Genomic DNA, 57,671 nt, shown 5'->3' on the forward strand with positions numbered 1-57,671 from the left:
TTTCACCGGGCCGGTGGAGTTTATGAAGCTTCGCGCCCAGCGAGCGGAGTACTTGCCGCACAGTGCATACGCTCCCAACGGGGTTTCGGATGCTGATAAGTCATCCACGGCTATCACAGAATGTGAATTCATCTCAGGGAGGTTTGATGCTGGTCAATTCGCCATCGGGCTCCGCGTGCCCGACTGCCGTAGAGCTGTCGCGGACAAGCGGGACGGTGTCCGGCCTGTGTGGTTCTACGGGCTGAGTGATCTTTCGTGGGCCGTGGTTGTCTTCCGCGACGGGCAGCCGGAGGCCACGGTGTACCAGTCCGGTGCCCGTCGGCTCTGGGACGAGGCAGAGGCCGCCTACCGATGGTGGGAAGGAGAAGGCAGGCCGACCTATGAACGCTTCGGACTCACCGTAACGCCGGACAGCCATACCGTATGGCTGGACGAGCCGACGCATGCGCTCATCCGGCTCAGCGCCCGGCCCTGAGCACATCCGCCACGACCGGCCCCGCGGCGTCACCGCCGTGGCCGCCCTGCTGGACTACGGCTGCCGCCGCGATATCGCCCCGGTAGCCGAGGAACCAGCTGGTGGCGTCCTCGCCGTCCGCTTCCGCGGAGCCGGTCTTGGCGCCGATGTCGCCGCCCAACGGGGCCATCACCTTCGCGCCGGTGCCGCTGGTGGCCGTGCGGCGCATCATCGTGCGCAGCTGCTCCGCGACCGAGGGCGACAGCGCGCGCGAGGCCTTTGCCAACGGGCGGTTGTCCAGCTCGACCGGGACCAGGATGGGCTGTTTGAAAATACCGGCCTTGGCGGTTGCCGCCACGGAGGCCATATTGAGCGGATTCATCTGAAGCTGTCCCTGCCCGATCAGTGCTGCCGCCTTATTGGGGCCGCCGGCCTCGGGGATGGTGCCGTCGGCGGTTGGCACCCCGATCTTCCAGTCGTCCCGGCCGAGGCCGAAGACCTCGCGGGCCGTACGGGTCAGGTCGCCATTGCCAAGGTCACCGGCGAACTTGATGAACGCGGTATTGCAGGACCGGGCGAAACTCTCCGCGAATGTATCGTCGGGGGTGATCTCGAACTTGTTGAGATTATGGAACTGTCTGCCGCCTCCGTTGGCGTACTTGGGGCATTCGGCCTTCTTATAGGCGGAGACCAGTCCCTTCTCGAGAAGCATCGCCGCACTGACCACCTTCATCGTGGAGCCGGGCGGCTGCTTGCCCAGGAAGGCTGTGTTGAAGCCATCCGCCGGGTTGTTGGCGAAGGCGAGTATCCGGCCGGTGGAGGGCTGGACAGCGGCGACCGATGAGGTGTCGAATTTCCGCACGGCCTGCTCGGCGGCGCGCTGCGTCGCGGCGTCCAGTGTTGTACGGAGCTTGCCTGGCTTGCCCTTCTTGATGGTGTGCAGTGTCTCACCGGTCTCGCCATGCGCGTCCGAAATCCACACCTCGCTGCCCGGCGAACCGCCCGCGTCGTCCCCGTATTCCTGGCGCAGCTGCGGCAGGACGGCGCTCAGCGAGGGATAGGTCTCCGTGTCCAGCACCGTGCCGTTGCGGTCAACGACCTCGACGGGCGGGGCCTTTGCCGCACCGGCCGCCAGCGACTCACCCCGCTTGAGCTTTGGATGGATCACCGACGCCTGCCAGTCGACGAGCGCCTTCCCGGAGCGTTCGCCCCGTTTTACCCGCAGCGAGGAGTCATACGTCCATGTCGAGGTCTTCCCGTCGACCACGAGCTCGGCCCGGACCGAGAAGGGAATCTTCACGCCGTCCTGCTCCGCTGCGGTGAGCTTCAGCTCCGAGATGTGCAGGTCCTCCTGAAAGCTGTCCAGCGCCGGGCCCGCGCTCGCCGCGTTGTCGGTAAGCGCGGCGGCCTGCTCTGGCTTGCCCTTGGCCCACGCCGTCAGAAAAGCCCGCGCGGTCTTTCGCGCTTCCGCCTCGCTCACCGGTCCGGACTTCACCTCCGGAGCCGGACTCACCCCCGAACTTCCGGTCAGCCCCTGGTAGAGGTTGTAACTGCCGACTCCGGCAAACCCCACCATCGTGGCGAATACGCCACCGACGATAACCCTCGCCCCGGTTTTCATGATCATCCCATCTGCGGCCATACGTGGTCAGTGACCCAGACCCAGAAAGAAGGCGAATGGTTGTACGAGTCATGGACTCGATCCGGTAACCATGCACATTCACCAGTTCGAGGGGCTCATCCGATGAACGCTGCCGCGGCAGCCAGCGTGCGCGTAGCTTCAGGCCGTGCTCGAAGCTCACCGCACTGACGTGACGATCCACGTCCCCATCAGCGTCCGGGACCGGCTGGCCATGCTGGCCGAAGCCCGGGGGACATCAATTCGTGCCCTGCTCCAGGAGTTCGTGGAGTCCACTCTCACGCCCGAGGAACGTGAGGCGAGGGTTGAGGAAGCCAAGCGCTACGTCGCCGAGTATTTCGGCGTTCATGTGACCGAGGGGGACATGGTGGAGACGCAGCGCAAGCTGAGCGAAGCCTTCGCGCAGCAGAGAGCCGCTCGCAGGACCGTACAGGCTGAGTAGATGCTCCCCTCGCGGTCACGCGTCGGCAGCGGGTGCCGACGCGCCTGGCCTCCGATCCGCCTCCGGGAGCCACGTGCCCGGAGGCCGGTCCAGCCAGCGCCCCTCAGCCGCCAGCGTGCCGGCCGCCGCCGTGAGCGCGTCCAGGCCCGGGTGGCGCAGGCCGTGGCGCCAGGCCATGGAGACCGGGAACAGCGGTACCGGGTCGGCGAGCGGGCGTAGCACCATGCCGGTCATGGCCGCGGCGCTGGCGGCGCTGGTCGCGGCGGCGGGGCTGGGGCGGCGGGCTGCGTGGGCCTGAACGTGGAAGGGCGCGGGAGGGTTCGGGGCCAGTTCAACGCGTACCCTCCCGCGCCCGGTTCAGAGCGATCTGAATGCATACAGTCAAGCGGATTGGCCTGCACCGGTCAAGGTATAGACCAAACCGGGGAAGACACGAATCAGCGTGCCGGGACACGGATTTGACGTACGGGCCGACCGGATGAGCGTCAGCCGCCCGGCACATAGTGCTTGCCGGAGCCCCGTTCACTCTCCGGCGGCAGATAGCGTGCCGGGGCCTCCACCAGTGGGGCGTTCGCGGGGAGTTCGCCCCTCGCCCGGGCCCAGCCCGCCTTGGCTCGCGGGTGGTAGCGGCGGGACTCGGGGACCAGCTGCCAGCCGTAGTGGATCAACCGGCCCAGCAGCCGCAACCGTCGCTCGTCACGGTGTGTCCAGCGGTAGCCGAGGCGCTCGCGGACGGCGGGCGGGAAGAGGCCGACGGTGAACCACACGGTGAACCGCGCCTGCGGTCCGCGCAGGGCCGTCCACACCCAGTCCGGCATCCGGCGCAGCGACGGCGGCTTGGCGATATGCCGGATGTCGAGGACATCACGCGTCGGCTGGTTGTCCTCCAGTACCCGCTCCGCCATCCGGTCCCAGTACGCCCGGAACTCCTCCCAGCTCCCCGGTACCGGGCGCATGCTCACCCCGTACATCCGGTACCAGCGCACATGCTCATCGAAGAGCTGCCGCTTCTGCGGCTCGCTCAGTCCCGGACCGAGGCGGTCGGCGACAAGGACCGTCAGCATGAAGAAGGTGGCGTGTGCCCAGTAGAAGGTGTCGGGGTCGAGCGCGTGATACGGGCGGCCGTGCCGGTCCACGCCCTTGATCGCGTCGTGGTAGCCGCGCACCTGCCGCGCGGTCCGGGCGGCGCGCGGGCCGTCGTAGACCACGCCGCCGATGGGGTAGAGCGAACGGAAGAGCCGCTGCCAGCGCTCCTCAAAGAACGTCGAGTGCTCGGCGACCCCGGCGCCCAGCCCGGGGTGCATGTTCTGCATCGCCCCGGCCCAGGGCGCGAGCAGCACCCCGCGCCAGTCCCCGAAGTACTTCCAGGTCAGCGTAGTCGGCCCAAGCGGCTCGGGCTCCGCCTGCTCATCCTGCTCTTGCTGCTTCTGCTGCTTTCGCTGTCTTTCCTGACGGGCCGTCATGCCCGCAGGATAGATGGCGTGCACAGCTACCACCAGGGGCCAGGAAAGATCAACAGAACCTGACCGGCATCCCTTGCAAGAAGTGACCGTCTGACCCCGCTGGGTGAAAATGCCCGGTGAGACGGCTAGCCCGAGCGCACAAAAGCCTCTGACCTGTTGATTTACAGGTCAGAGGCTTTCGCTCTGAGTGGAGATGGCGGGAATCGAACCCGCGTCCAACGGTGCGGAAGGAGGGCTTCTCCGAGCGCAGTCTGCGGATGACCCCCGCTTGCGCGGGGAGTTTTTCTCAGCCCTGAAGCTCTCGCAGACAAGTCTCCGTGGGCTCAGTCACTGTTTGATGTCCCGGCAGGCCCCGTGACCGGGCCTACGCGGTGAGTTCCCTAGCTGATGTCAGGAACCGGGTCGGGAACGCACCCGGGCTGACACTCCGCAAGTCGCTGCTTAGGCAGCGAGGGCGAAGGAATCGCGCTTAGTGTTGGCGATTATTTTTTTGCGGCACATGGTTAGCGAGATCATTGCCGCGTTCCTCGGCTCGCTTCCCCTACTTCGACATCCGCTGTCGAAACCGATCATCCCCATGTTGAGTTAACAAACGGCACGCTCCGAGGAGCAGCGCCGGTGACCATGGTACGGGACCAGGCCACATAGATGCCAACCACTTACCGCCCGGGTTTATGCCCGCTGGCGGCGCCGGACCGCCGAGATCGCCCGCTCGGCCTCCCGCCGGTCCTGCTTCTCGCGGAGCGTCTGCCGCTTGTCGTACTCCCGCTTGCCCCTGGCCAGGGCGATCTCCACCTTGGCCCGGCCGTCCTTGAAGTAGAGCTGGAGCGGAACCAGGGTGAGGCCGCTCTCCTGAAGCTTGCCGACCAGCTTGTCGATCTCGGCCCGGTGCATCAGCAGCTTCCGCTTGCGCCGGGCGCTGTGGTTCGTCCAGGTGCCCTGGGTGTACTCCGGGATGTGCACATTGTGCAGCCACACCTCACCGCCGTCGAGCTGCGCGAAGCCGTCCACCAGCGACGCGCGCCCCTGCCGCAGCGACTTCACCTCGGTGCCCGTCAGCACCAGCCCGCACTCGTACGTGTCGAGGATGAGGTAATCGTGCCGCGCCTTCTTGTGCTGCGCGATGAGTTTGCGACCCGTCTCTTTAGCCATAGCCGGGCCATTCTTTCCTAAGCTCGGGCCGCGAGGCCACTCAATACTGTCCGGGCCTTGTCCTGGGCCCGCTCCCCCGAGCGTACGGCCACATCGGGCGTCAGCCCCTTGCCGTCCACGGTACGCCCCCCTGGAGTCGTGTAGTGGCCGACAGTGAGCTCGGCGACCGAGCCGTCCGGCTGCTTCTGGGGCATCTGCACCGACCCCTTGCCGAAGGTGCGCGAGCCCACGACGACCGCCCGGCCACGGTCCTGGAGCGCCCCGGCCAGCAGCTCGGCGGCGCTCATCGAGCCACCGTCGACCAGCACCACCAGCGGGGTCTCGATGTTTCCGCCGGGCTCGGCGTACAGCGCGCGCTGGGTGTCACCGTCGCCGTACGTGGCCACCAGGCCGCCGTCCAGAAAGGCGGAGGCCACCGCGGTGGCCTCATGGACCAGCCCGCCGGAGTTGCCCCGCAGATCGAGCAGGACGCCGGTGCCGGGCGGGATCTTGGCCATGGCCGCGCGCACCTGCTCGCCGGAGCCTGTGGTGAAGGAGCTGACGCTGATGCGGGTGGCCGCCGGACCGAGCCGTCTGACGGTCACCGCCTCGGTGTCCAGCCGGGTGCGGCGCAGCTTCTCGGTCCAGTCCCGGCCATCGCGGCTGAGCCCCAGCGCGACCCGGCTGCCGGCCACCGCGTCGCGGTTCCGGTCGTCGCCACGCAGCCGGGCGACGACCTCGGTGACCGGGACACCCGTCACCTCGGTGCCGTCGATGGTGCGCAGCCGGTCACCGGAGCGGACCCCCGCCCGCTGGGCGGGGCTGCCGCCGCTGACCCGGGCCACCTCGACCGTACCGCCACGGCTGCGCTTGACCGCGATACCGACGCCGACATACATGCCGTCGAGCGCCCTGCGAAGCCCTTCGTACTCACGGGCCGTGTACGCGGCCGCCCACCGGTCGCCGCTGCGGCTGACGAGCGCGTGGGCATCGCCCTTGGGATCCTCGGCGACGACGCTGGGGCTTATCGGAGCGCCCTGGCCCTGGCGCTCACCCTCCTTGGTTTCGCTGCTCCATGACCCGGCCGCGAAGCCGGTCACCAGGACGCTGGCGAAGACCAATGTCAGGGCAGCCCCGCGGCGGATGCGGCGGGGCTGGACGAACATCCACGGTCCCGACATGTTGCGGAGTCTAGGACAGATGAGGGCGCCGTACGGCCGGTTGACCGTACGGCGTCCGCGTCGTATCTCACATCTGGCTCATACCTTCAGGTACTTGCGCAGAGCGAGGAAGGCAGCAACGGCGGGCATCAGTACACCCACCGCGAGAATGAACGGCAGCACCTTCACCACCGAGTCCCAGCCGATGAAGTCAATCAGAACGATCTTCTCCGACAGCCAGTTGTTGATCAGGAAGTACTTGCCACCGATCAGCAGTACGCAGGCAAAACCCGCTCCGATCAGGCCCGCGATCGCCGCTTCCAGGATGAACGGCATCTGGATATAGAAGCTGGAGGCGCCCACCAGCCGCATGATCCCGGTCTCCCGGCGACGGCTGAACGCCGAGACCCTGACCGTGTTCACGATCAGCAGCAGCGCGACGATGAGCATCAGCGCCATCACACAAACCGCTGCGATATTCATCCCATTGAGCAAGTTGAACAGGTTCTCCAGGAGACTTCGCTGGTCCTGGACCATCTGAACGCCCGCTCTGCCCTCGAACGCGGTTTGGATCACCTTGTACTTGGTCGGATCCTTGAGCTTGACCCGGTACGACTCCTGCATCTGGTCCGGGGTCAGCGAGGAGGCCAGCGGGGAGTCCTTGAACTCCTCCTTGAAGTGCTTGTATGCCTCTTCGCTGGACTCGTAGTAGACCTTCTCAACGACCTGGTCGAGCTTCTCCAGGTCCGCCTTGATCTCGCGCTTCTGCTGGCCGGTGACGGCACCCTTGGTGCAGTTGCGGTCGTTCTCCGCGTCCACCTTGTTGCAGAGGAAGATCGACACCTGGACCTTGTCGTACCAGTAGCCCTTCATCGTATTGACCTGTTCGCGGGCCAGCAGCGATCCACCGAGCAGGGCCAGTGAGATGGCGACGGAGACGATCACCGCGAAGGTCATCGTGAGATTGCGGCGGAGACCGACGCCGATCTCCGACAGTACGAACTGGGCGCGCATGGCGTCCTTTCAGTGCTGGTAGCCGTAGACACCGCGCGACTGGTCGCGCACGAGACGGCCCTTTTCGAGTTCGATCACGCGCTTACGCATCTGGTCGACGATCTGCTGGTCGTGGGTGGCCATCACAACCGTCGTCCCGGTCCGGTTGATGCGGTCGAGCAGCTTCATGATGCCGACAGAGGTCTGCGGGTCGAGGTTGCCGGTCGGCTCATCGGCGATCAGCAGCATCGGGCGGTTGACGAAGGCCCGGGCGATCGCCACACGCTGCTGCTCACCACCGGAGAGCTCGCCGGGCATCCGGTCGTCCTTGCCGCCAAGCCCGACCAGGTCAAGCACCTCGGGCACGGTCTTGCGGATCTGCCCGCGCGACTTGCCGATGACCTCGAGGGCGAAGGCGACATTCTCCCCGACGGTCTTGTTCGGCAGCAGCCGGAAGTCCTGGAAGACGGTGCCCAACTGGCGGCGCATCTGCGGCACTTTCCAGTTGGAGAGCCGGGCGAGATCCTTGCCCAGGACATGCACCTGGCCATAGGTGGCCCGCTCCTCACGGAGGATGAGCCGCAGAAAGGTGGACTTGCCGGAGCCGGACGAGCCCACCAGGAAGACGAACTCACCGCGCTCGATCTCCAGCGAGACATCGCGGAGAGCGGGGCGGTCCTGCTTGGAGTAGCTCTTGGAGACGTTGTCGAAGCGAATCACTGATTTACACCACGTCGACCTGGGTAGGGGCAGCGGAAGCCGCGGCGCGACTCCTCGTCGGTGTGGGCGACCATACGCGACCTGGCCAGCGCCCCGCAGTCGGCGCCCGCTTTAACGGGTTTATCCACGGGAGCAACAGGCATAAAGCAGGCATTGGCCATGCTCATCTGCGTTCCGCGCTGAACCCTGGCACAGTGGTGAGCACAGATCCTTGGGGAACATCTCACTCCCCATCCGCGTTGGCGCTATCGAGGAGGAGATCGCATGACATGCGACCGACTGGTGTGCGCCAACTGCGCGGGCCCCGTGAGCGAGGCTCGCTGCGTGGTCTGCCGCGCCGAGCGCAACCGGCTGCACCGCCAGGAGGGCGGCGCCGGCCTCCCCCCGGCTGCCCTGGTACTGCTGCTGCTGACACTGCTGGCCGTGGCCCTGGTGGTCCCTCTGAGCAGCTGAACCGCCCTGACGGTTTCCGTCAGAGACACACACAAGGGCCCGGACACATTGCGTGTCCGGGCCCTCGCTGTGTGTACGCGCTAGGCGCCTCAGGCGGCGGCAGCGCCACCGTCACGGTTGATGAGCCGCGGCAGCATACGGAAACCGATGCCACCGGCGATCATCGTCGCCGCGCCGATCAGCAGGAACGTGGTCTCGGCGGCACCCGTCTCGGCCAGCTCCTCCTTGGGGTTGTCCGAGGACGGCTTGTCCGCGGACGGCTTCTCCGGAGCGGTGATCTGCTCCTTACCCGCGGAGTCCGGCGTGGTGCCGTCACCGTCACCACCGGTACCACCGGTGGTGTCCGGGTCCAGCCCGCCGTCATCCGACCCGCCGGTACCGCCACTGTTGCCGGTGCCACCGTTGTTACCCGAACCGCCATTGGTCGGGTCGCCCGGCTCGTCCGTCGGGTCCGGGTCGCCCGGCTCGTCGGTCGGGTCGGGGTCACCGGGCTCGTCGGTCGGGTCCGGGTCGATCGGGTCGTCCGTCGGGTCCGGGTCGATCGGGTCCGGGTCGATCGGGTCGTCCGTCGGCTCCGGGTCCGCCGGATCACCCGGGTCCGAGCCGCCGCCACCTACACTCTCGACTCCAAGAATGCTGCTGTCTTCTTCAGCCTTGGCCTCAGCGCTGATCCCGGCGTCACCGAGCTCGGCCTCACCAGTAAGGCCAACAGCCTGCGCGGCACCCGCGGCGGTGAGCGACGCACCGGCGGCGAAAACCGCACCGGCAGCGATACGCGCAACGCGCACCCGCGTCTTAGAATTGGTCACTACCAACTACCCCCAGTAGCTATTCGTTCAATGGAGCAGCGGTACCGGGCTGTTGCTGTGCCGAGGCTCTCAAGCTCGGAAGCCACCATCACTTCAGTGACCAGGCTTCCCGCTCGCCCCCCACACGCACGCCCCTGGCACACGCCTGCCGAGCGAACAGCTTTCCCATTTTTCACACCATCGTCAAGCCAGACCTTTGTGAAATGTCCGTGCTGTGCACCGACTTGCCTTTACAAAGGCCAGAGTGTGATCAATTCGACACCAATTGAGGCTGGTTCTAGGCCTGTTCCTGCTGCTTGCGCCAGCGGATACCGGCCTCCAGGAAGCCGTCGATGTCACCGTCGAGAACGGCCTGGGGGTTACCGACCTCGTGATCCGTGCGCAGGTCCTTGACCATCTGATAGGGCTGCAGGACGTACGAACGCATCTGGTTGCCCCAGGAGTTGCCGCTGTCGCTCTTGAGGGCGTCCATCTTGGCCTGTTCCTGTGCCCGCTGGTGGGCGAGCAGGCGGGCCTGCATCACGCGCATCGCGGCGGCGCGGTTCTGGATCTGGGACTTCTCGTTCTGGCAGGAGACCACGATGCCGGTGGGGATATGGGTCATACGGACCGCCGAGTCGGTGGTGTTGACCGACTGGCCACCGGGACCCGAAGAGCGGAAGACGTCGACGCGGAGTTCGTTCTCCGGGATGTCGATGTGGTCGGTCTGCTCGACGACCGGCATCACCTCGACGCCCGCGAAGGAGGTCTGGCGGCGGCCCTGGTTGTCGAAGGGTGAGATCCGCACCATCCGGTGGGTGCCCTGCTCGACAGAGAGGGTGCCGTAGGCGTAGGGCACCTTTACCGAGAAGGTGGTGGACTTGATGCCCGCCTCTTCCGCGTACGAGGTGTCCAGCACCTCCGTCGGGTATCCCTTGCGCTCGGCCCAGCGCAGATACATGCGCTGAAGCTGCTCGGCGAAGTCGGCGGCGTCCACGCCGCCCGCTTCCGCCCGGATGCTGACCATGGCCTCGCGGGGGTCGTACTCACCCGACAGGAGGGTACGGACCTCCAGCTCGTCCACCGCCTTCTGGACGGACTCCAGCTCGGCCGTGGCCTCGACGCGGGTGTCGGCGTCGTCCTCCGCCTCGGCGAGCTCGAACAGCACCTCAAGATCATCGATCCTGCTGTGCAGCTCCTCAACCTTGCGGAGCTGGCCCTGCAGGAAGGAGAGCTTGCTGGTGACTTTCTGGGCGCTCTCGGGGTCGTCCCACAGTGTGGGGGCCGCCGCCTGCTCCTCGAGCACGGCAATGTCAGCCCTCAACTTGTCGAGGTCAAGGACGGCCTCGATCGACTCCATGGTGGAGGAGAGGGACTTCAGCGCTTCGGATACATCGACGACTGCCACGCCTCCAGCCTAACGGCTGGGGAAGCCCAGCCGTCCGGGCCGTTCGCCGGGGGCTCTCCTGCCGTGGGTGTTTTCCGCGCAGGCCCGTCGATTTGCCCTGCGGTTTCCTGCTATACGACTTCCACAGCTTCTGTGGCTTCTGTGACTTCTGTGGCTTTCACGGTGTCGACTGCTCCACCGCGGGTGGTGGGTCGTCGGGGTCGCCGGTGAGGGCCAGCCAGCCGCCGACGCCCAGTGCTACGGCGGCGGCCGTCCCGGCGGCGGCCAGCTTCATCCGGCGGCGGCGTTCGGCTGCGCGGTGGCGGGCGGAACCGGCGCGCCGCTGGCCGGGGGCCCGGGGTGCGCGGGCGGTGCCGTGGGCGCCGCCGGCCAGCTCGTCGGCGCCGGGCACCCGCATGCTCGTATGCGTCTCGCGGTTGGCGGAGTCGGGAGCCGTGCTTGCGCGCACCAGCGGAATGGCGCCCCGGAACGGCGGCTGCGGCTGCTGGGGCCCGGCTGGGGCGACATAGGGCGCGTACGGCGGCTCGGGTTCGGTCTCCGGCTCCGGCTCATCGATCTCCAGCGCCGGGTATCCGGCCAGCGACGGCAGCAGGTCCCGTAGCCGTGCGCCCACCTCCATCGCCCGCAGCCGGGACGCGGGCGCCTTCGCCAGGCACTGGTGGATGAGCTGCCACAGCTCATCCGGGATGCCGGGCAGCGGCGCCACCCGCTCGGTGACATGGCGGCGCAGCACCGCACCCGGGTGACCGCCGCCGAAGGGGGTGAAGCCCGCCAGGAGCTCGTAGAGCACCGTCGCGAGGGCGTAGATATCCACCGAGGCGCGGGGCGGCAGCCCTTCGACGATCTCGGGCGCGACATAGTCCGGGGTGCCGACGACCCGGCCCGCGCCGCCCCGCCGGGGCTCGTCGATCAGCTTGGCGACGCCGAAGTCGGTGAGCAGCGCGCGCCGGGTGTCCCCGTCGAGGAGGATGTTCTCGGGCTTGACGTCCCGGTGGACATACCCGGCGGTGTGCGCGGCGGCCAGCGCGTCGGCGATATCGGCGGCCAGGGCCACGGCGTCGGACGGGGTGAGCCGCCGCTCCCGGTCCAGCAGGGTGCGCAGATCCGTACCGCGGATGAGATCCATGACCAGCGCGAGGTCATTGCCGTCGACGACCAGGTCCCGTACGCCGACGACCCGTGGATGGTCAAGGCTGACCAGCGCGGCACGCTCCTGCACAAAGCGGCCGACCAGCTCCTGGTCGGAGGCGAGATCCTCGCGCAGCAGCTTGATGGCGACGGGCCCGTCCGGCCCCTCCCCCAGCCACACTGTGCCGGCGCTGCCGCGACCCAGGATCTGGTGAGCCGTGTACCGACTGCCGATCTTCCGTGCCATGGCGACAAAACTACGCGGCAAGAGGGTGCGGCGGGGCCACGGATGGCAGTAAGAGTCACTTCTGTGAGGGAAAGACCCTCACGAAAGTCGATAAATCTCCGGATTGGCTGACTGGGTGACTGGGTGACTGGATGGCCGGGTGGGCGGATGGGCGGATGACCTGGTCGGCTAATTACTGAAGAAGTCCTGGACCGAGTTGAACCAGTCCGTGGCTGCCTGCCAGAAGCTCCTGCCCTGTGCCACCCACTCCGGGACCGGGGTGAAGTTCCAGATGAGCGCCACGATCACAACCATGATCAGGATCATGAAGAGGCAGCCCTTGAGGCAGCCGAGCCCTGGAATCCGCATCGGATTGGCACTGCGCTGCCGAGGCTGGCGCGGCGGGGCGGGCTGCCGAGCCGGGGGCCGCTGTGGCTCGTAGCGCTGGTGCTGCGGCTGCTGAGGCGGCGGCGGTGCGTAACGCTGCGGCGATGCCGCAGGGCGGGCGGGACGGCGGGTGGGCCGACGGCGCAGTGGGTCCTGGCTCGGGTCCAGCGGCTGGACCTGGGTCTGCTCATTGCGGTCCCGGGCGGCGCGCAGCTGGTTCTGCCAGGGGTGCGGGTCCTCCGGCTGTGACGGCATGACGGCGGTGGGGTCGGCGCCGCCGGTCTGCGGCATGACGCTGGTCGCCGCGCTCGGGTCGTACGAACCGCCGGTGGGCAGCACCTGGGTGGGGTCGGCGGCCCCGGTCTGGCCTTCCCCACTGCCCGGAACGGTCGTGGGGCGCGGGTCCGGGGCGAGCAGCGCGGCCACACCGAGCGCGGCGCCGCGCTGCTCGGGCGTGGCGTTCGGTGTGAGGCCGCCGGCCACCGTACGGAGCCCACGGGCCAGCGCCTCCGCGCTGGGCCGTTCCTCGGGGCTCTTGCGCAGACAGTGCTCGATAACGGTCCACAGGGGCTCGGGCACCTGATCCGGGCGCCGCGGCTGCTCACTCAGATGCCGGTGCAGCACCTCCAAGGCGGTGCCGCCGCCAAACGGGGGCCGCCCGGTGAGGAGTTCATAGAGCAGGATGCCCGCGCCGTAGACATCGACGGCGGAGGTCTGCGGCTTGCCCTCGGCGGACTCCGGCGCGACATAGGCGGGGGTGCCGACGAACTCATGGGTGCGGGTCAGTCCCGGGGAGTCGGCGAGACGGGCGATGCCGAAGTCGGTGAGCATCGGCCGCATGCCCTGATCCCCGTCGGCCAGCAGAACGTTGGCGGGCTTGAGGTCGCGGTGCACCACGCCGTCGGCATGGCTGGCGGCGAGGGCGTCGGCGACCTGGGCGGTGAGCAGGGCCGCACCGAGGGGGGTGAGGGGCCCGTTCTCCCGGAGGTAGCGATGCAGGTCGGGGCCCTCGACCAGGTCCATGACGAGGGCGAGGAGGTCGCCCTCGACCACCAGGTCGCGGGTGCGGACGATGTTCTCGTGGGTGAGCCGCAGCAGCACGGAGCGCTCGCGCAGGAAGCGCATCACCACATCCGCGTCGTTGGCCAGCTCCTCCTTGAGGACCTTGATCGCGACCGTCTCGCCGGGCTGCCCGGCCACGGCCGCCTCGGCACCCGCTGTCTCCCTCTGACGAGCTCGCCAGACGGTGCCCGTGGCGCCGCGTCCGAGCGGTTCCTCGAGCAGGTATTTACTGCCTACCGGCCGCACGTCATCGGCTCCCTGATCTGGATTGCTGCTTACGGGGTCCGTCTCTTCGGCCCGCTGCCCCGACCGCTCCACTGTAGTGCCGGTCGTACACGTCGTCGGACAGGTCATCGGACAGGTCATCGGACAGGTCGCTGAGGCGGGTGAGTCTTCCGGCAGGACGTGATCGGCGAACGTTTGGTTGCCGATCGCGTGCCGCCCACGGTCGAGACGCTGACATCTCAGGGACACACCTGGTCACAAAGCCTTCATAAATGGATGTGAACTCGGCCACATATGAGCGCGCTTACGTATCTCCCCAGCCAATCAAGATCATTGAATGGCTCTCCCGGGGCGGGATGTCTGTCACGGGTGCGAGGATGCTCTCTGCAGCGGTGGGGTTGTGGATGAACCGGGAGGGGCCGATGCCGAACCAGATCCGGCTCACTGTCCTCGGGCCGCGCGGCGGTCCCGGGGAGCGCGGCGAATGCGATGTGCTGGTCACAGCCCCCGCGGGAACCGTGCTAGCGGCCGTGACAGGCGGTCTTGCTACGGCCTTCGCCGCAGCGTCCGGCACCGCGGGCGCCGGTGACACGGTCGCCGTGTACGCCGGTGCGGAGCGGCTTGACCCACAGCGCCAAGTGATCGGCGAAGCCCCGCTCGTAGATGGCGCGGTGCTGTCGCTGTACGGACCGTCAGAGCAGCCCGCCTCACCCTCGCCGGGCGGAACGCGGCTTCATGTGGCCGCCGGACCGGACGCGGGCGGCGTCCATCTGCTGCACGGCGGTCAGATCCGGATCGGCCGCTCGGCCGAGGCGGATGTGCCGCTGGACGACCCGGATGTCTCCCGGCTGCACTGCGTGGTGACCGTGACGGAGACCGGCGCGGTGACGGTGACAGATCTGGGCTCCACCAATGGCACCACCGTTGACGGCGCCGCGGTCCTGGACCGCCCGGTGCCGCTGCGCCCCGGGGCGGCGCTGCGGCTGGGCGAGACGGTGCTGCGGCTGCGGGCGGAACGGCTGGGCGAGGAGTCCGGGCCAACGGGTGAGGGGCCCGGTCCAGCGATGCCGGGCCCGGGCGGTGAGACGGGCGGCGGTACAGGCGGTACGGGCGGTACGGGCGGTACAGACCCTGCGGGCGGCGCGGGCGGTACGGACGGGACGGCGAGCGACCGCAGCCGTCGGCCCACCCCGCTGCGCGGCACGGCGGCACCCTTCGCACCGCAGGAGACCGAGGAGCACGGCTTCGCCCGGCCGGAGGCCGGCCCGGCATCGGACGCCCGGCGTGGACGCGGCGGCATAGGCGCCTGGGCCCGCCGGTTCGCCGGGAAGCGACTGGATTCCGAGCGTACGGTCCGTACGGTCCGGATGGACCCGACAAGCCACACCACCGGCGAGCTGGCCCCGCCCCCGCCGGCCGCCGTACCCGCGCCGGATGACGGCCGCTGGCCGGATCCGGCGGAAGTGCTGCTGACCGCGCTCGGCCCCGGGCCCCGGCTCTGGGAGCGCGGCATCGGCCACCCCGACGCGCTGACCGTACGGCTGGGCACCGCACACCATGGCGCACAGCCGGACGCGCCGGTGACGGTCGGGCTGCGGGAAGCCGGTTCGCTGGGGCTGGCCGGACCACGGGCCCGGCTGCTGCCGCTGGCCCGCTCGGTGCTCGCCCAGCTCGCCGTGCTGCATCCGCCCAGCGCCCTGGAAATCGTGCTGCTCGCCCCCGGCCGTGGGCGGGAGACTCAGGACTGGTCGTGGCTCGGCTGGCTGCCGCAGCTGCGTCCGGCCCGGGGGCAGGACTGCCGACTGCTGTTCGCCTTCGACCGCGACCAGGCCACAGCCCGCACCAGTGAGCTGGCGCGACGGCTGGAGGAGAGCGAGCAGCCGCCTGGGCCGGCCACCGTGCTGGTGGTCGACGGCGACCCGGGCACGGCCGCGCTGCGGGAAACCGTGACCCGGCTCACCACCAGCGGCCCCCCTGCCGGGGTGCATGTGCTGTGCCTGGCCGAGACCCCGGCGGCGACGCCCTCCTCCCCGCTCGCCGACACGCTGGCCACTGCGCAGGAGACCTCTCCCGCCTTCCGGGAATGCGGCACCGTCGCGCTGCTGAGCGGCGCCGTCGCCACCGCGGTCCGGGTGGTCCGCCGGGGCGGCGCCCCGGCTGGCGAGGTGGCGACCGTGGACGGTGTCTCGGCCGCCTGGGCCCAGCGCTTCGCCCGTGCCCTGGCACCGCTGACCGAGCCGGAACCCACCGGCGAGGCCGCCACGGCAGCCCATCCGGCCACCGCGCTGCCGACGAGCTCACGGCTCCTGGACGAGCTGGGCCTGGCCCGCGCCACCCCGGCCGCGCTGCTGGCCCGCTGGACGGCGGCCGACCACAACTGCGGGGCCAGCCTGGTCTTCGGCGCGGGCACCCGGGGACCGGTCGGCGCGGATCTGGCGGCCGACCGCAGCCATCTGTTCATCAGCGGCGCGAGCGGCAGCGGCAAGACGGAGCTGCTGCGCTCGCTGGCGGCCGCGATGGCCGCGGGCGAGCGGCCCGAGCGGCTCAGTCTCATACTCATCGACGGCGGCGGCGACGGGCTGCGGGTCTGCGGTGAGCTGCCGCACGTATCGAAGTATCTGGGGCCGGGCGACCCGGTGCGGATGCGGGAGTTCGCGCAGGAGCTCAGCGGTGAGCTCAAGCGGCGGGCGGAGCTGCTGGGTGGGCGGCAGTACGAGACGTACGTCCAGGAGAGCGGCACATCGCAGGGTCCCCCGCCACGGCTGGTGGTGCTCGTCGACGACTTCGATGTCCTGGTGGACCCCGCGCTGGGCAACCCGGGCCGGCCGGCCGCCGGTTCGGTCGTACGGGCGCTGGAGGCCGTGGCCCGGGACGGGGTGCGGCTGGGGGTGCACCTGATAGCGGCCACCGGTCGCCCGGATCGTACGGCGCAGACGGTGGCCGATCAGGGGGCGGCGATGCGGGTGTCCATAGGAGGTGACCCGGAGACGGCGGAGTCACTGCCGGGACGTGGCGTGCTGCACCGGCCGGACGGCTCGATGGTCCCCTTCCAGGGGGGCCGGGTGACGGGGCGTATTCCCCGTACCGCCACCCTGCGGCCCACGGTGGTGCCGCTGGACTGGGCCCGCGCCGGTGATCCGCCGTCCCGGCGGCCCGTCCGTGAGCTGGGTAACGGGCCGACGGATCTGGCTCTGCTGGTCAGTGCGATGGAGCGGGCGGCGCGGGAAAGCACGCCGCCGCTTTCCCGTTAGGGCCGTCTCCCGGCGCCCCTTCCCGGCTGTGCCGGTATCCGGCTCCGCCGCGTGGCGGGGCTTTGCCCGGCTGCGGGGGTGCCGTGGTGGGGTTCCCCGTATCCCGCCCCTTCCCGGAACCGGGGCTTCGCCCCGGGGCCCCTGGGCGGCCGGTGCGGGCCGGTGGCCGGGTGTTGTGCCCACCAAGCGTCGCGAGCTCCGTTGCGGGGTGGGCCGGAGCGCTGTGGCTGGGGTGGGTGGGTGGTTGCGTAGCAGGGCGGGCCTACGCCCCTCGCGGGGCTGCGAGTGCCCACAACGGGGGGGCGGGGTCAGTGCTCACAACGCCCGCGATTGGCGTAACGGGGCCATCACAAGGGGGGACAAGAGTAGGACTGTCCTATTGCAGGTGGGCCCGGTCCGGGTTAGGACTATGCGCACGGGACGTGCGGTGCGGCCGTTCGACAACGGGGGCCGTGCCCTGAACGGGACGGTGGGCATGCGCACTTCAGTTCGTAAGACACGTAATCGCACCGCGATCGCCGTCGTGCTCGCGCTGTCCCTCACCGCCTGCGGCAGCGAGGGAAACGGCGACGGTGGTGACGGCGGCAATGATCCCGTTACCGTCCAACTGCCCGACCTCAAGGGGCAAAAGCTCCAGGTGGCGGCCGTCTGGACCGGCCCGGAACAGCGGAACTTCCGCAAAGTCCTCGACGAGTTCGAAAAGCGCACAGGCGCCGAGGTGAGCTTCACTCCCACGGGGGACAATGTGGCCACCTTCATCGGCTCAAAGATCGAGGGCGGCGCGCCCCCGGATATCGCGATGCTCCCGCAGGTCGGCGTCCTGCATCAGTTCGCCGACAAGGGCTGGGTCAAGCCGGTCGGTAAGACGACCCGGAGTCAGCTGAGCAAGAACTTCTCCCAGGGCTGGCAGGATCTCGGCGCACACGACGGCGAGCAGTACGGCGTGTACTTCAAGGCCGCCAACAAGTCGCTGATCTGGTACAACACCACGGCCTTCGAGAACGCGGGCGTGAGCGAGCCCAAGACCTGGAAGTCCTTTCTGGAGACCGCCCGCACGATCTCCGACTCCGGTGTCGCGCCGGTCTCCGTGGGTGGTGCGGACGGCTGGACGCTCACCGACTGGTTCGAGAACATCTATCTCTCCCAGGCCGGGCCCGAGAAGTACGACCAGCTCGCCGAGCATGAGATCACGTGGACGGACGATTCCGTCAAGGACGCCCTGACCGCCCTGGGCAAGCTCTTCGGTGAGAATGAACTGCTGGCCGGTGGCCGCCGAGGCGCACTGCAGACCGAGTTCCCGGACTCCGTCACCAAGACCTTCTCCGACCTTGAATCGCCGGAAGCCGCGATGGTCTTCGAAGGCGACTTCGTTGGCGTCAATATCGCCGACGGCACCAAGGCGAAGATCGGCGAGGACGCCAAGGTCTTCCCGTTCCCGGCGGTCGGCAAGGACTCCCCGGTGGTCAGCGCGGGCGACGTCGCTGTGGCGCTCAAGGACAACAAGGGCGCCCACGCCCTGATGACCTTCCTCGCCTCCACCGACGCCGCCAGGATCTGGGCCGAGGCGGGCGGTTTCATCTCGCCCAACAAGGAGCTGGACACCGCCGCCTACCCGAACGATGTACAGCGGGATATCGCCGAAGCCCTGATCAAGGCGGGCGACGACTTCCGCTTCGATATGTCCGACCAGGCCCCGGCGGCCTTCGGCGGTACGAAGGGCCAGGGCATGTGGAAGGCGCTGCAGGACTTCCTGAAGAACCCGGACAATGTCGCGGGCGCCCAGCGCGCCCTGGAGTCATCCGCGGCCAAGGCCTACAAGAACTGACCGGCGATGTCGGTTATCCGAGCCCGCCCCTGGGTCGCCGCCTGCTTTCTCCTGCCAGCCCTGCTGCTGCTCGGCGCCCTCGTCGTCTATCCCATCGGGTACTCCCTCTACCGGAGCTTCTTTGACGCCGCCGGCACCGGCTTCGTCGGCCTGCACAACTACGGCGAGATCTTCACCGATGACGGCATCCTGACCGCGGTCAAGAACAACGCGATCTGGGTGACGGTCGCCCCCACCGTCGCTACCGTCCTTGGCCTGATCTTCGCGGTGCTGACCGAGCGGATCCGCTGGGGCACGGCGTTCAAGCTGATCATCTTTATGCCGATGGCGATCTCGATGCTGGCGGCCGGGATCATCTTCCGGCTGGTGTACGAGCAGAATCCGGACCGCGGTGTGGCCAACGCCGTATGGGTCGGCGTCCATGACGCCTTTACCGACGCTTCCGCCTGGCCTGGCGCACGGCCGCGCCCGGACGGGGAGCTGGCCGGACCCAGTGGCGGCCCGTTCACCACCCGGTCCACGGTCAGCGCGACCGATCCGGCCCATCTGCCGCTGGTGGGCGTCAAGCCGCAGGATGTGGCGGACGCCGCCGAGGCGAAGGCGGCCTCCCCCGGCACCGGCGACGGGGTCACCGGCACCGTCTGGCTGGACTTCAGCCGGGGCGGCAAGGGCAAGCCAGGTGTCATCGACCCCGGCGAGAAGGGCCTGGCCGGGGTGGAGGTCGAGGCGGTGAAGGACGGCAGGGTCGTCGCCTCGGCGAAGACCGGCGAGGATGGTACGTACTCCCTCCCGCCCGAAGCGCGGGGCGCCCAACTACGACTGCCCGCAGCCAACTTCGCCGCTCCCTACAACGGCGTCGACTGGCTCGGCCCGACCCTGGTCACCCCCGCCATCATCGGCTCGTATATCTGGATGTGGGCAGGCTTCGCGATGGTGCTGATCGCGGCGGGGCTGGCGGGCGTCCCGCGCGAGCTGCTGGAGGCGGCCCGGGTGGACGGGGCGAGTGAGTGGCAGGTCTTCCGCAAGGTGACGGTGCCCCTGCTGGCCCCGGTCCTCGCGGTGGTCCTCGTGACGCTGATGATCAATGTTCTGAAGATCTTCGACCTCGTCTTCATCATCGCCCCCGGCGCCACCCAGGAGAACGCCAACGTGCTCGCTCTCCAGCTCTATCTCTCCTCCTTCGGCGCTGGTGCGAACCAGGGCGTGGGCAGCGCGATCGCGGTTCTTCTGCTGCTGCTCGTACTGCCGGTCATGGTCTTCAATGTCCGGCGACTGCGCAGGGAGACCCGGCGATGAGCGTGAGTACGGATGTGAGTGCGGATGTAAGTGCGAGTGCCACCAAGGCAAGGCCAACGGTGCCAGCGGTCGCTGCCCGGGTAGCCAAGCTGGCCAGCGGCAGTGTGCTGCGGGTCTTTCTGATTCTGATCGCGCTCTTCTGGCTGACGCCGACGGCTGGGCTGCTGCTGTCCTCCTTCCGTGACCCGGCGGATATCGCATCCTCTGGCTGGTGGACCACGCTGGGCGACTGGTCGCAGCTCACCGCCACCAACTACCAGTCGCTGCTGGAGAACGACGCCATCACCAACTCCCTGATGACCACCGTCGTGATCACCCTGCCCTCCACGGCACTGGTGGTGTTCGTCGGGGCGCTGGCGGGCTACGCCTTCGCCTGGCTGGACTTCCCGGGGCGGGACTGGTGGTTCCTGGCGGTTGTCGGTCTGCTGGTGGTACCGGTGCAGGTGGCGCTGATTCCGGTCGCCAAGCTCTTCAATGTAATCGGGCTCTTTGAGACAACGCCCGGTGTGGTCATCTTCCACACCGCGTTCGGGCTGCCCTTCGCCATCTTCCTGCTGCGCAACTTCTTCGCGGAGATCCCGCGTGAGCTCCTGGAAGCCGCACGGCTGGATGGTGCGGGCGAGATCCGGCTCTTCACCCGGGTCGTGATGCCGCTGGGCGGACCGGCGATCGCCTCGCTCGGCATCTTCCAGTTCCTGTGGGTGTGGAACGACATGCTGGTCGCGCTGATCTTCGCGGACGCCGGCAGCCCTCCCATCACCGTCGCCCTGCAACAGCAGGTCCGCCAGTTCGGCAACAACATCGATGTCCTCGCGCCCGGCGCGTTCGTCTCGATGCTGATCCCGCTTGCGGTGTTCTTCGCTTTCCAACGGCAATTCATCTCCGGCGTCATGGCCGGCGCAGTGAAGTAACAGCGGGCTCCCTTTCCCCAACCCCTCCCCTTCCCGAACCTGGGGCTGACGCCCCCAGACCCCCCACAGTGTTGTGGGCAGTCGTTCCGCAGGGCGGAACGGGTGGGCACAACACCGGCCCACGCAGCCGCACCGGCCAACCCCGGGGCCCCGGGGCGAAGCCCCGGTTCCCGGGAAGGGGCGGGATACGGGGACACCCACCCACGGCAAGCCCGGAGCGGGCAGAGCCCCGCCACGCGGCGGAGCCGCACATCGGTACAGCCGGGAAGGGCCGGGATACCGGGAAACCCACCACGGCACCCCCGCAGCCGGGCAAAGCCCCGCCACGCGGCGGAGCCGCATATCGGTACAGCCGGGAGGGGCCGGGTCGGGGAAACCCCGCCCCGGGGCGAAGCCCCCCGCGCGGCGGAGCCGCACAGCCGGGTGCGTTGGGCCGGACGAGGGGTTCTCGGGGCGTAGTCGCGCATATGCATGGATACCGTATGCGAACCACGCATTATCGGGTTAATAGACCGCGCCCACCCGTGGATGTGCCGTGCCCCGCTTCAGCATCATCGTCCCCGCCCACCATGTGCAGGCATACCTGCCCGAGTGCCTGGACTCCGTGCTCACCCAGTCCTTCACCGATCTAGAGCTGATCGCAGTGGATGACCACTCACCCGATGCCTGCGGTGAGATCCTCGACGAGGCCGCTGCCGCCGACCCCCGAGTGACCGTGCTGCACCTTCCGGCCAACGCCGGCCCGGGTCTGGCCCGTAACGCCGGAATGGCACGGGCCACCGGCGACTATCTGCTCTTCCTGGACAGCGATGACACCCTCGCCCCCGGCGCGCTGCAAGCCATCGCCGACCGGCTCTTCGACACCGCCGAACCGGATGTGCTGGCCTTCGGCCATGTACGGACGTTCTGGCACGGAGGCAGCGACCGGGGCGGCCGTGTCGGGCCGCTGGCCCAGCGCGATCCGCAGGTCTTCCAGCTGAAGGACCGCCCCGCGCTGCTGCGGCTGCCACCGGTCGTATGGAACAAGGCGTACCGCCGTGAGTTCATCGAGGAGCACGGTTTCGCCTTCTCGCCCGGCGCGTACGAGGGCACGCCCTGGACGTGGTGCACACTGCTCACCGCCGAGGCGGTGACGGTGCTGGACCGGGTCTGTGTGCTGCACCGGCAGCGCCGCCAGGGCGGTCTGCTGGCCGCCCAGAGCCGCCGTCACTTCGATGTCTTCGCCCAGTACGACCGGGTCTTCGCCTTCCTTGAGGACCGGCCCGAACTGGCCTGCTGGCAGGCGGTGCTGTACCGCCGGATGACCGACCACCTCACCGCCGTCTTTCTCGCCCCGGGTGAGCTGCCCCGCTCCTGCCGGGCGGAGTTCTTCCGGCGCAGCAGCAAGCAGTGTCTGCGCCATCAGTCCGCCGCCGGGCGCACCAGTCTGCGCCATCTGCTCGTCCGACTCGGGGCGCGCCGCACCTTCCAGCTGCTGTGGGCGGTGGCCGGGCTCCGGCGGCGGATCAGGGACGTAGGCCGGTCGCTGCGCTCGGCAGCGCTGCGGCTGCACTACCGGCTGCAGTGCCACCGCCGGCTCGACCCCGCCCTGGCCGTGTTCAGCTCGCCCGGGCGTGAGGGGTATACGGGCGACCCTGCCGCCATCGAGGCCAAGGCCCGGGAGCTGGTGCCGGGCCTGCGTACCGCCTGGGTGGCCGACCCGGAGCACGCCGACACCCTGCCGCACGGGGTGCGGCCGCTGCACCCCGGCTCGGCCGCGTACTGGACGGCGCTGGCCCGCGCCACCTATCTGGTGACCGATGGCGAGGGGGAGCCCGGGCTGCGTAAGCGCCCCGGCCAGACCCTGTTGCAGACTCACCGGGGGACCCCGCTGGGGCGGATGGGGCTGGACCTCCAGGACCACCCGGTAACCGTCGCCGACCTGGACGTGCCCGGACTGCTGGAGCGCATCGACACCTGGGACTACAGCCTCTCCGGGAACCGCCACTCCACGCTGGCCTGGGAGCGCGCGTATCCAGGCGGCTATACGACCCTGGAGTACGGCGCACCGCGCAACGATGTGTTCCATACGGCCACCGCCAGCGATGTCGCCCGGGTACGGGCGGAGTTGGGGATTCCCGAAGGCACCACGGCCATTCTCTACGCCCCCGTCCACCGGGACTATCTGCGCGGCGGCCGCTCAGTGGGGCTGGCAGGGCTGAATCCGCGTCGGCTGGCCCGTGCGCTGGGGCCCGGCTTTGTGGTGCTCGACGCCGCCGCCCACCGCTCGCTGGCCCGGCTGTGCCTGGCCGCCGACGCGCTGATCACGGATTACGCACCCGTCATGTTCGACTACGCCAACCTCGACAGGCCCATCGTCATCCATGCCGAGGACTGGGAAACATACCGGACAACCCGGGGCACATACTTCGATCTGCCCAGCGCCCCGCCCGGCCCCGTCGCGCAGGACCTGCAGACCCTGGTCAGCATCTTCCGTAGCGGCGCCTGGCGCGCCCCGGGCGCCAGCGCGTTGCGGGCGGCCTTCCGGGCCCGCTTCTGCCCGTATGACGACGGGTTCGCGGCGGACCGGGCAGTCCGCGCGATCTTTATGGACGGCGCAGGTCTGGCGCCTGTGGTGCCGCTGGAGCTGCGCCGCCCGGCGCCCTCCCGGCCACGCGGCCGGGGCCGGGTGATTCCTCCCGCACAGCCTCGCGCCGGTGTCCGTCAACCCGTGCGCATGTGACTCACACGACTCATCCCTCAAGTCGCGCCCCTCACACACCGAAGGAACAATATTCGAATCGAGCAGCAATTCAGACATCTCTCTGAGCGGCCGTGTGAGGAAGCTAGAACCAGATGAAGATCGCTTTCCTGCTGGACAATGCCTACGGAATCGGCGGGACCATCCGGTCGACGGTGAATCTCTCCCAGGCGCTGGCTGATCGGCACACCATCGAGGTGGTCAGCATGCGCCAGTCCCGGGACGAGCCAACTCTCCGCTTCGACCCCCGTGTCACCATGCGGTCCCTGATCGACCTGCGTGGCGACTCCCCGACGTACGACGGCAAGGACCCGCTCTACCGTCAGCCCAGCCAGCGCTTCACCGAGGGGGCCGACCACTTCGAGCGCGGCATCTCCACCCGCCTGGGCGATATCCGGGTGGCGGCGTATCTGCATGACACCGACGCGGATGTGGTGATCGCCACCCGCCCCAAGCTCAATGACTATCTGGCGGCCTACGGCAGCGACCGCTATCTGCGCATCGGCCAGGAGCACCTCATCCGCCAGCTGCACGCCAAGCATGTCCGCGCCCATCAGGACGCGGCCATCCCGCAGCTGGACGCCTTCGTCACCGTCTCCTATGCCGACGCCGCCGACTACCGTGCCGCGCTCCCCGAAGCCACGGCGGCCGGCACCCTCATCGAGGGTGTCCCCAACGCCGTGCCCGCGCCGGATGTGCAGCCCTCCGACGGTCAGAGCAAGCTGATTGTCGCCGCCGGGCGGCTGATCAAGGTCAAGCGCTACGACCGGCTGCTGCGCGCCTTCGCCCTGGTGGCCGAGCGCCACCCGGACTGGCAGCTGCGGCTGTACGGGCGGGGAAGGCTGCAGCCCGAGCTGCGCAAGACACTCGACAGCCTCGGCCTTTACGACCGCGCCTTCCTCATGGGCGCCCACTCCCCCATCGAGACCGAGTGGGCCAAGGGCGCTATCGCCGCCGTCTCCTCCAACGCCGAGTCCTTCGGTATGACGCTGGTTGAGGCCATGCACTGCGGGGTGCCGGTCGTGAGCACCGACTGTCCGCACGGACCGAGGGAGATCATCACCAGCGGCCGGGAAGGACTGCTCGCACCGCTGGGCAAGGAGGAGTACAGCGTCCGTGCCTTCGCGGACGCGCTGCTGCAGCTCATCGAGAACCCCGGGCTGCGCCAGCGGATGGGCCAGGCCGCGCTGCGCCGGAGCGCACGGTACGCGCCGGAACGCATCGCCGGGGAGTACGAGGAACTGATCGAGAAGCTCAGCGCGGGGCGGCCCCGGGTGACGGGCCGCCCGGCGGGCCAGAGCGCGATGGCGCCCGCACCGCCCGCCGGAGCGGTGCCCGCGCCGCCACCTCAGCAGACACCTTCCCGCCGCCCGCTCCTCCGCCGCCTGCTGCCCCGCCGCCCGCTCACCCGCCGCCCCCTCACCCTGCGCCGTGTCGCCGCTCCCGCCGCCCGTGCCGTGCTGCGGCGGCTGCGCAGGTTCCGCTCCGGGGAGGCCGCGGCGCTGCCCCGGCAGTACGCCCGCGTCCTGGTCACCGGGGATGGTGCCCTCGCCGTACGGCTGCGTGCGGAGCCGCTGCCGGGGGGCGAGTCGGCCCTGCTGCTGCGCGCTCGGCACGACAAGGCGGCCGCGCCGGTGCGTGTCCCGCTGCCGCCGCGCGAGGAGGCTGTGGACGGCTGGGTCGAGGTACGGCTGGACCACGCCGCGCACCGGCTGCCGGAGGCGCGCTGGGACATCTTTCTGGAGCACGCCACGGGCCGCGGACGTAAGCCCAGGCGCACCCGCGTCCGCTCCGAACTGGTCGAAACCGCCCGGCTGCTGTCCCTCCCCGTCCCGCTCGACGGTGACGGCGCCCTGGTGCCCTGGGTGCCGTACACCACCAACGACGGCTATCTGGCCCTGCGTACGTGGCATCGCACCCGCCATGCCGAGGTCACCTCGATCGAGCTGGGGGAGCATGCCTTCACCCTGCGGGCGGAGCTGTACGGGCAGGCCGAGCGCCCGGAGGGCACGGAGGTCGCCTTGGTCGCGGCGCCGCGTACGAACCCCAAGCACGGCTTCGAGGTTCCGGGCCGCCTCATGACGGAGCCGGAGTCCGGTGCCGCCCGCGTCTCGGCCGCTGTTGAGCTGCCCTACGACCTGCCGGGCGGGTTCGGCTCCCGCGCCGCGGAGGAGGTCTGGGATCTGTGGCTCAGGCCCGGCGGCCCGAAGACACCGCGGGTACGGCTGGGACGGCTCCGCGGGGACCTCTCCGACCGTAAGAAGACCGATGTTGTGCCGAAGGTGCGGCTGGGCGAGAGCGAGACCGGGCTGTGGCTCTTCTTCACCCTCAGCAACAACGTGGCTCTGGAGCTCAAGCCACTGCCCCGGGAGGCTGACTCAGGGCCCGTTTCCGTCTTCGAGCGCCCCGGCCAGGACCTGCGGGCCAAGGCTTAGCCGGGGGCTCAGCCGGGCGTTGCGGGCGTCGGTTTCGGCACTGAGGCTGAGCACGGCCTGGTTGAAGCGGACCAGGGAAGGCGGGTCGGAGGGGCCGAGCAGATGCGCCTTCAGCTCGATACGGGCCGCGGCCAGGCTGTCCTTGGCCGGATCACGGACCGCCGCCAGCAGGGCGGGGATCTCCTCCGCGGTGGGGGACAGCACGGCGGCCGCCCGTACGGTGGGGCAGCGGGCCTTGAAGTCGCTCTCGTCCAGGCCGGTGGTGTTGGCGACCGCGTACGGCTTCTCGCTGGCCAGGTAGTCGGAGATGACGCTGGAGACATCCGAGATCAGCAGGTCGGCCTGGTCGAAGCAGGAGTACAGCGTGGGGCGGGGGCCGGTGATGACCTGGTGCTCCCACTGCGGGAGCGCGGTCCAGTAGGCCGCCTCCCAGGCCGTGGTGGCTTCCTCCACGCGCTGCGGGCGGCCGCTGTCCGGTGTGGACTGGATCAGCATCCGCTCCACCTCGTCCGCTCCGGCCCGGAAGGCGGTGGCCGTCAGCGCCTCCAACTCGCCGGTGCGGCGGGCCAGCTCAGCGGCGGCCCGGCGGCCGGGGCGCTCGCCGTGCTCGGTGGCCCGCCGGACGTTCGCCCCGGCGATCAGCGCCCGGATGTGCTGGTCGGCCTCCCGGGCCGCGGGGGCGACGGACCCGGTCATGGGGTGCGGCTTGTACAGCAGCCGTACCTTCGGGTCGGCCAGCAGGGTACGGACGATGGACTCGCCGGCCAGCATGATCGAGGTGTTGCCCGGCTCATTGGTCCAGCCTTCCCAGGTGGGTGCGTACAGCACCGTCGTCCAGCCGTCCGCCGGGGGCGGCCCGGCGTACTGGCGGATCGGGGCCAGCTGGGGGCGGCCGACCTCCACCACATCCCGGTCGTCGATCCCGACATCGGCTCGCTGGTACCTCTCCCGGGCCGCGGGTCCGGCCACCCAGATCTGGTCGTACGCCTTGGCATAGGGGTTGCAGGAGGAGAGCTTGTCGCTCTCACCGTGATTGACGAAGGCGTGCTTGATGGTGGGGATGCGCAGCACCTGTGATGTCTTGCCGGAGTTCGCCGGGTGCAGCAGCACCTTGAGCGTGGAGCGCTCAAGGTCCAGCAGAGGCGAGACCCTTGGGATGCAGACGACCGGGATATCGGTGACGCCGATCTTCTGGACCATGAACCGCTCACGCAGCACGATCAGCGGCCGCCCCTCCAGCCGCGCCAGCGTGGACAGCCACATGTTCGCCTGATACGCCGAGCCCGTCCCACCGGAGAAGTACATACCCACCGTCGGCTGGTACTCCGTCAGCCACCGGTCCAGCCATGCCAGGACCAGTTCCTCGTTGACGGCCCGCTTCCCCGGCAGCAGCCAGCTCGCGAGGTACGCCGTACCGGCCAGCAGCCATCCGCCGCACGCTCCCGCGGCCAGCGCGCCCCACACCGCGCTACCGGTCCCGGCGGTCGCCGCCATCCCGGCCGTGATCACCAGCGAGACACCCAGCAGCCGGTGCGAGCCCAGCTTGCCGAAGAGCCGGGGCGGGGCAGCCGTCAGCCGCAGCTCGGAGGCGTCGATATTGCGTGTGACGATCGGCAGCCTGCGGGACCTGCGTACCGCGGCGGCCACCGCCTGACACAGGAAGTGCAGCGCCCAGCAGCCGAGTACCGCGGCCAGCAGCCACGCCCCGGACGGCGTGGGACGCAGCGCGTCCAACCGCACCAGACCACCGAGGAAGAGGGCGTCCCGCGCCAGCTGCCGCACCGGAAAGGTCAGCTGGATAACGCCCAGACGGCGGAACAGCCAGCGATGCCGCCACAGCACCAGGGTCTCGAGCAGTACGCCCAGTACGGCTCCGCCGACGACCAGGGCCGCTCCGGCCAGCAGAACGCCCAGCAGCTGAAGGGCATAGCCCAGGCCGAGCAGCGCCAGCGCGGCGACGGTGACGGTCTTCCCCAGGGCCTGACGGGCTTGGCCACCCTGCAATAGCGAGCTCACCTACCCGTACATAACGGACTTTCCTCCTGAGGCAAAGCTCACACAGGAGGTGCGTGTCGCCGGTGGCAGTGAACCCCTCCACGCGTAATCGCATCCTCCATGGTGCGGTCTCGGGTGAAGTAAGCATCTATGCCTACTTAAACCGGGGATCCGGAATATCCATTGCGGTATGTCCTATTGGGGGGGCGCACGGATGTCGCACATCGCGAGCGTAGTGATCATTGCCTATAACGACACCGAGCATGTCCGGGCGGCGGTGCGCTCGGCACTGGCGCAGGGGCCAGCGGTGGCCGAAGTCATCGCGGTCGACGACGCCTCCACGGACGGTACCGGTGAGCTCCTGGACACCCTGGCCCGGCAGGAGCCACGGCTGCGGGTGATCCACCGCAAGGTGAACAGCGGTGGCTGCGGCAGCCCGCGCAATGACGGAATACGTGCGGCGACCGCTCCCTATGTGATGTTTCTGGACAGCGACGATGTGCTTCCCCAGGGCGCCGTCCAGGCGCTCCTCGACGCCGCCCAGCGGCATGACGCACCCGTGGCCGCGGGTGCCTGCGTACGGCGCGAACTGCCCAGCGGCAGCGACACCGGCTGGCAACGGGGGCTCTTCCTCCAGGAGGCCGTCTACGCATCACCGGGCGACCACCCCCGGCTGGTACGCGACACCCTCTGTGTCAACAAGCTCTACGCCCGCTCCTTTCTGACCGAGCACGCCATCACGTTTCCCGAAGGCGCCTTCCGCTACGAGGACTTCGTCTTCACCGCCCAGGTGCTTGCCGCCGCCGAGCGGATGGTGATCATCCCGGACACCGTCTACATCTGGCATGTGCGCCGGGCGGCCGCGCGCCCCTCGATATCCCTCGACCGGAGCGGGATATCGAACTGGCTCGACCGGCTCACCGCACACCGCCGGGCCGTTGAGGTCTTCGAGGATGCGGGCGCCACACTGCTGGCACACGCCGCACGGGTGAAGTTCCTCGACCACGACCTGCGGATGTACGTCCGTGAGCTCACCTCACGCGGCAGCGACTACCAGCACCACTGGTGGCGGGCCGCCCGCGACCACCTCGCCGCCTTCGACGAGACGGACCTGCGCGCCGCCCGCGGACCGGGCCGCTGGCTGGCCCGGGTCATCATGGCCTCCCCGGCTCCCCGGGATCTGCCCCGGATGGCCGAGCTGGCCGCCCGCCCCGCCCGGCTGCTGCCGCCGTACGCCGCCGTCGACGGCCGCCCCGTATGGGCCGATGATCTGCCACAGGTTGAGCTCGACCAGCTCAGCGGCAAGCCACTGCACCGGCTGCCGATCACCGTGGAGGCCGAGCTGACCGGCGGCGCCCGGTCCCGGCTGCGGGTACGGGTGCACGATGTGTACGGACGGCTGGCCGAGGCCGGGGTGCTCTCCCTCGACATCGAGATGCGGCACCGCGACGACGGCCGGCTGGGCCAGATCCGCAGTGCCACCCTGAGAGCCGAGGCCGACGGCTGGACCGCGGGACTGCTGCTCGATCTGAACACCCTGGCCGCCGACTCCCCGGCGGGCGACGGCGGTGCGCTGGACGTCTGGGATCTCTACGCCCGGATCCGTTGCCGGGGCGGCCGCTCCCGCTACACCGCGGTCCGGCCCACCGGCGCCGGGCTGCGCCGCACCGCCGTGCCCAGCCGCCGCCACGGCCTGCTGCTGGTCCAGCCCTATCTGACGAACCGGGGCTCCCTGGCCCTCCGTATCGCACCGGGCCTGCGCGGCGCCACGGAGGTCTTCACCCGAAAGGTCCGGCGACTGGCCACCGCACGGTGACCCACTGAGGCCGCACCCTCCCAGTCCCGGGAGGGTGCGGCCTCAGTGCTCCGGGAATCAGCGCTCCAGGAAGCGGAAGAGTTCTTCCCAGCGCTGGATGATCCGCTCCGTCGAATAACGCCGCACATTCTCGCGGGCGGTCTCGCCCATGCGGTCCCGCAGCTCCTTGTCGGACATCAGCGTGTCCAGGCAGTGCGCGAGACTGCTGGTGCTGCCGTGGGCGGCGAGCAGCCCGTCCTCGCCGTCCCGGATGATCTCGCGTACCCCGGGCGCGCAGTCCATGGCCGCGCAGGGCACCCCCGCGGCCATCGACTCCAGCAGCGCGAGCGGGAAGCCCTCGCCACGGGAGGACTGCACGAAGAGGGAACCACCACGCAGCGCGCCGACCACATCGCCGGTACGCCCGAGCCACTCAACCGAGTCATCGAGCCCCAGCGCGGTGCACTGCTTCTTCAGCATCTCCTCGTCCTCGCCGTCACCGTAGATCAGCAGCCGCCACTCCGGGTGGCGCGGTACGACCTCGGCCCAGGTGTCGAGGAGCATGTCGATGCCCTTCTGGTCCGTCAGGCGCCCCATGCTGAGGACGGCTTTCTCCGTACGCGGAGACGGGACATCGGGGAAGAAGGGCAAGGGGTTCGGCATGAAGTCCACATTGTTCATGCCCTGACGGACCCACTGATCCGCGTCTTCCTGGGTGAGCAGCAGCAGCCGGTCCACGTCCGCGTAGTGCTGCTTCACCCGCCGGAAGCGCGAGCACTGGCGGGAGTACTCGAAGGACTCATGGCTCATGCCGATCACCGTCAGGCCATCGGTCCGGGCCAGCCGCACCCACTCCATCGCCCAGACCTGGGTAACGATCACCACGCCACCGGGCCGGGCGGCACGGAACAGCGCGGTCAGCTTGTCCGCCTGCTCTTGCATCCCGGCCTCGCGGGCACTGCGGCGGCGGCGTTCCGCCACATTGAGCTTCGCCTTGATGCCACGGTTCGGCCCGACCCTGGGCGGATGGACGTCATAGAGGGTGGTGGTCGGGTACGGCAGCTCGCCGCCGAGGTCCTGTGCGACCTCGGATTCGGTGACGCCGATGATGTGCACCCGGTGACCGCGCCCGGTGAAGAGGCGGGCCATCTGGTGCGACCAGGTGGTGATGCCGCCCAGCTCATCGACGCTGTTGGAAACGATGAAGATATCGCGGCCGGGAGACGCGTTGTACTGCTCGGTCACTTGTCCCTCCGGGGAGCGAAGAACTTCTCGACGATGGTGCGGGCCGCGTCACCCTGGTCGTACTCGCCGTACCGTGCGGCGAACTGGCGCCTGGCGGTGCCGTATTCGGTGTCGGCCGCCTTGAGGTCATCGACCGCGGAGAAGAGCTCCTCCTCGGTGGCGACCACCGGTCCCGGTGCCTGGTCGCGCAGGTCGAAGTACGTACCGCGGCTCTCGTTCGCGTACTCCTCGTAGTCGTAGGTGAAGAACACCATCGGGCGGTCAAGAAGCGCGTAGTCGAACATCACCGACGAGTAGTCCGTGATCAGGCCATCCGCCAGGGCCAGCACCGGACTGATGTCGTACTGACCGGAGACATTGATGACCTTGCCCCGCACCGAGGGCGGCAGCACCACGTTGTTGAGGTAGTGCGATCGAATCAACAGGACATAGCGGTCACCGAAGCGTTCCGCGAACTTCTCCACATCAAAGGGAAGTTCGAAACCGCGGACCTTGCCACTGGCCGCCGCGCGGAAGGTCGGCGCGTAGAGCAGAACCGTGCGGTCCTCCGGGACACCGAGTTCAGCGGCGAGCGGACCACGCTCCCGGGAGCCGGTCTCCGTTTCCTGGCGATGCGCCGCGACCAGCGCGTCGTTGCGCGGGTATCCCGTCCGCAGCAACACCTCGTCACGCAGCCGGAAACCCTTCGCCAGTGTCCTCGCGTCGTGCTCGGAACGCACCAGGAAGTGATCGAAGCGGTCCAGGACCCGCTGGAACTCCTCCTGCTGACCACGGTTCCACTTGCGCAGCCGAGGCTCGTCAAAGCCCATACGCTTCAGCGCGGTGCCGTGCCAGGTCTGGATGTAGGTGGTCTCAGGCCGCTTGGCCAGCTTCAGCGGGAAGCCCTGGTTGTCGATCCAGAACTCCGCCTGGGCCAGCGCCTTGAGGTACTCCCAGCCCCAGCGGCGCACCAGCGTGGCGTCCTCCGGGAAGCCTTGGGCAGGCTTCTTCCCCGCGTACGACCACACGGCCTCAAACTCGATACCCCTGCGGCGCATCTCCTCATAGATCGCCCGGGGACTGTCGCTGTACTGCTTGCCCAAATGGCTTTCGAAGACCACCAAGCCCTTACGGATGGGCAGCTTGCTGAACACCTCGTGGTACACGCGGATCTTGGTCACGTCCGAGTTCAGCTTGCCCTTGGCCTTGCGGGCCCTGCGCAGCGCCGTCTTGGCCAGCACCCCGGCGCGGCTGCGCAGTGCGTTCCCGACCAGCGTCTGGGCGCGTACCGCAGCCTGCCCCTCGGAACGCAGGACGAACGTCAGATGGCCCCGTTTGGAGACATCGGGCTCTATCCGGTCCGCAACCAGGCGGGTGAGCCGCGGCCGAACGCTCAGTGCCCGGGCCTTGTCCAGGTCGGCGGCCTCGACCGAGAGACGGGTCCGGGTGGTCTCACCGTCCACATCCAGAATCAGCCGCACATCCCACACCACGTCGATCACGCCCAGCGGGCGCAGCGCGCGGGCCAAGTCGACTTCAGCATCCCAGTCAATGGTGCGCCCGGCACACCGCAGCGATGTCAGGGGGAAGTGGAAGGTCTGCAGGCTGCGGCGGCGAGCGCGGAACTCCAGGCGGCCACGGATACGGGCGCCCGACGCGATCCTGCCGAGCGGGTTGACGATGCTCCCGGCCAGCCGGACCGTGCCACGCCCGTCGTCGCCGTAGGAAGTGAGACGGTTACGGAGGAACAGGTCGCCCAGTGAGCGGGTGTGGTAGCCCATGTCGGTGACATCAAGGGTCCGCAAGCCCTCGGCGTCGTCCAGGTGTTCTCCGCACCAGTAGACGCGACCGTCCCGCTCGACGAGGGGGGAGGAGAGCTTGTCACGGTTGGTGAGGGTGTCCACGGCCGGCATCAGGTTGTCCCAGTCCTCCTTGCTGAGGAGGTAGGCACAGATGGCCTGGAAGGGCTGGACCTCGCCGTACGCCTCGGCGGAAATGCCGCTGAGGTAGCTGTTGGCTATCCGGGCGAACTCCTGACGGTAGCCGGCGTCCCTGAACGGCAGATCCCACAGGTGCAGCACGAGATCGTGCTTCAGAAACTTGACGTCCTTGTGGAACTTCAGCTCGTCCAGGCCTCGTTCCGCCAGGAGCGCGTCGATCCGCCGGTGGATCTCCATACGGTCAATGAAGTTGTCGATCTCATGGCGGCTGTTGGTGACCGACTTCTTCGCGGCCTTCTCGACCACGCTCCAGTAGTAGACCCGGTGAGGGATCAGCGCGATGCGCCGGGCCGCCGCATAGGCCTCGGCGGAGAAAAGCAGGTCCTCGTAGAGGATGCCGACGGGAAACTGGAGGTCGTGCTCTCGCAGGAAGTCCCGGCGGTAGCACTTGTTGGTCGACAAGGTGTCCCAGACCAGCAGGTCGGGAAGTTCGGAGACAGAGTCGATCGTACGGCTGCGGCCGTAGAGCCACGGGTACCACTCGACGGTCTTGCGGTTGCGGCCGTCAAGGTGGACCCGTACGCAGAGCCCGGAGACGAAATCGGCGCCGGTCCGCTCAGCCGCCGCGATCATGTTGCGGCAGGCGTTGCGATCCAGTTCGTCGTCGCTGTCCAGGAACATCACATAGCGGCCACGCGCCTCGGCGATCCCCAGGTTGCGGGGTGCCCCGCCACTACCGCTGTTCTCGGGGAGCCGGAAGGCGCGCACCCGGTCCGGGTGGGCATCGGCCAGCCGCTGGGCCGTCTCGTACGAGCCGTCCGTGCTGCAGTCATCGACGATCAGTACCTCGACATCGCGGAGCGTCTGGCCGAGCACCGACCGGACCGCCGTTGGGAGACGGTCGGCATCGTTGTACACGATGACGATCACGGATATATCAGGCACTTCTACCTCAAGCTCAAGTCTGTTGCCACTGCGACTGATCGGGAGATTGCCCGCCAACTATACAATCGCCCGCAAACAGCATTTAAAGTACGACTCTTCCAACCACCCACACCCGCATGGCGCGACAGCGCGTGCCTGGAGCCACTCAATGCAGCCGACGAGCCCCACTACCCGTAAGAGCGAAAACGGCTCGACGGCGTTCACTGGACTTGGTCACGAGATAGCAAAGTTTGGCGCGGTCGGCGGGACAGGGGTGGTGGTCAACCTCACAGCCTTCAACCTGCTCCGTGCGGTCACGGACCTCCAGGTCGTGCGGTGCAGCGTGATAGCGACCATCGTCGCTATCGGCTTCAACTACCTGGGGCTTCGCTATTTCGCCTACCGTGACCGCGACAAGACCGGACGCAGCCGGGAATTGTCCCTCTTCCTTCTCTTCAGCGTGCTCGGCCTCATCATCGAGAACGGTGTGCTCTTCCTCGCCACCTACGGCCTCGGCTGGAACGCGCCACTGCTGAACAACGTCTTCAAGTTCACCGGCATCGGCGCGGCGTCCCTCTTCCGCTTCTGGTCCTACCGAACCTGGGTCTTCCGCACCCTCCCCACCCCCTGATGTTGTGGGCAATCGTTCCGCAGGGCGTGGGGGCACCTCCCAGCGTTAGCTGGGGGAGGGTGGGCACAACACCACCCACCGGGCCCGCACCGAAAAACGGGGTTTCCGGGGCGAAGCCCCGGAAACCCCGGCCCCGGGCGCCCGGGTCAGCGGTTGCTGCGCAGCAGCGTACGCATCGTCCGCATCGCCACCGAGAGATTCGCCAGATCGAACGTGTCGGAGGACTGGATCTCATCCAGGGTCAAACGGGCCCGATGCAGGACCGCGGCGTTCTTCTCCTCCCACGCCTTGAACCGATCCTCCGCGCTACCCGCCGCATCCCCCGCCGCGAGCACATCAGCCGTCAGCAACTGGTGCGCGGCGTAAAGGTCCTCACGGATCGCGGCGCGCGCCATGGACTGCCAGCGGTCGGCGCGCGGCAGATCGCTGACCCGGTCCTGAAGCTGGGTGATGCCGAGGCGGTCGGCCAGGTCGTAGTAGACCTCGGCAACATCCATCAGCTTCCGGCCGGTGCGGTCCGCGACCGCGACGACGTCCAGCGCCGGCAGGACCGAGGAAAAGCCCGCCACCCGCCGCGCCAGCTCAACCGGGACTCCCGCGGACTCCAGTTCGCCGTAAATCTGCTGGTACCAGGCCAGGTCCTCGCCCTTGATGAGCCCCGGAAGCTCAGCCCAGACCATCTCCACGCCCTCCTGGAAGAAGGCGATGGTCTCGGCGAGCCGCAGCGGCTGCGGCCGGTTGCCCAGCAGCCAGCGGGTGCCCCGCTCGACCAGGCGCCGGGAGTGCAGCCGGATGCGGGTCTGGGTGTCGGCGGAGACCAGATTGTCCAGCGCCTCGACCGCGTCCCAGATCGCGCCCAGCCCGAAGATCGCACGGGACGCGGCATGCGCCCGGACGATTTCCTCGGTGGATGCCCCGGTCTCCTCCCGGAGCCGGTGCAGGAAGGTTGAACCGCCCGTATTGACCGTGTCGTTGACCAGGAGGGTCATCACGATCTGACGGCGCAGCGCGTGGTTGTCGATCTCCGTGGGGAACCGCTCCCGCAGTGCGCGGGGGAAGTAGTCATGCGCCAACCGCCGCAGATACGGATCGTCCGGCAGATCGGACTTGACCAGCTCCTCGGTGACCGTGATCTTGGCGTAGGCCAGCAGCACCGCCAGCTCGGGCTGGGTCAGCCCCCGGCCGCCGGCCAGCCGCTCCCGGATCTGCCGGTCGGAGGGCAGGAACTCCAGCTGACGGTCGAGCCGCCCCGCGCGGGCGAGTCGGCGCATGAACCGCTGGTGGGCATGGAGCAGACCCGGCGCGGTCGCCAGGGCGTTGGCCAGTACGACGTTCTGCGCGTAGTTGTTACGCAGCACGATCGCGCCGACCTCATCGGTCATCTCGGCGAGCAGCGTGTTGCGTTGCTTAATCGTCATATCGCCATTGGCGACGACCGCGTTGAGCAGGATCTTGATGTTCACCTCGTGGTCGGAGGTGTCCACACCGGCGCTGTTGTCGATGGCGTCGGTGTTGATCCTGCCGCCGTTCAGCGCGAATTCGATCCGGCCCAGCTGGGTCAGCCCCAGATTGCCGCCCTCACCGATGACCTTGAGCCGCAGATCCCGGCCGTCCACCCGGATCGCGTCGTTCGCCTTGTCGCCGACGTCGTGGTGCGACTCGGCGGAGGACTTCACATAGGTGCCGATGCCGCCGTTCCACAGCAGATCGACCGGCGCCTTGAGGACGGCCTGCATCAGATCGGCCGGGGTCAGCTTGTTGACTCCGGCGCGGATGCCCAGCGCCGCCCGCACCTGTGGGGTGACCGGGATCGACTTGGCCGTACGCGGGTACACCCCGCCGCCCTTGGAGAGCAGCTTGGTGTTGTAGTCGGCCCACGAGGAGCGCGGCAGCTCAAAGAGCCGACGGCGTTCGGCGAACGAGACGGCCGCGTCCGGTTCGGGGTCGAGGAAGATGTGCCGGTGGTCAAAGGCGGCGACCAGCCGGATGTGCTCGCTGAGCAACATGCCGTTCCCGAAGACGTCCCCGGACATATCGCCGATGCCGACCACCGTGAAGTCCTGGGTCTGGGTGTTGTGGCCCAGCTCCCTGAAGTGCCGCTTGACCGATTCCCAGGCGCCACGGGCGGTGATGCCCATGCGCTTGTGGTCGTAGCCTTCCGAGCCACCGGAGGCAAAGGCGTCACCGAGCCAGAAGCCATAGGAGACAGCGACCTCGTTGGCGATGTCGGAGAAGGTCGCGGTGCCCTTGTCGGCGGCGACCACCAGATACGTATCGTCCTCGTCATGCCGGACGACATCCGCGGGCGGTACCACCTCGCCGCCCACCAGGTTGTCGGTGATGTCGAGCATCCCGGAGATAAAGGTGCGGTAGCAGGAGATGCCCTCGGCCAGCCAGGCGTCCCGGTCCTTGGCCGGGGCGGGCAGCCGCTTGCCGACGAAGCCGCCCTTGGCACCGACCGGCACGATCACCGCGTTCTTGACCTCCTGCGCCTTGACCAGTCCAAGGATCTCGGTACGGAAGTCCTCACGCCGGTCCGACCAGCGCAGGCCGCCACGGGCGACCTTGCCGAAGCGCAGATGCACACCCTCGACGCGTGGCGAATACACCCAGATCTCGTACTCGGGGCGGGGTGCGGGCAGATCCGGGATGGCCTGCGGGTCGAGCTTCATCGACACATAGCTGTGCGGCTCACCGGTATCCCGGTCCCGCTGGAAGTGGTTGGTGCGCAGCGTGGCCTTGATAACGGTGAGGAAGGATCGCAGCATCCGGTCCTCGTCCAGGTTGGCCACCTGGTCCAGGGCGCCCTCCAGCTCCTCCAGCAGACCGTCGATCAGCTCACGGCCCGCCCGCTGCCGCTCCGGGGCGAGACGGGCCTCAAAGAGGCTGACCAGCAGCCGGGTGGTGTGGATGTTCTTTTGGAGGGTCTCCTCCATCGTCCCCTGGCCGAACTTCGCCCCGGCCTGCCACAGATACTTGGCGTAGGCGCGCAGCACCATGGCCTGCCGCCAGGTCAGCCCGGCGGCGAGCACCAGGGCGTTGATGCCGTCGTTCTCGGCCTGGCCGTTCCAGACGGCGGCGAAGGTCTCCTGGAAGCGCTCCCGTGCATCCTCGCCCAGGCTCTGCATCTGAGAATCCGGGAGACGCAGCCCGAAGTCGTAGATCCACGTCCTGATGCCGTCCGAGGGGCGCAGCTCGTACGGCCGCTCGTCGATGACCTCCAGGCCCATGGCCTGGAGGATCGGCAGCACGGCGGAGAGCGAGACTGGCTCACCGGTGCGGTAGATCTTGAAGCGCCGCTCATTGGGGGCGGCGCCGACCGGTTCATACAGGCTCAGCGCGAAGTCCTTGGCGCCCTTGCGCCGGTCGAGCTCCTCAAGGTGCTGGAGGTCGGCGACGGCGGCACGCGGCGGGAAGTCGGCCTTGTATCCCTCGGGGAAGGCCTTGCTGCCGTAGCGGTGGCCCAGCTCGGCGGCGCGCTCCTCACCGCACTCGGCGAGGAGCGCCTCACTGAAGCCGTCCACCCAGGAGCGGGCGGCCTCCACCAGCCGCGCCTCGATCCGCTCGGTGTCGGCATCGGTGAGCTGATCAAGCTCGGTGCCGGGCTTGACCCGGATCACGAAGTGCAGCCGGGAGAGGACGGATTCGGTGTTCCAGGCGGTGAAGTCGACGCTGGTGCCGCCCAGTTCCTCCATAAGGATGTCGACTAGGCGCAGCCGCACCGGGGTGGTGTAGCGGTCGCGTGGCAGGTAGACGAGGGCCGAGTAGTAGCGCCCGTACTCATCCTGCCGCAGGAACAGCCGCAGCCTGCGGCGCTCTTGGAGGTAGAGCACGGACGTGGCGATGGAGCGCAGCTCATCGACCCGGATCTGGAAAAGCTCATCGCGCGGGTAGGTCTCCAGGATCTGCAGCAGATCGCGGCCGTCGTGGCTGTCGGGCGTGAAGCCCGCAGCCGCCAGCACGGACTCGACCTTGCGGCGGATGACGGGGATCTGCCGCACCGATTCGACGAAGGCCTGAGCGGCGAAGAGACCGAGGAAGCGACGCTCGCCGATGACATTGCCCTCGGCATCGAATTTCTTCACCCCGACATAGTCGAGATATGAGGAGCGGTGCACGGTGGCGCGGCTGTTGGCCTTGGTGAGCACCAGCAGCTTGTGCTCCCGGGCCTTGGCCCGGGCACCGGCGGCGAGCCGGTTGAAGGAGGGCGAGACGGGGTGGCCCTCGTCATCGGTGCTGTGACTGGGGTCGGAGCGCAGGATGCCCAGCCCGGTGCCGGGGACGGGCTTGAGCACGTCCTCCTTGCCGCCGGACTCCGTGGTGACCGAGGCCAGCTCATACTCGCGGTACCCGAGGAAGGTGAAGCGGTCATCAGCAAGCCAGCGCAGCAGCTCACGGGCCTCGTCGATCTCCGGCTCGGTCACCTCGTCGGTGGACTCACGGGGCAGCTCATCGGCGATCCTGAGCGCGGCGCCGCGCATCTTCTTCCAGTCCTCGACGGCCTCCCGGACATCGGACAGGATGCGACGCAGATCAGCGGTGATCTGCTGAAGGTCCGCGGGATCCGTCTCACGGTCGATCTCGACATGGATCCATGACTCGGTGACCGCGTCCGGTGGCAGCTGGTCATGCCGGTGAGTGGCCGCCGCCGGGGAGAGCGGATCACGGCCCGCGTCCAGCACCTCCAGCAGCTGGCCGGTGACATCACGGCGGACGATCACCTGCGGGTGGATGACGATATGGATGCCGCGGCCCTGACGGGTCAGCTCATTGGTGACGGAGTCCACCAGGAAGGGCATATCGTCGGTGACGATCTCGACGACCGTATGAGTACAAGTCCAGCCGTTCTCCTCGACGGTGGGCGTGTACACCCGGACATTCGCCGTGCCCTGCGGGCGGTCCTGAGCGAGCCGGTAGTGGGAGAGAGCGGCACCGAGGATATCGACCGGGTCCCGGTCGGCGAGGTCCTCAGGGGCCGTGTGCAGGTAGTAGCGCTGGAGGTATACACCCACGTCGGCGGCGAGGCCCTGTTCCGGGAGACTCCCGGTCGGGCTGCTCTCAGCGACCTGGGCGGCTCGTACGAGCAGATCGGCCTTTGTCTCGTCCAGCTTGGTCTGCATGTCCTCTGGCTCCTGTCGCGCGCCATTGCGTGACGTCAGATGGGTGGTGACGTGACGTCGCCGCGCGGTATGACCGCTCAGGTTCGACGTTACGCCGGGAGATTCGGCCAGCGGCAACCCGAGCGTTGAAACGCCTGGGGCAGGGGGCGGGGATGGCTACGCTGCCAGGGCTCCCTGCCACGGATATCTCGCTGATCACGTAGGTAAGGCTATCTCCCCCAACCGGGTGGCCGTCATCGGCCATCTGTATACAAAAAGGGGACGAGAAGTTTGATGTTCTACACAGCGGCAAAAAGGATGTGCCCTCTTGGCGCGGCCCCCGGACCGGAGCACCGCGGGCGGCCGGGTCTTCGACGTCCGTCGGTGGTGATGGCTGAGCACCGCTGGAGTGCAGTCCCCCACCGTGTTGTGGGCACTCGCAGCCCCGCGAGGGGCTGTGGGTGGGCACAACCCGGCCACCGGCCCGCACCCGACCACCCGGGGCCCGGGGCGAATCCCCCACGCGGCGGAGCCGCGTACCGGCACAGCCGGGCAGGGGCGGGCATCGGGAACCCACCACGGAACCCCGGCCCCGGGCGGAGCCCAGCCACGCGGCGGAGCCGCACGTCGGCGCAGCCGGGAAGGGGCGAGGCATAGGGGAAGCCCGCCAGGGGGCGGGAGCCGCGAGCGGGCAGCCGCCCTAGGCGGCGGCAATCCGCTCGGCCGCTTCGACCGCGTCAGCAAGCGTGTCCACGACCAGCACACCCGCCTCCGCGAGGCTCGCCCGGCTGTGCGACCCACCGGAGTACAGCACCGCCTGCGCACCCACATGCGCCGCGGCGTGCGCATCATCCACCGCGTCGCCTATGACGACCGTACGGGCCGCCGTCACCCCGTCCAGCGAGGCCAGATGCCGGGCCATCTGCGCCGCCTTGCCGCTGCCGTTGACCCGGGCCACATTGCCGTCCATCCGGGTGAAGTGCCGGTCGATGCCATGGCGGCGGACCAGCTTCACCAGATGGTCGTGCGGAGCCAGCGAGCACAGCGACTGGGTCAGCCCGGCGGCCTGCCGGGCGGCGAGCAGCTCCGCCGCACCATCGGTGAGCGCCACGCTGTCGACCCGCGCGAAGTAGTGCCGGTGGAAGATCTTGTCCATCGCGGCGAACTCCTCCTCGCTCGGCATCCGCCCCATCAGCCGCTCATAGAACCGGGGCACCGGCACGCAGTACAGCTCGCGGTAGCGCTCCAGGGTGATCGGCGGCAGCCCGATCTCACCGAACGCGGCGTTCGTCGCGGCGATCACCGCGTCGATGTCGTGCAGCAGCGTGCCGTTCCAGTCCCACACGATGTGGGTCGTCCGAGTCCGCAAAGCCATGTCCCGACCGTAGACGCCAGGTCTGACAACCGGGAAGTGATTTCTGTCGCCCCAGCTCAGAGCAGGTTCCCGATCTCCTGCGTCGCATACCACAGCAACTCGTGGTCCTCTGCCCCGTCCACGATGAAGCGGGCGTCATCGTCGCCCAGGTCGGCCGCGCCGAGCGCGTCCGCGGCGGCCGTGATGTCCGGCACCGCGTCCGGGGCGTCCACATGCACCGCGGCGGCCTTGCTCAGCGGCACCGCCTCGGCGATCCGTACCTCGCCGAGCGCGTCGGGGTCCAGGCTGCGGTCCGGGTCGGCCACGGCCGCGCGGTCGGGGACGTCCACGGCCACCACGACGCGGCGCCGGGCGGCCCCGGGGTCGGTGGCCAGCAGCCGCAGCGACGCCCCGGCGGCCCGGCCCAGGGCGGCGTACTCCAGCTCCTCGACGTCATCGGAGACGTACCACTCACGCAGCCCGGGGGTGACCGCGTAGGCGGTCAGCGGGCCGGGGCCGAGCTCTCCCTGCCGGTGCGCCGCCGCTAGTCCGGGAAGGGTCAGGGGTACATAGACGCGCATGGCTGCCGCTTTCGTGTAAGGCCGAACCGGGCTGCTCGCCAGCATACGGTCCATACGTCCCCCGGCTCCCGGCTCCCGGCGTACGCCCCCACGCATCGCCCGGCCAGCCACCGCAGGTCAGCCGTACCGAAGGTCAACCCCGTCCCGCACCCTCACCGGATAGGTGAAGCGTTCCCGCACCCTGGGCCGCTTCCCCGCGCGATTGCGGCCCGCGAGAGGCGATCGCTACAACCAAGGGCGTAGCTACTGCCCGGTATCACACTCCGCTGCCGGGCCGGAGACTCACTCACGGGGACAGCCATGACCACAGCCAAGGGACCCACCCGCCCACCCGGGCGCCATGACTCCCGCCGCCCCTCCCGCTCCGCCGTCCTCGCCGCCCAGCGCGGCAGACAGCGTGGGCAGCCGCACCACTGGTTCGCCCAGCGCCTGCTGCTCGTACTCAGCGGGCAGCGCCCCGTCCATATCCTGCTGGGCCACACCAGCGGCCCCGCCTATGACCAGCTGACGCGGCTCGCCCCGCTGGCCCCGCTCCGCGCGGATCCCGCCGTCCGGCCCTCCCCCACGCCCGTACTCGGGCACGTCGGCTACTGTGCCCCGCAGCCCGGGACCGTCGAGGTGTACGCCTGTATCCGCGCCGGAGAACGGACCCGGGCACTGGCCTTCCGTCTGGAACACGGCCCGGACCGCCGCTGGCGCTGCGCCGCAGTGGAGCTGGACGTCAAGCCCGACTCCCTCCCCTGACCGGCCCCCTCCCCCTCCCGGACTGGGGACAGAGCGAGGGCCGGGCACGTCGGTGACGTGCCCGGCCCTCGCCAGCTGACCAGCCAGCCAGCTCACTTCTTGCGGCGGCGGCCCTTCTGCGCCTTACGCCGCTCCGCCCGCGTCATACCGTCCGTGGCGGACCGGGTCGGCGCCTGCGCCTCCTCGACCTCGAAGTCGCCTTCCACCACGTCGCCTTCACCGTCCACCTTCGGCGCGCTGAAGTGCAGCCGGTCGGGCCGCTGCGGGGCCTCCAGCCCCTTGGCCCGGATGGCGGGGTGAGGGGCTGGAGACCCAGCAGCCACGGCCTCCGGCTCCTTCTCCAGCGAGGGCCTCGCTTCCTCGACCGGAACCTCCTCAACCTGCCGCTCGACCTGGACCTCCAGGTTGAACAGATAGCCGACGGACTCCTCCTTGATGCCCTCCATCATCGCCTGGAACATGTCGTAGCCCTCCCGCTGGTACTCAACCAGCGGGTCCTTCTGGGCCATCGCCCGCAGACCGATGCCCTCCTGGAGATAGTCCATCTCGTAGAGGTGCTCACGCCACTTGCGGTCCAGCACCGAGAGCACCACGCGGCGCTCCAGCTCCCGCATGATCTCGGAGCCAAGCTGCTGCTCGCGGGCGTCGTACTGCTGGTGAATGTCTTCCGTGATGGCCTCGATGATGAAGTCCGAGGTGATGCCTTCGCGGTCGCCGACTTCCTCCTCAAGGTCCTCGACGGTGACCTGCACCGGGTAGAGCTGCTTGAAAGCGCCCCACAGCCGCTCCAGGTCCCACTCCTCAGCGAAGCCCTCGACCGTCTCGGCCCGGACATACGCCTCGATGGTGTCATCCATGAAGTGCCGCACCTGCTCATGCAGGTCCGCGCCTTTCAGGACACGGCGGCGCTCACCGTAGATGACCTCACGCTGCCGGTTGAGCACCTCGTCGTACTTGAGGACGTTCTTACGGATCTCAAAGTTCTGCTGCTCAACCTGCGACTGGGCCGATGCGATGGCACGGGTCACCATCTTGTTCTCGATCGGCACATCGTCGGGGACATTGGCCATGGCCATCACGCGCTCGACCATCTGCGCCTTGAACAGCCGCATCAGATCGTCGCCGAGCGAGAGGTAGAAGCGGGACTCGCCCGGGTCGCCCTGACGGCCGGAGCGGCCGCGCAGCTGGTTGTCGATACGGCGCGACTCATGCCGCTCGGTGCCCAGGACATAGAGGCCGCCGAGCTCCTTGACCTCTTCGTGCTCGGCCTTGACGGCCGTCTCAGCCTTCTCCAGGGCCGCCGGGAGCGCCGCCGCCCACTCCTCGATGTGCTCCTCGGGATCCAGACCCTTGGCGCGCAGCTCCGCCTCGGCGATCTTCTCAGGGTTTCCGCCGAGCTGGATGTCGGTGCCACGACCGGCCATATTGGTGGCGACGGTCACGGAGCCCTTACGGCCCGCCTCGGCGACGATCTGCGCCTCACGGTCGTGGTTCTTGGCGTTCAGCACCTCGTGCCGCACACCGCGCTTCTTCAGCTGCTGTGACAGATATTCGGACTTCTCGACCGAGGTGGTGCCGACCAGGATGGGCTGGCCACGCTCGTGCTTCTCGACGATGTCCTCGACGACGGCCGCGAACTTGGCGACCTCGGTGCGGTAGATGAGGTCAGCCTGGTCGTTGCGGATCATCGGCCGGTTCGTCGGGATGGGCACGACGCCGAGCTTGTAGATCTGGTGGAACTCGGCGGCCTCGGTCATGGCCGTACCGGTCATGCCGGAGAGGGTGTCGTAGAGACGGAAGAAGTTCTGCAGGGTGATCGTGGCGAGCGTCTGGTTCTCGTCCTTGATCTCCACCCCTTCCTTCGCCTCAATCGCCTGGTGCATGCCCTCGTTGTAGCGGCGGCCGGCGAGGATACGGCCGGTGTGCTCGTCGACGATCATGACTTCGCCGTCGATGACGACGTAGTCCTTGTCCTTCTTGTAGAGCTCCTTCGCCTTGATGGCGTTGTTCAGGTAGCCCACCAGCGGAGTGTTGACCGACTCATACAGGTTGTCGATGCCCAGCCAGTCCTCGACCTTGGCGACACCGGACTCATGGATGCCGACGGTGCGCTTCTTCTCATCGATGTCGTAGTCACCGGTCTCCGGCTTCTGCAGGCGCGGCTCGGCGGGCTCGCCCTTCTCCAGCCGCTTCACCAGCTTCGAGAAGTCGCCGTACCACTTGGTGGCCGAGTCCGCCGGGCCGGAGATGATCAGCGGCGTACGTGCCTCGTCGACCAGGATCGAGTCGACCTCGTCAACGATGGCGAAGTTGTGCCCACGCTGCACCAGCTCTTCCTGCGACCACGCCATGTTGTCGCGCAGGTAGTCAAAGCCGAACTCGTTGTTGGTGCCGTAGGTGATGTCGCAGGCGTACTGCTCACGGCGCTGCCCCGGGGTCATATTGGCGATGATGCAGCCGACCGAGAGACCCAGGAACTTATGGACCCGGCCCATCATCTCGGAGTCACGCTGGGCGAGATAGTCATTGACGGTGATCAGGTGAACACCCTTGCCGGAGAGCCCATTGAGATACGCGGGCAGCGTGCCGACGAGGGTCTTGCCCTCACCGGTCTTCATCTCCGCGACATGTCCCATGTGCAGCGCGGCGCCGCCCATGATCTGTACGTCGTAGTGGCGCTGGCCGAGCACGCGCTTGGCGGCCTCACGGACGGTCGCGAAGGCCTCCGGGAGCAGATCATCGAGGCTTTCGCCCTCGGCGAACCGCTCCTTGTACTCATCGGTGAGTGCCCGCAGCTCGGCGTCCGAGAGGTCCAGGAAGTCCTCTTCGATGGAATTCACCTGGTCCGCGATGCGGTGCAGCTTGCGCAGGATCTTGCCTTCGCCTGCACGCATGAGCTTGTTGAAGACGGACACTGAGGCTGGTCTCCTTGCCGGTCGGGCCTGTCGTCCTGGGCACTGCCAGGTGCGCGGGCACGGCGATACGGTCCACGCCGCACCCGTCATCGTATGCGAGGGGCGACGGCCCCTGTACCCCCAACGTGCCGGAGGTCCGGAAGGTGCCCCGGAGCCCACCGGCACAATCAGTGTATGGAACCCGTCACTCTCAGCACCGAGCGCCTGCTGCTGCGGCCCCTGGAGCCGCGCGACGTCGACGCCGTGCTCGTCGCCTGCCAGGATCCCGAGATCCCGCGCTGGATCCCCGTACCCGACCCGTACGGTCGTGAGCACGCCGAGGACTTCGTGCTCAACGCCAGCCCCGCGGGCTGGCGTGAGGACACCATGTACAACTTCGGGGTCTTCACCAGGCAGGGCGCGCTGACCGGCTCCATGGGCCTGGTCCGGCTCGCTCAGCTCCGTACCGCGGAACACCAGGCGGAGCTGGGGTACTGGACGGCGAAGGAGCACCGCGGCAAGGGCTACACCGCGGAAGCGGGACGCGCGGTGGTCGACTGGGCCTTCACACAGCTGGGCGTCGAACGGCTGGAGTGGTGCGCGCAGGTGGGCAACGAGGGCTCGCGGGCGGTGGCACTACGGGTGGGCTTCGTCATGGAGGGCATACAGCGGTCCCGGATCGTGCACCGGGGGACACGACGGGACGCCTGGGTGGCATCGGTACTGCCGTCGGACTGGGGCCGCCAGACCACGACCCCCTACCTCCCAGCGCGCGCCGAACTGGCCGACTGACGACCGGCTGACGAGCGGACCGGCTCGGTGGATTGTCAGTCCCGGCGTTTACCGTTTGCCGCATGACCACGCCAGAGCTGTCACTCTCCGCAGACGAGGCACGCCGGATGGCGCTGCGCGCGCAAGGGCTGCTCGGGGCGCCCGACCGCGGCGCGGGGGTACGCGGGATGCTGCGGCGGCTGGGGGCCGTACAGCTCGACACCATCTCGGTGCTGGCGCGCTCACATGAGCTGGTGCCGTACGCCCGGCTGGGCGCGGTGGGACGGTCCGCCGTGGAGTCGGCGTACTGGACCGGGACACACGCCTTTGAGTACTGGTCGCATGCCGCGTGCGTCCTGCCGGTCGAGGAGTGGCCGCACTTCGCCTTCCGGCGCCGCGCCCTGCGGGCGAGGGGCCACCGCTGGCACCGGCTGGCGGACCGCGCCGCCTCCTGCGCCCAGGTGCGGGACCGGCTGAAGACGGATGGCCCGCTGACCGCCTCGGAGCTGGGCGGCGCCAAGAACGGCGGGGAGTGGTACGACTGGTCCGAAACCAAGATCGCGGTGGAGTGGCTGCTGGACACCGGCGAGGTGGTCTGCACCGAGCGCCGTGGCTGGAAACGGGTGTACGACCTGGCGGAACGTGTGATTCCCGACGCACTCTTCCACGACGACATCGATGACCGCGAGTGTCTGCGCCGGCTGGTCGCCCAGGCCGGGGGCGCACTGGGGGTGGCCACCCGCGCGGATCTGGCCGACTACCACCGGCTCAAGGCCGATCAGGTCGATGCGGTGATACGGGACACCGGCCTGGTGCCGGTCGTGGTCGAGGGCTGGGGCAAGCCCGCCTGGGCAGCCCCGGCGGCACTGGCCTCGGTACCACGGGGGCGGCACCGCACCACGCTGCTCTCCCCCTTTGACTCGCTGATCTGGGACCGTGCGCGCACGGAGCGTATCTTCGGTTTCACTCACCGGCTGGAGGCGTATGTCCCCAGATCCAAGCGGGTCCACGGCTACTTCGCGATGCCGCTGCTCGCGGGCGGGAAGCTGCTGGGCCGAGTGGATCCGGCAAGGGAGGGCGGCACGCTGGTGGCCCGCCAGCTGTCCATGACCGGTCCCAGGGCCGTTGCCCCTATGGCCCATGCCCTCCGGGAAGCCGCCACGTGGGTGGGCAGCAGCACCATCCACGTCCCCCACTGCACCCCGCCCGACCTACAAGTCCCCCTGCAAAAAGCCCTGGCCTGACCCTGCCCCGCTGCGGGACCAGCGTGTCAGCGGATCTCGAGGATCTTCTCCCGCATCGCGTACACCACCGCCTCCATCCTGGAGTGCAGCTGCAACTTCTCCAGAATATTGCGCACGTGGTTCTTCACCGTGTTCTCGCTGATGTAAAGCTCTTTGGCGATATCCCGGTTGTTCATACCCGTAGCGACCAGCTTGAGGACCTCAAGCTCCCGATCGGTCAGCCGGGGCGCCGGCACCAGCTTGCTCTCATCCGTGCGCTGGATCATCGACTTGAACTCGGTGAGCAGCTTCGCCGCCATCGACGGACTGATCTGGGACTGGCCATCGGCGACCGCCCGGATCGCGGTGGACACCTCATCGGTGGAGATCTCCTTGAGGAGATAACCCGTAGCGCCGGCCTTGATGGCGTCGTAGAGATCGGCCTCCTCATCACTGATCGTCAGCATGATGATCTTCGCACTGGGTGCCACCTCCTTGATAGAGGTGCACGCCTCAATGCCGCCGCGCTTGGGCATCCGTACGTCCATCAGCACGATGTCCGGCAAAAGATCGGCGGCCTTGTCCACCGCCTCCGCGCCGTCCCCGGCCTCGCCGATGACCTGGATGTCCTCCTCCTGGGCAAGGACGATCTCCAGCCCACGCCGGAAGAGCGCATGATCGTCCACGACCAGCACCCGGATGGGCTCGTCCCGCGGCTCGCGCTCCCGCACATCCGCAGCGACGGCCAAGCTCTCGGGGCTGCTGCCGCCCTCACAGTGCGCATCGGGCATCGCGGGCCCGAAGCTGTCCACCATCGTTCCTCCCCCTGCAGGCCATCCAGCCTTGACTCGTACGAACCAACCGGACGGCGTAGGAGGCCGGTTGGCCGTGACGCCATGATTCCATGCCCGCGCCCCCGGCTGGGCTCTCGACCCGGCCGGGGGCGCACCTTCAACGGCGGTTTTCAGCCGCCGAGGGCACCGCCCGCCCCATGGGGTGCCTCCTCGACGAACGGGTCGGGCTCAAGGTGGATGACGCCGTAGTCATAGGCGCGCCGCCGATAGACAACGCTCGGCTGCTTGGTGTCGGAGTCGACGAACAGATAGAAGTCATGCCCGACCAGCTCCATTTCGTAGAGCGCCTGATCGAGCGACATGGGGGGCGCTTTATGGGTCTTCTCACGTACCACCAGCGGCCCTTCACCCTGCACATCCAGCGACCCGATCCTGGTCACGACGGGCCATTCCTCGTCCGTGGCAGGCTCGCCGGCCAACTCACCGTTGCCGTTGAGGGTCGCGGCATCGGGCACGGTCACGGCGACGTCGCTCGCCGGAATACGGCCGCTGCCACGGCGCGTAGTGCGCTTGTCGTGCCGGCGCCGCAGCCGGGACTCCAGTTTCTCCGCGGCCAGATCGAGCGCGGCGTACGGATCTGCCGCCGCTGCCTCGGCACGGATTACCGGTCCACGGTGCCGCAGTGTGATCTCCACACGGTCGGAACGGTCAGCCTGACGGGGGTTGGGCTCCTTGGACACCTCAACGTCCAGGCGGATCACCTTGGCGTCGAACCTCTGGATCTTCTCCAGCTTCAGCTTCTCGGCCACGTGTTTACGGAACCGCTCCGGTACCTCTGTCTTACGGCCCTTGACGACGATGTCCACGCAGAACTCCGTTCCCGGATCACTCCGCTCGACGTGCGGAGCGCATCCTTGGTGCACTGACGCCGGACGGCCCGGTGGTCTCCCGGTCTCCGTCCAGCACTACGTCGGGTTGCGACTTCCACCTCCTTCTCCCCCATCGGGAAGATCGCCACCCACTCGAAAGTGCGGCGACCAGCAGAGTCGGGCGAACGCAGCAAAGCGCTTAAGTCCCGCGATGAGGAACAGCACCTGTCTCTTCCTCACCACCGAACGTACCCCGACTGGGGGATGCTCGGCACCCCCTACAGACACGTACCCATTGGTAACTGAGATTTTTATGCTTACTACCAGCAACGATCCATGAATACGGGCAGTTCCTGCCCATCCGGTCCAGCCATCCGGTCCAGCTGCGGAAGCGCTTAACCACCGGGGGTCAGCGAGGCCGCGACCACCGCCGCACCGATGACCCGGCCACCGGCGGCCCGCACCGCCCGCGCCCCCTCGGCCAGCGAAGTGCCCGTCGTCATCAGATCGTCCACCAGCACCACAGGACCGGCCGTCAGCAGCCCGGCGGCACCGGGCGGCACCACGAGCGCCCCGGCCAGATTCCGCCGCCGCTCCCCGGCGCTCAGCCCCGACTGATCGATGACGCCACGCGCTTGCCGCAGCACGGCGCACGCCCGCACCGGCACCCCGCCGCGCCGCAGCTCCCCGGCCGCCGCCCGGGCGATGCGCCGCACCGGGTCATGGCCACGCGCTGCCACGCTCCGCTGGGCGGAGGGCACCGGGACCAGCAGCGGCAGCCCAGCCGCCGCGGCGGCGACCGTCGTGGGGAGTACGGCCCGTACGGCTCCGGCCAGCGCGGCACCCAGCGGCGCGGCCAGCCGCAGGGCACCCCGCTCCTTGTGCGCGAGCAGGACGGCCCGTACGGCGTCGGTGTACGCCCCGGCGGCGTACACCGGTGGCAGCCCCTCCGGCGCCGGGCCCGGCAGCGCCCGCTGGGCCCGCGTCCCGCACAGCGCCTCCCGGCACCGCGGGCACAGCCCGGTGCGCGGGGCGCCGCATCCGGCGCAGTCGGCCGGGAGCACCAGATCGGCCAGCTCCTGCCACCACCCCAGCATGGCCCCCCTTTCGCTTCCCCCGGACAGATCCCCGGACAAGACCCGGTCAGGTCTCGGTCAGGTCCCCGGACAGATCACCCCGGGTAGACCGGCGCCGAGCCCGTATCCGTGACCTCCTGCCAGTTGGCGTCCCGGGGCAGTCGCACGATGCCCTCCTCGGAGTCGGCCAGCAGCGGCTTGTCCTCGTCCTCCGAGGCGGCGATGCCCTTGACGTTATTGACCCCCGGCAGTGTCGGCGGGACCCCGGCGGAACCGTCCGTCGACATGACGCGCAGCTGCTGCACGCCCCCGGACTCCTTCCCGACGACCACCAGTCGGCTGCCGCCCGCCCAGGACGCCGCCACCACGTTCTCCAGCTGCGGAGCGACCGGGCGAAGATCGGTGACCGTCGCGGTCGGCTCTCCCTTGGGGCTGTTCGCCCGCTCGATCCGGCCGAGTTGCAGGGTGGTCCGCTCGCCGTCCTGGATCAGCAGTGCGATGCGTACGCCGTCCGCCGCCACTCGCAGCGCCTCGATACGTCCCGAACCGAGCCCCGGCACAGCGACGGTCTCCGGCTTCTCCTCGCCGTCGCGCAGCCGCAGCAGCCGGGACCGGTCCGGATCACGGTCGGCCACCCAGAGATCGCCCAGGCCGTCCCAGCTCGGTGCGGTCAGCCGGTCGTCCGCCTTCTTGCCCTGGCTGGTCAGCACCGATGCGTCGAAGGGGACATCGATGGAGAGCGGAGCGACATAGAGCGAGCGGCCGTCCAGCGAGACGCCCGCACCCGTGACCTCGTCGCGGCTCACGGCGACCGATCTCAGCTCGAGCGCCCCCTTGCCGAAGGGGCCCTCGACCGGCACGGCCACGTCCTGATCCTCGCTCAGGGCCACGAGCCGGCGGCTGCCGTCGACGAAGTACTGTTTCGCGGCCTGGCCATTCAGCAGCCCGGGAGCGTAGGTCTGCGCCTCGTCGCGGCTCTGCTGGCACAGCTTTCCGCCGTCCTGGTCGGCCAGCGTCACGCCGTTGACCCTGGTCGAGGACTGATGGTCCACGGTGTGCAGCAGCTGGGCGGCCATCCGGTCACACTGCCGTTTGTCGACACGCGGCCGCTCGCCCTTTCCGGGCAGGGTCAGCCGGGTGGTCAGCGTCCCCGAGTCATCGAAGGACAGCCGCTGCTGGCCGGGGGCCAGTCGCACGCCGCTCGGGAAGGCCGAGCTCGCCACCGGCTTCAGCCAGTCGGTCGGCCCGTTCAGCAGGGCCTTCACTGTCTCGGTGACCGGGTCTATCCGGCGGCGCAGATAGACCGGGTCGGCCACCAGGACGTTCCTGCCGCCGGGCACGGCGCTGGCCTCGGGGCCGAGGTTGGCGAAGTAGTACGTATTGACCGAGCGGTAGATGCGCTGGAAGTCGGACTCGCCCAGGACCAGCCCGTCCGGCAGCTGGCTGATCCGCCACTCGCCGTCCACCCTGATCAGCCGGAAGCGCTCCAGATAGGCGCTCTCACCCGGGGCGTAGGCGTTCTTGCCGTCCACCTCGGCGATCTGCTCGCCGGTCACCTCGACGCTGTACGCGTCTCCGTCGCTGTCGGCCCGGACGCCCGCCGGGGGCACATCGGGCCCGCCCGACACCACGGTGGTCCTGGCGAACGGATCCCAGCGCTTGCCCTCCTCCTCGGTGAGGTACTGCCGTGCGGTGTCGAAGTTCGCTTCGTCGCTGGTGGTCGCCTCCAGGAAGCCCCGGACGATCTGCCGTGGCTGCTCGCCCTTCTGCGGGCTCACGCCGAAGACCCGCACCTGAGAGTCGGCTTCCGCCCGCTGCGGCGGGTCGACCCGTTTCACCTCGCCGCCGGACGGCATGGACGCACACCCGGTGAGCAGCAGGGCGCCCGTGGCCAGCAGGGCTCCGGCGCCGCGCCGGTCAGCCTTCATGGTCGCTCTCTTCCACGCTGTCCGTCCGCCCGGCGGGCAGCGCCGTCACCGGGGTGCGGGTCTGGGTCGGGATGGCGCCGTCCAGCACGCGGTTGCGCCGTGAGTCGGAGGGCTCCAGGGGTATCGGGGAGCCGCGCAGGCACTCCCCCGCGGCGCTGGGCAGGGTGAGCCGGAACTGGGAACCGCCGCCCGGCTCGCCCCAGGCCTGCAGCCAGCCGCCGTGCAGCCGGGCGTCCTCGACAGCGATCGACAGGCCGAGCCCGGTGCCGCCGGTGGTACGGGCACGGGCGGGATCGGCGCGCCAGAAGCGGTTGAAGACCCGCTGGGCCTCGCCTGGCTTGAGGCCGACGCCGTAGTCACGCACGGCCACGGCGACAGCGCCGCCGCTCTGCGCGAGCCGGATCACAACATCGTGGCCCTCACCGTGCTCGACGGCGTTGACGACCAGGTTGCGCAGCACCCGCTCGACACGTCTGGCGTCGGCTTCGGCGATCACCGGCAGCTCACCGCCGACGACGAGGAGGCGGCTGCCCTTGGCGTCCGCGAGCGGCTGAGCGCCCTCGACCACCCGGTGCGCCACCTCCCGCAGATCGGTGGGCGCGGGCTCCAGGGCGGCGGCTCCGGCGTCAAAGCGGCTGATCTCCAGCAGATCCGCGAGCAGCGACTCAAAGCGGTCGAGCTGGCCGAGCAGTAGCTCAGCGGAGCGGGCGGTCGCCGGGTCGAATTCGTCGCGCGCCTCATGGATCACATCGGCGGCCATCCGGACGGTGGTCAGCGGCGTGCGCAGCTCATGTGAGACATCGGAGACGAAGCGGCGCTGCATCCGGGACAGCTCCTCCAGCTCCTGGATCTTGAGCTGCAGGTTCTGTGCCATCTTGTTGAACGCCTCGCCGAGCCGGGCGATGTCGTCCTCGCCGGTGACTTTCATACGTTCCTGAAGCCGCCCGGCGGCGAGCCGTTCGGAGATTCCAGCGGCCATCCGGACCGGGGTGACCACCTGGCGTACGACGAGCCAGGCGATGGCGCCCAGCAGCACCACCACGAAGACCCCCGCGGTTGCCAGCGTCCCCTTCACCAGGGCCAGGGACTTCTCCTCCTGGCTGAACGGGAAGAGGTAGTAGAGCTGATACGGATTGCCGTTGGCATCGCTGAGCCGCTTACCGACGATCAGTGCGGGCTCGGTACTGCCACCGGTCCGGACGATCTCCGCGTACTGCTGATGCGTCCCGGCGTGCTTGTCCAGCGCCCCGCGCAGCTCGGCGGGCACGCTCTCCTCCGGGCGCACATCCCCGGAGGCCCGTGGGCCGCGCGTATTGGTGTTCTCATCACCGACGAACGGGGCCGTGTCATCGTTGGAGCTGAGCGCGACGACCGAGTAGACACCCTGGCCGCCGCTGGCGAGCTGCTGGACCAGCTGGGTCAGCCAGGCTCCGGAATTCTGCGTACTGCGGGCGGTGCCACCGCCCTCACCGGCGCCCTCACCGTTGCTCGCGCTGTCAGCCATCTCCGTGGCGACCGCGAAGCCTCCCGCCGCCTGGCTCTGCGCTGCCTGCTGCTTGGCGTCCAGCAGGCCGTTGCGGACCTGGCCGATGACGACGAGGCCGAGCAGCAGCACCACAGCGAGCGACATCAGCAGGGTGGTGGCGACCACACGCAGCTGGATATTGCGCCGCCACAGCCGCATAGCGGCCAGTAGCGGGCGGCGTACCCAGCGGACAAACATCCGGACCATGGGATGAGCCCGACTACCGGTCGCCCCTTCGGAGAGCAGCCCGTCGGGGAAGAGATACCCACCCCGCCACATTTGCCTAAATACGGACATTACGGACTTTTGATCCGCGGCTCCCCCCGCCTGCCTGCCCTGCGGAGTGGAACCGTGCCCGGACATGATCAGCTCGGCCCGGCCTTGTATCCCACGCCGCGCACGGTCACCACGATCTCCGGCCGCTCCGGGTCCTTCTCCACCTTGGAGCGCAGCCGCTGCACATGGACATTGACCAGCCGGGTGTCGGCCGCGTGGCGGTAACCCCAGACCTGCTCCAGCAGTACCTCACGGGTGAAGACCTGCCACGGCTTACGGGCCAGCGCGACCAGCAGATCGAACTCCAGCGGCGTCAGTGCGATCGACTGCCCGTTCCGCTTCACCGAGTGCCCCGCCACATCGATCACCAGATCGCCGATGGCGAGCTGCTCCGGCGTGGGCTCCTCCGAGCGTCGCAGCCGTGCCCTGATCCGGGCCACCAGCTCCTTCGGCTTGAACGGCTTGACGATGTAGTCATCGGCCCCGGACTCCAGCCCGACCACGACATCGACCGTGTCGGTCTTCGCCGTGAGCATCACGATCGGCACTCCGGACTCAGCCCGTATCAGCCGGCACACCTCAATGCCGTCCCGGCCGGGCAGCATCAAATCGAGCAGCACCAGGTCGGGTTTGGTCTCACGGAACGCGGCGAGCGCCTTGTCGCCGTCCGAGACAAACGATGGTTCAAAGCCTTCGCCGCGCAACACGATGCCAAGCATCTCTGCCAGTGCGGTGTCGTCGTCGACGACAAGGACGCGTCCCTTCATGAGTTCATCATCCCATTACCTGATCGTGATGTTCCCGCACGTGAGATGGAACACAGTTCCGCCAGCCCGGAGGGGGTCACCGGCGACACCGCACCCGCCTCCGTGACGATCGCCGTGATCAGCTCTGGCGGGGTCACATCAAAGGCCGGGTTGTACGCCTGAGGACCCGCCGGAGCCACCGGCACACCCGGCACAAGCTCCGTGACCTCCCGGCCCGCACGCTGCTCCACCTCGATCGCCGCCCCGTGCTCAGTCTCCAGATCCACCGTGGTCAGCGGCGCCACCACGATGAACGGCACATGGTGATAGCGCGCCAGCACCGCGAGCGGATAGCTCCCCACCTTGTTGGCCACGGAGCCGTCCGCCGCGATCCGGTCAGCCCCGATCAGCACCGCGTCCACCTCTCCCGCCGCGAAGAGCGACCCGGCCGCGCTATCCGTGAGCAGGCTGTACGTCATCCCCTCCCGCGCCGCCTCGTAAGCGGTCAGCCGCGCCCCCTGCAACAGCGGTCTGGTCTCGTCCACCCACAGCCTGCGCAGCTCGCCCGCCCGGTGCACGGCCCGTACGACCCCCAGGGCGGTGCCCTCACCCCCGGACACCAGCGCCCCCGTATTGCAGTGCGTAAGGATCCGGTGGCCACCGCCCGGCAAGAGCTCCCGCAGGAGCGCCCAGCCATGCTCCGCCATCCGGGCACTGGCCTCGATGTCCTCCCGGTGCAGCGCCCGGGCCTCCGCGAGCGCCACCGCCGCCGCACGCTCAGACCCCGCGCCCGCGTCCAGCGCCCCCTGATACGCCCCGGTAACACGCCGCACGCCATAGCCGAGGTTGACCGCGGTCGGCCTGGCATGCGCCAGCTGCTTGGCCGCCTCCTCCACGTCATAGCCACGGGCCGCAGCCAGCGCGATGCCATACCCGCCCGCGATCCCCAGCAGCGGAGCACCCCGCACCGTAAGCGAACGTATTGCCCCCACCAGAGCCAGCACGTCCGTACAGAGGAACTCCCGCTCCTCGGTGGGCAACCGAGTCTGGTCAAGCAGCACCACGACCGGCCCCTCGGGCAGCTCCTCCCATCGCAGCACCGGTACAACGGTCGTATCGTGATCAGCCATTCGCCCAGTCTGCACGCTCGGCGGCCTGAGGGGCAGGGCCCGATACATCCGGCCGCCCACCGTGGCACGATGGCAGCCAACCAGTGCCCCCGCGACCGAGGTGAACCGCAGTGAATGAGTCTCCGGGCTGGACCTCGCCCGGGCCTTCCCCTTCCGATCCCTCCGGCGACCGGGACCGGGATCAGGACCGGGACCAGACGGCATCCGGCAACGCCCCCAAGGCACCCGCTCAGCAGCAGCCCACGGGCTGGTCGGCACAGCAGCCCCCACCCGCCAGTCAGGGCTGGGGCGTACCGGGTGCGCCTCAGCCGGGGCAGCAGCCGGGACAGCCGGGCGGGTGGAACACCAACTGGCAGCAAGCACCCGCCGCCAAGCCCGGGGTGATCCCGCTGCGTCCACTCGGCGTCGGCGAGATCCTCGATGGCGCCGTATCCACCATGCGCGCCCACTGGCGGCCGGTGCTCGGCATCGCGCTGGGAGTCGCCGTCGTGATCCAGCTGGTGTCCACTGTTGTCACCGGCGTGTGGTTCCGGGACAACGGCAGCCTTGAGGCCCTGCAGAACAACCCCAACCCCACGACCGACGAGATCCTGGACGCCGTCAACGGCACACTGAGCAGTCAGAGCATCACCTTGCTGGCCACGATGCTCGGCACGGTCATCGCCACCGCGTTGCTCACCATCGTGGTCAGCCGCGCCGTCCTGGGCCGACCGGTCTCCATCGGAGAGGCCTGGCGGGAGGCACGGCCCCTGCTGCTGCGGTTGCTCGGTCTGTCGTTTCTGGTTCTGCTGATCGTCATCGGCGCGCTCGTCCTGGGCTTCGTGCCGGGCCTTCTGCTCGCCGCCGCCGGTTCCCCCGGCAGCGGAGCCGCACTGGGCCTCCTCGGCGGTCTCGGCGGCATCGTGGTCGCGGTATGGCTGTGGGTCCGCTTCGCGCTCTCCGCTCCCGCGCTGATGCTGGAGAGGCAGGGCGTCATCACCTCGCTGCGCCGCTCCGCCAAGCTCGTACGCGGCTCCTGGTGGCGGATCTTCGGCATCCTGGCCCTCACCCTGATCCTGGTCACCGTCATCGAGTTCATCGTGTCGATCCCCACCGCCCTGCTGGCCGCCATAGTGGGCGGCGAAGGCGTTGGCGGACTGCTGACCGGCGAGGTCACCAGCTTCACCTGGCCCTACCTGATCGTCATCGGCATCGGTGCGGTCATCGCCGCCACCATCACCCTCCCGCTCAGCGCCGGTGTGACCGCGCTGCTCTACATCGACCGCCGCATCCGGCGCGAAGCGCTCGACCTCGAACTGGCCCGCGCCGCAGGCGTCCCCGGGTACACCACCCAGCAGCCCGGCGACTCCGCGCCAGGGAGCTGATGCGATGACGGGAGTGATGAGGAGGCTGTCGGACGACGAAGTGCCCGTCGTCATCGACCGGGACACCGCCCGGGACGCCGCCGAGCGTGAGCTGTCCAAGCCGATGTACCACGAGAACGATCCCGGACCACTGCGCCGTGCGCTGGACTGGTTCCTGGAGCGTGCCGGCGACCTCCTCAACTCCGCCGCCGGAATCACCCCCGGCGGCTGGGTCGGCCTCCTCACGGTCGCCCTCCTCGTGGTGCTGCTCATCGTGGCCCTCCGGCTGCGCCTCGGCGCCCTGCGCCCGGCGCCCGACACCGGGGACAGCACCCTCTTCGACGACCGCCCGCGCAGCGCCGCCGAGCACCGCGCCGCAGCCGAACGGCACGCGGCCGCCAGCCGCTGGAGCGAGGCCGTCCAGGAACGGATGCGCGCCGTCGTCCGCTCCCTCGAAGAGCGCACCCTGCTCGACCCCCGCCCCGGCCGCACCGCCGACGAGGCCGCCGCCGAAGCCGGACAAGCACTCCCCGAACACGCCACGGCACTGCGCACGGCCGCCCTTTCCTTCGACGAAGTCACATACGCCGGCCGCCCGGCGAACCCATCGGCATACGCGGAACTACGAGACCTGGACACCGCGCTGGCGCGGACCAAGCCCCAACTCCCCTC

The 57,671-nt window shown here is 69.0% G+C and carries 40 protein-coding genes, 1 other RNA gene and 1 pseudogene (2 of these 42 only partly in view); 16 read left to right on the plus strand and 26 right to left on the minus strand.

What is annotated here, in order from left to right; all coding sequences use genetic code 11:
* Window positions 1-475: the final stretch of a methyltransferase domain-containing protein gene (locus tag test1122_RS08205; RefSeq protein ID WP_232268505.1), read on the plus strand. Its footprint begins 710 nt before the window's first position; the window shows 475 of its 1,185 coding nt (coding positions 711-1,185); its start codon lies off the left edge, out of view; the stop codon is at window positions 473-475.
* Here test1122_RS08205 and test1122_RS08210 read toward each other — a convergent pair.
* A complete protein-coding gene (locus tag test1122_RS08210) occupies window positions 459-2,096 on the minus strand; it encodes a penicillin-binding transpeptidase domain-containing protein (RefSeq protein ID WP_338423521.1) in 1,638 nt (545 codons plus the stop codon). The two genes, test1122_RS08205 and test1122_RS08210, sit on opposite strands and share 17 nt — an antisense overlap.
* A gap of 169 nt (window positions 2,097-2,265) precedes the next feature.
* Between test1122_RS08210 and test1122_RS08215 the strand changes: the two genes are divergently transcribed.
* On the plus strand, window positions 2,266-2,535 hold the full coding sequence (locus tag test1122_RS08215; protein ID WP_232268506.1) for a hypothetical protein: 270 nt from the start codon (window positions 2,266-2,268) through the stop codon (window positions 2,533-2,535).
* 15 nt (window positions 2,536-2,550) lie between these two features.
* Here test1122_RS08215 and test1122_RS08220 read toward each other — a convergent pair whose 3' ends face one another.
* The 7 genes from test1122_RS08220 to ftsE form a co-directional block, all read right to left on the minus strand.
* Complete coding sequence (locus test1122_RS08220; RefSeq protein WP_338423522.1) at window positions 2,551-2,769, minus strand: hypothetical protein; 219 nt, start codon at window positions 2,767-2,769, stop codon at window positions 2,551-2,553.
* 251 nt (window positions 2,770-3,020) lie between these two features.
* Entirely contained in the window at window positions 3,021-3,998 is a 978-nt protein-coding gene (locus test1122_RS08225) for an oxygenase MpaB family protein (RefSeq protein WP_232268507.1), read from the minus strand.
* Between the two features lie 185 nt (window positions 3,999-4,183).
* Window positions 4,184-4,575: a transfer-messenger RNA gene (ssrA, locus tag test1122_RS08230) on the minus strand.
* A gap of 95 nt (window positions 4,576-4,670) precedes the next feature.
* Window positions 4,671-5,150 (minus strand): SsrA-binding protein SmpB, encoded by a 480-nt coding sequence (gene smpB, locus test1122_RS08235; RefSeq protein ID WP_232268508.1) that lies wholly within the window; start codon window positions 5,148-5,150, stop codon window positions 4,671-4,673.
* A gap of 17 nt (window positions 5,151-5,167) precedes the next feature.
* Window positions 5,168-6,310 carry a S41 family peptidase gene (locus test1122_RS08240; protein ID WP_232268509.1) on the minus strand — a complete coding sequence of 381 codons (1,143 nt, stop codon included), beginning with the start codon at window positions 6,308-6,310 and terminating at the stop codon, window positions 5,168-5,170.
* A gap of 78 nt (window positions 6,311-6,388) precedes the next feature.
* Window positions 6,389-7,303, minus strand: a complete 915-nt coding sequence (gene ftsX, locus test1122_RS08245; RefSeq protein ID WP_232268510.1) for a permease-like cell division protein FtsX — start codon at window positions 7,301-7,303, stop codon at window positions 6,389-6,391.
* A gap of 9 nt (window positions 7,304-7,312) precedes the next feature.
* Window positions 7,313-8,002 carry a cell division ATP-binding protein FtsE gene (ftsE, locus tag test1122_RS08250; RefSeq protein WP_232268511.1) on the minus strand — a complete coding sequence of 230 codons (690 nt, stop codon included), beginning with the start codon at window positions 8,000-8,002 and terminating at the stop codon, window positions 7,313-7,315.
* A gap of 264 nt (window positions 8,003-8,266) precedes the next feature.
* On the opposite strand from ftsE, the gene test1122_RS08255 reads away from it, so the two are divergent.
* The gene (locus test1122_RS08255; RefSeq protein WP_232268512.1) at window positions 8,267-8,455 is read left to right on the plus strand and encodes a hypothetical protein; all 189 of its coding nucleotides are present in this window, start codon (window positions 8,267-8,269) and stop codon (window positions 8,453-8,455) included.
* Window positions 8,456-8,544: 89 nt separating this feature from the next.
* Here test1122_RS08255 and test1122_RS08260 read toward each other — a convergent pair whose 3' ends face one another.
* The 4 genes from test1122_RS08260 to test1122_RS08275 form a co-directional block, all read right to left on the minus strand.
* On the minus strand, window positions 8,545-9,264 hold the full coding sequence (locus test1122_RS08260; RefSeq protein ID WP_232268513.1) for an LPXTG cell wall anchor domain-containing protein: 720 nt from the start codon (window positions 9,262-9,264) through the stop codon (window positions 8,545-8,547).
* 277 nt (window positions 9,265-9,541) lie between these two features.
* The gene (gene prfB, locus test1122_RS08265; protein WP_232268514.1) at window positions 9,542-10,651 is read right to left on the minus strand and encodes a peptide chain release factor 2; all 1,110 of its coding nucleotides are present in this window, start codon (window positions 10,649-10,651) and stop codon (window positions 9,542-9,544) included.
* Window positions 10,652-10,808: 157 nt separating this feature from the next.
* Complete coding sequence (locus test1122_RS08270) at window positions 10,809-12,026, minus strand: serine/threonine-protein kinase (protein WP_232268515.1); 1,218 nt, start codon at window positions 12,024-12,026, stop codon at window positions 10,809-10,811.
* A 168-nt stretch (window positions 12,027-12,194) separates the two neighbouring features.
* Window positions 12,195-13,700: a serine/threonine-protein kinase gene (locus test1122_RS08275; RefSeq protein ID WP_232271821.1), complete on the minus strand. Its 1,506-nt coding sequence runs from the start codon at window positions 13,698-13,700 to the stop codon at window positions 12,195-12,197.
* Window positions 13,701-14,101: 401 nt separating this feature from the next.
* Between test1122_RS08275 and test1122_RS08280 the strand changes: the two genes are divergently transcribed.
* The 6 genes from test1122_RS08280 to test1122_RS26560 all read left to right on the plus strand — a co-directional run bounded on the left by test1122_RS08280 (window position 14,102) and on the right by test1122_RS26560 (window position 26,137).
* Complete coding sequence (locus test1122_RS08280) at window positions 14,102-16,930, plus strand: FHA domain-containing protein (protein ID WP_232268516.1); 2,829 nt, start codon at window positions 14,102-14,104, stop codon at window positions 16,928-16,930.
* A 475-nt stretch (window positions 16,931-17,405) separates the two neighbouring features.
* Window positions 17,406-18,755, plus strand: a complete 1,350-nt coding sequence (locus test1122_RS08285; protein WP_232268517.1) for an ABC transporter substrate-binding protein — start codon at window positions 17,406-17,408, stop codon at window positions 18,753-18,755.
* A gap of 6 nt (window positions 18,756-18,761) precedes the next feature.
* Window positions 18,762-20,051, plus strand: a complete 1,290-nt coding sequence (locus tag test1122_RS08290) for an ABC transporter permease (RefSeq protein ID WP_232268518.1) — start codon at window positions 18,762-18,764, stop codon at window positions 20,049-20,051.
* On the plus strand, window positions 20,048-20,962 hold the full coding sequence (locus test1122_RS08295; RefSeq protein ID WP_232268519.1) for a carbohydrate ABC transporter permease: 915 nt from the start codon (window positions 20,048-20,050) through the stop codon (window positions 20,960-20,962). The genes test1122_RS08290 and test1122_RS08295 overlap by 4 nt, the downstream gene beginning before the upstream one ends.
* Window positions 20,963-21,497: 535 nt before the next feature.
* The gene (locus test1122_RS08300) at window positions 21,498-23,684 is read left to right on the plus strand and encodes a bifunctional glycosyltransferase/CDP-glycerol:glycerophosphate glycerophosphotransferase (RefSeq protein ID WP_232268520.1); all 2,187 of its coding nucleotides are present in this window, start codon (window positions 21,498-21,500) and stop codon (window positions 23,682-23,684) included.
* A 113-nt stretch (window positions 23,685-23,797) separates the two neighbouring features.
* Entirely contained in the window at window positions 23,798-26,137 is a 2,340-nt protein-coding gene (locus test1122_RS26560) for a glycosyltransferase (RefSeq protein ID WP_277879808.1), read from the plus strand.
* Here test1122_RS26560 and test1122_RS08315 read toward each other — a convergent pair.
* Entirely contained in the window at window positions 26,081-28,153 is a 2,073-nt protein-coding gene (locus test1122_RS08315) for a hypothetical protein (RefSeq protein ID WP_232268522.1), read from the minus strand. The two genes, test1122_RS26560 and test1122_RS08315, sit on opposite strands and share 57 nt — an antisense overlap.
* A 193-nt stretch (window positions 28,154-28,346) precedes the next feature.
* On the opposite strand from test1122_RS08315, the gene test1122_RS08320 reads away from it, so the two are divergent.
* Window positions 28,347-29,948 (plus strand): glycosyltransferase family 2 protein, encoded by a 1,602-nt coding sequence (locus test1122_RS08320; protein ID WP_232268523.1) that lies wholly within the window; start codon window positions 28,347-28,349, stop codon window positions 29,946-29,948.
* Between the two features lie 57 nt (window positions 29,949-30,005).
* On the opposite strand, the gene test1122_RS08325 is transcribed toward test1122_RS08320, so the two are convergent.
* Together test1122_RS08325 and test1122_RS08330 are read right to left on the minus strand one after the other, a co-directional pair.
* The gene (locus test1122_RS08325) at window positions 30,006-31,172 is read right to left on the minus strand and encodes a glycosyltransferase (protein ID WP_232268524.1); all 1,167 of its coding nucleotides are present in this window, start codon (window positions 31,170-31,172) and stop codon (window positions 30,006-30,008) included.
* Window positions 31,169-34,036, minus strand: a complete 2,868-nt coding sequence (locus test1122_RS08330; RefSeq protein WP_232268525.1) for a bifunctional glycosyltransferase/CDP-glycerol:glycerophosphate glycerophosphotransferase — start codon at window positions 34,034-34,036, stop codon at window positions 31,169-31,171. The genes test1122_RS08325 and test1122_RS08330 overlap by 4 nt, the downstream gene beginning before the upstream one ends.
* 148 nt (window positions 34,037-34,184) lie before the next feature.
* On the opposite strand from test1122_RS08330, the pseudogene test1122_RS08335 reads away from it, so the two are divergent.
* Window positions 34,185-34,637: pseudogene (locus test1122_RS08335) on the plus strand (GtrA family protein); the annotation flags it as partial.
* Between the two features lie 155 nt (window positions 34,638-34,792).
* On the opposite strand, the gene test1122_RS08340 reads toward test1122_RS08335, so the two are convergent.
* From test1122_RS08340 to test1122_RS08350, 3 genes are all read right to left on the minus strand, one after another.
* Window positions 34,793-39,766 carry an NAD-glutamate dehydrogenase gene (locus test1122_RS08340; protein WP_232268526.1) on the minus strand — a complete coding sequence of 1,658 codons (4,974 nt, stop codon included), beginning with the start codon at window positions 39,764-39,766 and terminating at the stop codon, window positions 34,793-34,795.
* 679 nt (window positions 39,767-40,445) lie between these two features.
* Window positions 40,446-41,120 carry an HAD family hydrolase gene (locus tag test1122_RS08345; RefSeq protein WP_232268527.1) on the minus strand — a complete coding sequence of 225 codons (675 nt, stop codon included), beginning with the start codon at window positions 41,118-41,120 and terminating at the stop codon, window positions 40,446-40,448.
* 56 nt (window positions 41,121-41,176) lie between these two features.
* Window positions 41,177-41,680 (minus strand): DUF6912 family protein, encoded by a 504-nt coding sequence (locus test1122_RS08350; RefSeq protein ID WP_232268528.1) that lies wholly within the window; start codon window positions 41,678-41,680, stop codon window positions 41,177-41,179.
* A 300-nt stretch (window positions 41,681-41,980) separates the two neighbouring features.
* Between test1122_RS08350 and test1122_RS08355 the strand changes: the two genes are divergently transcribed.
* Entirely contained in the window at window positions 41,981-42,424 is a 444-nt protein-coding gene (locus test1122_RS08355; RefSeq protein ID WP_232268529.1) for an Rv3235 family protein, read from the plus strand.
* 92 nt (window positions 42,425-42,516) lie between these two features.
* Here the strand turns inward: test1122_RS08355 and secA are convergent, their stop codons facing one another.
* The gene (gene secA, locus test1122_RS08360) at window positions 42,517-45,339 is read right to left on the minus strand and encodes a preprotein translocase subunit SecA (RefSeq protein WP_232268530.1); all 2,823 of its coding nucleotides are present in this window, start codon (window positions 45,337-45,339) and stop codon (window positions 42,517-42,519) included.
* 174 nt (window positions 45,340-45,513) lie between these two features.
* Here secA and test1122_RS08365 point away from each other — a divergent pair, with 174 nt between their 5' ends.
* Both test1122_RS08365 and test1122_RS08370 read left to right on the plus strand, forming a co-directional pair.
* Window positions 45,514-46,110 carry a GNAT family N-acetyltransferase gene (locus test1122_RS08365; RefSeq protein ID WP_232268531.1) on the plus strand — a complete coding sequence of 199 codons (597 nt, stop codon included), beginning with the start codon at window positions 45,514-45,516 and terminating at the stop codon, window positions 46,108-46,110.
* A 62-nt stretch (window positions 46,111-46,172) separates the two neighbouring features.
* On the plus strand, window positions 46,173-47,333 hold the full coding sequence (locus tag test1122_RS08370) for a winged helix-turn-helix domain-containing protein (RefSeq protein WP_232268532.1): 1,161 nt from the start codon (window positions 46,173-46,175) through the stop codon (window positions 47,331-47,333).
* A gap of 26 nt (window positions 47,334-47,359) precedes the next feature.
* On the opposite strand, the gene test1122_RS08375 is transcribed toward test1122_RS08370, so the two are convergent.
* The 7 genes from test1122_RS08375 to mtnA all read right to left on the minus strand — a co-directional run bounded on the left by test1122_RS08375 (window position 47,360) and on the right by mtnA (window position 55,656).
* Window positions 47,360-48,127: a response regulator gene (locus tag test1122_RS08375; RefSeq protein WP_232268533.1), complete on the minus strand. Its 768-nt coding sequence runs from the start codon at window positions 48,125-48,127 to the stop codon at window positions 47,360-47,362.
* Window positions 48,128-48,276: 149 nt separating this feature from the next.
* Complete coding sequence (hpf, locus tag test1122_RS08380; protein WP_232268534.1) at window positions 48,277-48,972, minus strand: ribosome hibernation-promoting factor, HPF/YfiA family; 696 nt, start codon at window positions 48,970-48,972, stop codon at window positions 48,277-48,279.
* Window positions 48,973-49,370: 398 nt separating this feature from the next.
* Window positions 49,371-50,072, minus strand: coding sequence for a ComF family protein (locus test1122_RS08385; RefSeq protein ID WP_338423523.1), 702 nt, complete (start codon window positions 50,070-50,072; stop codon window positions 49,371-49,373).
* A 74-nt stretch (window positions 50,073-50,146) separates the two neighbouring features.
* Window positions 50,147-51,979, minus strand: a complete 1,833-nt coding sequence (locus test1122_RS08390; protein ID WP_232268535.1) for an LpqB family beta-propeller domain-containing protein — start codon at window positions 51,977-51,979, stop codon at window positions 50,147-50,149.
* Window positions 51,969-53,867 (minus strand): MtrAB system histidine kinase MtrB, encoded by a 1,899-nt coding sequence (mtrB, locus tag test1122_RS08395; protein WP_422396947.1) that lies wholly within the window; start codon window positions 53,865-53,867, stop codon window positions 51,969-51,971. The genes test1122_RS08390 and mtrB overlap by 11 nt, the downstream gene beginning before the upstream one ends.
* Window positions 53,868-53,869: 2 nt before the next feature.
* On the minus strand, window positions 53,870-54,547 hold the full coding sequence (mtrA, locus tag test1122_RS08400; protein WP_232268536.1) for a two-component system response regulator MtrA: 678 nt from the start codon (window positions 54,545-54,547) through the stop codon (window positions 53,870-53,872).
* Complete coding sequence (gene mtnA, locus test1122_RS08405; RefSeq protein WP_232268537.1) at window positions 54,544-55,656, minus strand: S-methyl-5-thioribose-1-phosphate isomerase; 1,113 nt, start codon at window positions 55,654-55,656, stop codon at window positions 54,544-54,546. The genes mtrA and mtnA overlap by 4 nt, the downstream gene beginning before the upstream one ends.
* Before the next feature lie 110 nt (window positions 55,657-55,766).
* Between mtnA and test1122_RS08410 the strand changes: the two genes are divergently transcribed.
* Window positions 55,767-57,020, plus strand: coding sequence for a DUF7847 domain-containing protein (locus test1122_RS08410; RefSeq protein ID WP_232268538.1), 1,254 nt, complete (start codon window positions 55,767-55,769; stop codon window positions 57,018-57,020).
* 4 nt (window positions 57,021-57,024) lie between these two features.
* Window positions 57,025-57,671 carry the 5' portion of a DUF4129 domain-containing protein gene (locus test1122_RS08415; RefSeq protein WP_232268539.1) on the plus strand. The gene runs 34 nt beyond the window's last position, so the window shows 647 of its 681 coding nt (coding positions 1-647); its start codon is at window positions 57,025-57,027; its stop codon lies beyond the right edge, outside the window.

The sequence above is a fragment of the Streptomyces gobiensis genome, from assembly GCF_021216675.1.
Taxonomy (GTDB): domain Bacteria; phylum Actinomycetota; class Actinomycetes; order Streptomycetales; family Streptomycetaceae; genus Streptomyces; species Streptomyces gobiensis.

What these genes read in the sequence shown, in the direction of transcription:
- test1122_RS08210 (WP_338423521.1), bottom strand. Translation starts at nt 2,096, where the DNA reads ATGGCCGCAGATGGGATGATCATGAAAACCGGGGCGAGGGTTATCGTC.
- test1122_RS08220 (WP_338423522.1), bottom strand. Translation starts at nt 2,769, where the DNA reads ATGACCGGCATGGTGCTACGCCCGCTCGCCGACCCGGTACCGCTGTTC.
- test1122_RS08225 (WP_232268507.1), bottom strand. Translation starts at nt 3,998, where the DNA reads ATGACGGCCCGTCAGGAAAGACAGCGAAAGCAGCAGAAGCAGCAAGAG.
- smpB (WP_232268508.1), bottom strand. Translation starts at nt 5,150, where the DNA reads ATGGCTAAAGAGACGGGTCGCAAACTCATCGCGCAGCACAAGAAGGCG.
- test1122_RS08240 (WP_232268509.1), bottom strand. Translation starts at nt 6,310, where the DNA reads ATGTCGGGACCGTGGATGTTCGTCCAGCCCCGCCGCATCCGCCGCGGG.
- ftsX (WP_232268510.1), bottom strand. Translation starts at nt 7,303, where the DNA reads ATGCGCGCCCAGTTCGTACTGTCGGAGATCGGCGTCGGTCTCCGCCGC.
- test1122_RS08255 (WP_232268512.1), top strand. Translation starts at nt 8,267, where the DNA reads ATGACATGCGACCGACTGGTGTGCGCCAACTGCGCGGGCCCCGTGAGC.
- test1122_RS08270 (WP_232268515.1), bottom strand. Translation starts at nt 12,026, where the DNA reads ATGGCACGGAAGATCGGCAGTCGGTACACGGCTCACCAGATCCTGGGT.
- test1122_RS08280 (WP_232268516.1), top strand. Translation starts at nt 14,102, where the DNA reads ATGCCGAACCAGATCCGGCTCACTGTCCTCGGGCCGCGCGGCGGTCCC.
- test1122_RS08285 (WP_232268517.1), top strand. Translation starts at nt 17,406, where the DNA reads ATGCGCACTTCAGTTCGTAAGACACGTAATCGCACCGCGATCGCCGTC.
- test1122_RS08290 (WP_232268518.1), top strand. Translation starts at nt 18,762, where the DNA reads ATGTCGGTTATCCGAGCCCGCCCCTGGGTCGCCGCCTGCTTTCTCCTG.
- test1122_RS08295 (WP_232268519.1), top strand. Translation starts at nt 20,048, where the DNA reads ATGAGCGTGAGTACGGATGTGAGTGCGGATGTAAGTGCGAGTGCCACC.
- test1122_RS26560 (WP_277879808.1), top strand. Translation starts at nt 23,798, where the DNA reads ATGAAGATCGCTTTCCTGCTGGACAATGCCTACGGAATCGGCGGGACC.
- test1122_RS08320 (WP_232268523.1), top strand. Translation starts at nt 28,347, where the DNA reads ATGTCGCACATCGCGAGCGTAGTGATCATTGCCTATAACGACACCGAG.
- test1122_RS08340 (WP_232268526.1), bottom strand. Translation starts at nt 39,766, where the DNA reads ATGCAGACCAAGCTGGACGAGACAAAGGCCGATCTGCTCGTACGAGCC.
- test1122_RS08345 (WP_232268527.1), bottom strand. Translation starts at nt 41,120, where the DNA reads ATGGCTTTGCGGACTCGGACGACCCACATCGTGTGGGACTGGAACGGC.
- test1122_RS08350 (WP_232268528.1), bottom strand. Translation starts at nt 41,680, where the DNA reads ATGCGCGTCTATGTACCCCTGACCCTTCCCGGACTAGCGGCGGCGCAC.
- test1122_RS08355 (WP_232268529.1), top strand. Translation starts at nt 41,981, where the DNA reads ATGACCACAGCCAAGGGACCCACCCGCCCACCCGGGCGCCATGACTCC.
- test1122_RS08365 (WP_232268531.1), top strand. Translation starts at nt 45,514, where the DNA reads ATGGAACCCGTCACTCTCAGCACCGAGCGCCTGCTGCTGCGGCCCCTG.
- test1122_RS08370 (WP_232268532.1), top strand. Translation starts at nt 46,173, where the DNA reads ATGACCACGCCAGAGCTGTCACTCTCCGCAGACGAGGCACGCCGGATG.
- test1122_RS08375 (WP_232268533.1), bottom strand. Translation starts at nt 48,127, where the DNA reads ATGGTGGACAGCTTCGGGCCCGCGATGCCCGATGCGCACTGTGAGGGC.
- test1122_RS08385 (WP_338423523.1), bottom strand. Translation starts at nt 50,072, where the DNA reads ATGCTGGGGTGGTGGCAGGAGCTGGCCGATCTGGTGCTCCCGGCCGAC.
- test1122_RS08390 (WP_232268535.1), bottom strand. Translation starts at nt 51,979, where the DNA reads ATGAAGGCTGACCGGCGCGGCGCCGGAGCCCTGCTGGCCACGGGCGCC.
- mtrB (WP_422396947.1), bottom strand. Translation starts at nt 53,867, where the DNA reads ATGTCCGGGCACGGTTCCACTCCGCAGGGCAGGCAGGCGGGGGGAGCC.
- mtrA (WP_232268536.1), bottom strand. Translation starts at nt 54,547, where the DNA reads ATGAAGGGACGCGTCCTTGTCGTCGACGACGACACCGCACTGGCAGAG.
- mtnA (WP_232268537.1), bottom strand. Translation starts at nt 55,656, where the DNA reads ATGGCTGATCACGATACGACCGTTGTACCGGTGCTGCGATGGGAGGAG.